45 protein-coding genes, 1 other RNA gene, 1 pseudogene and 1 riboswitch are annotated in these 55,935 nt (G+C 66.8%); of the genes and pseudogenes, 17 read left to right on the top strand and 30 right to left on the bottom strand.

All coding sequences use genetic code 11. The annotated features are described in order from the left end of the window. Window positions 1–149: 149 nt before the first annotated feature. The 3 genes from rnpB to rsmI form a co-directional block, all read right to left on the bottom strand. Window positions 150–501: RNase P RNA component class A (gene rnpB, locus AC3WTC_RS15460), an RNA gene on the bottom strand. Window positions 502–616: 115 nt separating this feature from the next. After that, the gene (locus AC3WTC_RS15455) at window positions 617–1,405 is read right to left on the bottom strand and encodes a PDZ domain-containing protein (protein WP_032974904.1); all 789 of its coding nucleotides are present in this window, start codon (window positions 1,403–1,405) and stop codon (window positions 617–619) included. A 102-nt stretch (window positions 1,406–1,507) separates the two neighbouring features. Further along, window positions 1,508–2,326 carry a 16S rRNA (cytidine(1402)-2'-O)-methyltransferase gene (rsmI, locus tag AC3WTC_RS15450; protein WP_025876607.1) on the bottom strand — a complete coding sequence of 273 codons (819 nt, stop codon included), beginning with the start codon at window positions 2,324–2,326 and terminating at the stop codon, window positions 1,508–1,510. An 81-nt stretch (window positions 2,327–2,407) separates the two neighbouring features. Between rsmI and AC3WTC_RS15445 the strand changes: the two genes are divergently transcribed. The 4 genes from AC3WTC_RS15445 to AC3WTC_RS15430 all read left to right on the top strand — a co-directional run bounded on the left by AC3WTC_RS15445 (window position 2,408) and on the right by AC3WTC_RS15430 (window position 6,624). Beyond that, complete coding sequence (locus AC3WTC_RS15445; RefSeq protein ID WP_032974902.1) at window positions 2,408–4,129, top strand: penicillin-binding protein activator; 1,722 nt, start codon at window positions 2,408–2,410, stop codon at window positions 4,127–4,129. Further along, window positions 4,119–4,487, top strand: a complete 369-nt coding sequence (locus AC3WTC_RS15440) for a YraN family protein (RefSeq protein ID WP_025876611.1) — start codon at window positions 4,119–4,121, stop codon at window positions 4,485–4,487. Before AC3WTC_RS15445 ends, AC3WTC_RS15440 begins: the two co-directional genes overlap by 11 nt. Window positions 4,488–4,597: 110 nt before the next feature. Further along, window positions 4,598–5,242 (top strand): metal-dependent hydrolase, encoded by a 645-nt coding sequence (locus AC3WTC_RS15435; protein WP_492711846.1) that lies wholly within the window; start codon window positions 4,598–4,600, stop codon window positions 5,240–5,242. Further along, a complete protein-coding gene (locus AC3WTC_RS15430) occupies window positions 5,239–6,624 on the top strand; it encodes an FAD-binding oxidoreductase (RefSeq protein ID WP_492711844.1) in 1,386 nt (461 codons plus the stop codon). Before AC3WTC_RS15435 ends, AC3WTC_RS15430 begins: the two co-directional genes overlap by 4 nt. Window positions 6,625–6,721: 97 nt before the next feature. On the opposite strand, the gene AC3WTC_RS15425 is transcribed toward AC3WTC_RS15430, so the two are convergent. Then, window positions 6,722–8,743, bottom strand: a complete 2,022-nt coding sequence (locus tag AC3WTC_RS15425) for an acyltransferase family protein (protein WP_492711842.1) — start codon at window positions 8,741–8,743, stop codon at window positions 6,722–6,724. A 195-nt stretch (window positions 8,744–8,938) separates the two neighbouring features. Then, window positions 8,939–12,175: an autotransporter family protein gene (locus tag AC3WTC_RS15420; protein WP_492711840.1), complete on the bottom strand. Its 3,237-nt coding sequence runs from the start codon at window positions 12,173–12,175 to the stop codon at window positions 8,939–8,941. A 326-nt stretch (window positions 12,176–12,501) separates the two neighbouring features. On the opposite strand from AC3WTC_RS15420, the gene AC3WTC_RS15415 reads away from it, so the two are divergent. After that, window positions 12,502–14,895 carry an autotransporter family protein gene (locus tag AC3WTC_RS15415; protein WP_492711838.1) on the top strand — a complete coding sequence of 798 codons (2,394 nt, stop codon included), beginning with the start codon at window positions 12,502–12,504 and terminating at the stop codon, window positions 14,893–14,895. Window positions 14,896–15,140: 245 nt separating this feature from the next. Continuing rightward, window positions 15,141–15,303 (top strand): annotated as a pseudogene (locus AC3WTC_RS15410) (FAD-binding oxidoreductase); the annotation flags it as partial. Here the strand turns inward: AC3WTC_RS15410 and AC3WTC_RS15405 are convergent. After that, window positions 15,238–15,729, bottom strand: a complete 492-nt coding sequence (locus AC3WTC_RS15405) for a hypothetical protein (RefSeq protein WP_492711848.1) — start codon at window positions 15,727–15,729, stop codon at window positions 15,238–15,240. The pseudogene AC3WTC_RS15410 and the gene AC3WTC_RS15405 overlap by 66 nt on opposite strands. Before the next feature lie 328 nt (window positions 15,730–16,057). Here AC3WTC_RS15405 and AC3WTC_RS15400 point away from each other — a divergent pair, with 328 nt between their 5' ends. Beyond that, the gene (locus tag AC3WTC_RS15400; RefSeq protein WP_492711837.1) at window positions 16,058–18,463 is read left to right on the top strand and encodes an autotransporter family protein; all 2,406 of its coding nucleotides are present in this window, start codon (window positions 16,058–16,060) and stop codon (window positions 18,461–18,463) included. 467 nt (window positions 18,464–18,930) lie between these two features. Next, window positions 18,931–19,341 carry a hypothetical protein gene (locus AC3WTC_RS15395; RefSeq protein WP_080150017.1) on the top strand — a complete coding sequence of 137 codons (411 nt, stop codon included), beginning with the start codon at window positions 18,931–18,933 and terminating at the stop codon, window positions 19,339–19,341. 157 nt (window positions 19,342–19,498) lie between these two features. Here AC3WTC_RS15395 and thiL read toward each other — a convergent pair whose 3' ends face one another. The 5 genes from thiL to AC3WTC_RS15370 all read right to left on the bottom strand — a co-directional run bounded on the left by thiL (window position 19,499) and on the right by AC3WTC_RS15370 (window position 23,407). Beyond that, the gene (gene thiL, locus AC3WTC_RS15390; protein ID WP_051562411.1) at window positions 19,499–20,461 is read right to left on the bottom strand and encodes a thiamine-phosphate kinase; all 963 of its coding nucleotides are present in this window, start codon (window positions 20,459–20,461) and stop codon (window positions 19,499–19,501) included. Window positions 20,462–20,581: 120 nt separating this feature from the next. After that, on the bottom strand, window positions 20,582–21,061 hold the full coding sequence (nusB, locus tag AC3WTC_RS15385) for a transcription antitermination factor NusB (RefSeq protein WP_025876637.1): 480 nt from the start codon (window positions 21,059–21,061) through the stop codon (window positions 20,582–20,584). Beyond that, the gene (ribH, locus tag AC3WTC_RS15380) at window positions 21,058–21,525 is read right to left on the bottom strand and encodes a 6,7-dimethyl-8-ribityllumazine synthase (RefSeq protein ID WP_025876639.1); all 468 of its coding nucleotides are present in this window, start codon (window positions 21,523–21,525) and stop codon (window positions 21,058–21,060) included. Before ribH ends, nusB begins: the two co-directional genes overlap by 4 nt. 158 nt (window positions 21,526–21,683) lie before the next feature. Continuing rightward, on the bottom strand, window positions 21,684–22,784 hold the full coding sequence (gene ribB / locus AC3WTC_RS15375) for a 3,4-dihydroxy-2-butanone-4-phosphate synthase (protein ID WP_032978962.1): 1,101 nt from the start codon (window positions 22,782–22,784) through the stop codon (window positions 21,684–21,686). Continuing rightward, window positions 22,781–23,407: a riboflavin synthase gene (locus AC3WTC_RS15370; protein WP_492711834.1), complete on the bottom strand. Its 627-nt coding sequence runs from the start codon at window positions 23,405–23,407 to the stop codon at window positions 22,781–22,783. The genes ribB and AC3WTC_RS15370 overlap by 4 nt, the downstream gene beginning before the upstream one ends. 77 nt (window positions 23,408–23,484) lie before the next feature. Next, window positions 23,485–23,631: riboswitch (FMN riboswitch) on the bottom strand. 242 nt (window positions 23,632–23,873) lie between these two features. Here AC3WTC_RS15370 and AC3WTC_RS15365 point away from each other — a divergent pair. The 3 genes from AC3WTC_RS15365 to AC3WTC_RS15355 all read left to right on the top strand — a co-directional run bounded on the left by AC3WTC_RS15365 (window position 23,874) and on the right by AC3WTC_RS15355 (window position 26,162). Further along, window positions 23,874–24,497: an outer membrane beta-barrel protein gene (locus AC3WTC_RS15365; RefSeq protein WP_105163442.1), complete on the top strand. Its 624-nt coding sequence runs from the start codon at window positions 23,874–23,876 to the stop codon at window positions 24,495–24,497. A gap of 149 nt (window positions 24,498–24,646) precedes the next feature. After that, on the top strand, window positions 24,647–25,528 hold the full coding sequence (locus AC3WTC_RS15360; protein WP_105163441.1) for a hypothetical protein: 882 nt from the start codon (window positions 24,647–24,649) through the stop codon (window positions 25,526–25,528). Window positions 25,529–25,535: 7 nt separating this feature from the next. Then, entirely contained in the window at window positions 25,536–26,162 is a 627-nt protein-coding gene (locus AC3WTC_RS15355) for a hypothetical protein (RefSeq protein WP_492711833.1), read from the top strand. Window positions 26,163–26,358: 196 nt separating this feature from the next. Here AC3WTC_RS15355 and AC3WTC_RS15350 read toward each other — a convergent pair whose 3' ends face one another. Then, entirely contained in the window at window positions 26,359–27,387 is a 1,029-nt protein-coding gene (locus tag AC3WTC_RS15350) for a hypothetical protein (RefSeq protein ID WP_492711832.1), read from the bottom strand. A 259-nt stretch (window positions 27,388–27,646) separates the two neighbouring features. Between AC3WTC_RS15350 and AC3WTC_RS15345 the strand changes: the two genes are divergently transcribed. Genes AC3WTC_RS15345 through AC3WTC_RS15335 form a run of 3 tightly spaced genes read left to right on the top strand, consistent with a single transcriptional unit; the run spans window position 27,647 to window position 29,490 of the window. Then, the gene (locus AC3WTC_RS15345; protein ID WP_492711830.1) at window positions 27,647–28,516 is read left to right on the top strand and encodes a hypothetical protein; all 870 of its coding nucleotides are present in this window, start codon (window positions 27,647–27,649) and stop codon (window positions 28,514–28,516) included. Between the two features lie 12 nt (window positions 28,517–28,528). Further along, window positions 28,529–29,176 carry a hypothetical protein gene (locus AC3WTC_RS15340; RefSeq protein ID WP_492711828.1) on the top strand — a complete coding sequence of 216 codons (648 nt, stop codon included), beginning with the start codon at window positions 28,529–28,531 and terminating at the stop codon, window positions 29,174–29,176. Continuing rightward, entirely contained in the window at window positions 29,173–29,490 is a 318-nt protein-coding gene (locus tag AC3WTC_RS15335; RefSeq protein WP_492711827.1) for a hypothetical protein, read from the top strand. The genes AC3WTC_RS15340 and AC3WTC_RS15335 overlap by 4 nt, the downstream gene beginning before the upstream one ends. Window positions 29,491–29,584: 94 nt before the next feature. Here the strand turns inward: AC3WTC_RS15335 and ribD are convergent, their stop codons facing one another. The 6 genes from ribD to AC3WTC_RS15305 form a co-directional block, all read right to left on the bottom strand. Continuing rightward, the gene (gene ribD / locus AC3WTC_RS15330) at window positions 29,585–30,670 is read right to left on the bottom strand and encodes a bifunctional diaminohydroxyphosphoribosylaminopyrimidine deaminase/5-amino-6-(5-phosphoribosylamino)uracil reductase RibD (protein WP_080150025.1); all 1,086 of its coding nucleotides are present in this window, start codon (window positions 30,668–30,670) and stop codon (window positions 29,585–29,587) included. A gap of 116 nt (window positions 30,671–30,786) precedes the next feature. Beyond that, on the bottom strand, window positions 30,787–31,308 hold the full coding sequence (gene nrdR / locus AC3WTC_RS15325) for a transcriptional regulator NrdR (RefSeq protein WP_025876654.1): 522 nt from the start codon (window positions 31,306–31,308) through the stop codon (window positions 30,787–30,789). Between the two features lie 94 nt (window positions 31,309–31,402). Then, window positions 31,403–31,846 carry a hypothetical protein gene (locus tag AC3WTC_RS15320; RefSeq protein WP_431601821.1) on the bottom strand — a complete coding sequence of 148 codons (444 nt, stop codon included), beginning with the start codon at window positions 31,844–31,846 and terminating at the stop codon, window positions 31,403–31,405. Between the two features lie 30 nt (window positions 31,847–31,876). Then, window positions 31,877–32,296, bottom strand: a complete 420-nt coding sequence (locus tag AC3WTC_RS15315) for a hypothetical protein (protein ID WP_492711825.1) — start codon at window positions 32,294–32,296, stop codon at window positions 31,877–31,879. Window positions 32,297–32,363: 67 nt separating this feature from the next. Further along, on the bottom strand, window positions 32,364–33,617 hold the full coding sequence (glyA, locus tag AC3WTC_RS15310) for a serine hydroxymethyltransferase (RefSeq protein WP_025876660.1): 1,254 nt from the start codon (window positions 33,615–33,617) through the stop codon (window positions 32,364–32,366). Window positions 33,618–33,801: 184 nt separating this feature from the next. Further along, window positions 33,802–34,278: an RcnB family protein gene (locus tag AC3WTC_RS15305; RefSeq protein WP_025876662.1), complete on the bottom strand. Its 477-nt coding sequence runs from the start codon at window positions 34,276–34,278 to the stop codon at window positions 33,802–33,804. Between the two features lie 252 nt (window positions 34,279–34,530). Here AC3WTC_RS15305 and ettA point away from each other — a divergent pair, with 252 nt between their 5' ends. The 3 genes from ettA (at window position 34,531) to AC3WTC_RS15290 (ending at window position 38,510) form a co-directional block, all read left to right on the top strand. Beyond that, entirely contained in the window at window positions 34,531–36,195 is a 1,665-nt protein-coding gene (gene ettA, locus AC3WTC_RS15300; RefSeq protein ID WP_025876664.1) for an energy-dependent translational throttle protein EttA, read from the top strand. Between the two features lie 245 nt (window positions 36,196–36,440). Then, on the top strand, window positions 36,441–37,130 hold the full coding sequence (locus AC3WTC_RS15295) for an outer membrane protein (protein WP_492711823.1): 690 nt from the start codon (window positions 36,441–36,443) through the stop codon (window positions 37,128–37,130). Window positions 37,131–37,193: 63 nt separating this feature from the next. Next, window positions 37,194–38,510 (top strand): NCS2 family permease, encoded by a 1,317-nt coding sequence (locus AC3WTC_RS15290; protein ID WP_025876668.1) that lies wholly within the window; start codon window positions 37,194–37,196, stop codon window positions 38,508–38,510. 42 nt (window positions 38,511–38,552) lie between these two features. Here AC3WTC_RS15290 and bcsZ read toward each other — a convergent pair whose 3' ends face one another. The 12 genes from bcsZ to AC3WTC_RS15230 form a co-directional block, all read right to left on the bottom strand. Beyond that, window positions 38,553–39,686 carry a cellulose synthase complex periplasmic endoglucanase BcsZ gene (gene bcsZ / locus AC3WTC_RS15285; protein ID WP_492711821.1) on the bottom strand — a complete coding sequence of 378 codons (1,134 nt, stop codon included), beginning with the start codon at window positions 39,684–39,686 and terminating at the stop codon, window positions 38,553–38,555. Continuing rightward, entirely contained in the window at window positions 39,670–43,245 is a 3,576-nt protein-coding gene (gene bcsC, locus AC3WTC_RS15280; RefSeq protein ID WP_492711819.1) for a cellulose synthase complex outer membrane protein BcsC, read from the bottom strand. The genes bcsZ and bcsC overlap by 17 nt, the downstream gene beginning before the upstream one ends. Window positions 43,246–43,248: 3 nt before the next feature. Further along, a complete protein-coding gene (gene bcsB / locus AC3WTC_RS15275; protein WP_025876672.1) occupies window positions 43,249–45,621 on the bottom strand; it encodes a cellulose biosynthesis cyclic di-GMP-binding regulatory protein BcsB in 2,373 nt (790 codons plus the stop codon). After that, on the bottom strand, window positions 45,618–48,242 hold the full coding sequence (gene bcsA / locus AC3WTC_RS15270) for a UDP-forming cellulose synthase catalytic subunit (protein WP_492711817.1): 2,625 nt from the start codon (window positions 48,240–48,242) through the stop codon (window positions 45,618–45,620). The genes bcsB and bcsA overlap by 4 nt, the downstream gene beginning before the upstream one ends. Then, window positions 48,239–48,994, bottom strand: coding sequence for a cellulose biosynthesis protein BcsQ (gene bcsQ / locus AC3WTC_RS15265; RefSeq protein WP_025876676.1), 756 nt, complete (start codon window positions 48,992–48,994; stop codon window positions 48,239–48,241). Before bcsQ ends, bcsA begins: the two co-directional genes overlap by 4 nt. Next, window positions 48,991–49,170 (bottom strand): cellulose biosynthesis protein BcsR, encoded by a 180-nt coding sequence (gene bcsR, locus AC3WTC_RS15260; protein WP_025876678.1) that lies wholly within the window; start codon window positions 49,168–49,170, stop codon window positions 48,991–48,993. Before bcsR ends, bcsQ begins: the two co-directional genes overlap by 4 nt. Continuing rightward, window positions 49,170–50,798 carry a cellulose biosynthesis protein BcsG gene (gene bcsG, locus AC3WTC_RS15255; protein WP_492711814.1) on the bottom strand — a complete coding sequence of 543 codons (1,629 nt, stop codon included), beginning with the start codon at window positions 50,796–50,798 and terminating at the stop codon, window positions 49,170–49,172. Before bcsG ends, bcsR begins: the two co-directional genes overlap by 1 nt. Next, the gene (bcsF, locus tag AC3WTC_RS15250; RefSeq protein WP_025876682.1) at window positions 50,795–50,974 is read right to left on the bottom strand and encodes a cellulose biosynthesis protein BcsF; all 180 of its coding nucleotides are present in this window, start codon (window positions 50,972–50,974) and stop codon (window positions 50,795–50,797) included. The genes bcsG and bcsF overlap by 4 nt, the downstream gene beginning before the upstream one ends. Then, window positions 50,971–52,509, bottom strand: coding sequence for a BcsE family c-di-GMP-binding protein (locus AC3WTC_RS15245; RefSeq protein WP_134831988.1), 1,539 nt, complete (start codon window positions 52,507–52,509; stop codon window positions 50,971–50,973). Before AC3WTC_RS15245 ends, bcsF begins: the two co-directional genes overlap by 4 nt. A gap of 237 nt (window positions 52,510–52,746) precedes the next feature. After that, on the bottom strand, window positions 52,747–53,934 hold the full coding sequence (pncB, locus tag AC3WTC_RS15240; protein WP_033830318.1) for a nicotinate phosphoribosyltransferase: 1,188 nt from the start codon (window positions 53,932–53,934) through the stop codon (window positions 52,747–52,749). A gap of 109 nt (window positions 53,935–54,043) precedes the next feature. Continuing rightward, on the bottom strand, window positions 54,044–54,883 hold the full coding sequence (locus AC3WTC_RS15235; protein ID WP_099782791.1) for a glycosyltransferase family 2 protein: 840 nt from the start codon (window positions 54,881–54,883) through the stop codon (window positions 54,044–54,046). Further along, entirely contained in the window at window positions 54,880–55,734 is an 855-nt protein-coding gene (locus AC3WTC_RS15230; protein WP_025876690.1) for a glycosyltransferase family 2 protein, read from the bottom strand. The genes AC3WTC_RS15235 and AC3WTC_RS15230 overlap by 4 nt, the downstream gene beginning before the upstream one ends. Window positions 55,735–55,935: the final 201 nt, after the last annotated feature.

Below are 55,935 nucleotides of genomic sequence, written 5' to 3'. Positions count from 1 at the left end.
CCCCCCCCCCCCCCCCCCCCCCCCCCCCCCCCCCCCCCCCCCCCCCCCCCCCCCCCCCCCCCCCCCCCCCACTACCAGGTCCACACACCCTGCGTGGAGGGCGATAGGTAGATCCACGCCATGCGCGGATGGACGTGGATGGAATGAAGGGGCGGAGCCGGCCGATAAGCCGGGTTCTGTCGTGGACAGTCATTCCTCTAGGCGTTACGTCGCCGCAACGCTCAAGCAACCTACCCGGATCCAACGCGGGCCGCGCCAATGGATCCCTATTTGGTCTTGCTCCAGGTGGGGTTTGCCGTACCGGTCTGTTGCCAGACTCGCGGTGCGCTCTTACCGCACCATTTCACCCTTACCGGCCTTCCGAAGAAGACGTAGGCGGTATCTTTCTGTTGCACTTTCCGTCGGCTTGCGCCGCCCAGGCGTTACCTGGCACCTTGCCCTATGGAGCCCGGACTTTCCTCGGCACCCCCGAAGGGATGACGCGACTGTCTGGCCGACTCCGCCGCGCGCATTCTAGCGTACGCGGGCCCGCCCTGCCGGTTTGATTGCGGCGTGCGGTTCATCTGCCCCAGCAGTAGAGCCACGCCACGCGTGGCTGCACACCGCACCTGCAGGCTCAACGCGCCAGCAGCGCCGCCCGCGATTGGAGCACCAGCGCGATATCCAGCTCCTGCGACGAGGCGCCGGTTGCCAGATCCAGCACCGTGCGGCGCACCTTCAGCTGGATGCGATCCCCGGGCGCGTACGCGCGAAGGACCTGTTCGATGCCGTAGGTCGTCGCCACGGCGGTGCCCTGCACCGACAGCACCTCGTCATTTGCCTTCAGGCCGGCCCGCTCGGCGTTGCTGCCGTTGAGCACGTGATTGACCAGCGTCCCTCCCGCCATCCCCAACCCCAGCACGGGCCGCAACGCGTCGGCGCGATCATCGACGGCACCGTTGGCCGAGCGCGACATCTCGGTGTGGGCGAGCAGGCGCCCCGCCATACGTTCATCGAAATGCGGGGCCTGCATGGCAAACGCGCCACATTCCAGCACGCCACGCAGCGGCGGCTGCTTGTAGCTGCCGTGCAGCGCCTCGCGCAGCCGCGTCCACTGGCGCGCACTTACATACCGGTGCTGGCTGGCCGCCATCTGCTGGTAGGCCTGCTCGATCGCTTCGCGCGCAGCGGGGTCCACCTGCGGGCAGCCCTCGGCCAGGTCCACGGCCTCCCGTGCGGCGGTGTAGATGACGATCGCGTGGTTGCCTTCCACATACGGGCCCTGCCGCAACTGCACCAGGCCAGGATCGAACAGCTCATAGCCGGTGAAGCCACGCCCCAGATCCGATGGATCGATCTCCTCGCCCGCCCACGCGTGGGCGGAAACGACCAGAGCCAACACCAGTGAAAGTCCTTTTGCCGACATCGTCCTCATCCTTGTCCAGGGCCACTTCATCCACGCATGGCGTGGATCTACTGCATTCCGGGGTGTTTTCATCCACGCATGGCGTGGATCTCCTTCACCCACTCAACTGCCGTACAACGCCTTGCGCGGTGCGCCGGTCAACTCGGCCGCCAGCTTGGCCGCGGTCGACGGTGGCAGGTGCTCGCTCAGCTTGGCGTAGACGTGCCGGCCATGTGCCAGCTGCGCCTCGGCATCGTCACCGGCGCCCTGCACCATCACCACGAACTCGCCCTTGCGCTGGTTGTCATCGGCTTCCACCTGCGCCAGCAACCCGGCCAGGTCGCCATCCAGCACGGTCTCGAACAGCTTGGTCAGCTCGCGCGCGAGCACGGCCGGGCGCTCGCCGCCAAAGATCGCCGCCATGTCGGCCAACGACTCGGTGATGCGGTGCGAGGATTCGTAGAACACCATCGTGCGCACTTCGCCGGCCAGCCCCTGCAGGCGGTCGCGGCGGCCGCTGGCCTTGGCCGGCAGGAATCCCTCGAAACTGAAGCGGTCGCTGGGCAGGCCGGCCACGCTCAGCGCAGCGATGGCCGCGCAGGCGCCGGGAATCGGGCTGACCTTGATGCCGGCAGCACGCGCGGCACGCACCAGCCGGAAGCCCGGATCGCTGACCAGCGGGGTGCCGGCATCGCTGACCAGCGCCAGCGACTCGCCCGCCTGCAGCCGCGCCACCAGGCGCTGGGCCAGGGCCTCTTCGTTGTGTTCGTGCAGGGCCACCAGCGGCTGCTGGATGCCGAAATGGGACAGCAGCTGGCCACTGCGGCGGGTGTCCTCGGCGCAGATGGCCGCCACCGAACGCAATACCTCCTGCGCGCGCGGGCTCAGATCGGCCAGGTTGCCGATCGGCGTGGCGACGACATACAGGGTTGGGACACTCATTTCAGCGGTACTCACGGGGCAAGGGTAGAATCCTAGCGTGTACCTGGCCAAGGCCGCTGCCCTCATCGCATGGACCCGATCATGAACAAGCCCGCCGCACGCATCTCTGCCCTGTCGCTGTCGTTGATGCTGCTGGCCGGTTGTGCCACCACCAGCCTCGTCAGCACGCCCGAATCGCCGGCCCAGAGCCAGGCGCTGGCGCTGATTGAACAAGGCAAGCCGCGCGACGCCGCCCTGCAACTGGAAGCGCTGGCCGCGACCCTGCGTGGCGGCGCCCGCAGCAACGCACTGGCCGATGCGGCCTGGGCCTGGCACCTGGCCGGCGACAGCGCGCGCGCGCGCAGCCTGCTGGGCCAGGTGACCGCCCGCCAGCTGACCGGCGCCAGCCTGCAGCGTTACCAGCTGGCCAGCGCCGAGCTGGCGCTGGCCGACAAGCAGCCGGCGCAGGCACTGGCCCTGCTGAAGGATCATGCCGACAACGTGCACCCGAGCCTGCGCACGCGCTGGTCACTGGCCCGCGCCAGTGCCCTGCAGGCCACCGGCGATGCCTTTGGCGCCGCCACCGAACGCGCCCGTGCGCATGCAGGCCTGACCGGCACCGCGCGCAGCGAGAACCAGGCCGCCATCTCCGGCCTGCTCGGCACCCTCGACGATGCCACCCTGCGCAGCCGCGCCGCCGCCTTGCCGGCCAATGACCCGCTGTACAACTTTGCAGGCCGTGCGCTGATCGCCCGTGGCCTGCCGCTGCCGCGCCCGTTCGATCGCGATGGCGCTGCCCAGTTCGACACCAGCAAGCGCCCGCCGGCGATGAGCGATGGCTACCGCCCGCCGGCCAAGCTGGCCGTGCTGCTGCCGCTCAGTGGTCGCCTGGCCACCGCCGCACAACCGGTGCGCGATGGCCTGCTCAGCGCCTACTACGGTGAAACCCGCCGTCGTCCGGAGGTGAACTTCTTCGACACCGCCGGTACCCCGGCCGGTGCGCTGGCCGCGTATGACAAGGCCGTGGCGTCCGGCGCCGACTTCGTGGTCGGTCCGCTCGGCCGCGACGAGGTGGATGCCGTGTACGGCCGCCAGCAGCTGCCGGTACCGGTGCTCGGCCTGAACCGCGGCAAGGATGCACCGCCCGCTGGCAGCGCCGGTTTCTCGCTGGCACCGGAAGACGACGGCATCGTCGCCGCCGAATACATGCGTGGCCGCGAGCGCAGCAAGGCGCTGGTGATCAACAGCAGCGACGACACCGGCCGTCGCGCCGCAGCCGCCTTCGCCCAGCGCTTTGCCCAGCGCGGCGGCAGCGTCGCCGCCACCATCGCCATCAGCGAAACGGTGGGGGATGTCAGCGCGCAGGTGCGCAACGCCGGCGCGGTCGATGCCGTGTTCCTGGCCGTACGTGCACCGCAGGCCCGCCTGCTGGCCCCGCAGCTGGCGCTGGCCGGTGCCGGTGGTGCCACCCGCGTGGGTACCTCGCAGCTGACCACCGGCAGTGGCAAGGTCGAAGAAGACGTGGCGCTGGACGGCATCATCTACCCGAACGAAGCCTGGAACGTGCGCAGCGTGTCCGGCGTGCCGTCCGCTGCCCAGGTCGCGCAGACCCTGCCCAGCGCGCGCGGCGCCGCCAGCCGCCTGTTCGCCTTCGGCGCCGATGCGTGGAAGATCAGCGCCTACCTGGACAAGCTGGCCACCGAAGGCGGCCTGGACGGCGCCACCGGCACGCTGTACCTGGACAGCAACGGCAACATCCTGCGCCAGCCGGCATGGTCGACCTTCAGCGGTGGCCGGCCGATGCCGATCGCCGGTGGTCGCTGAGCACCTGCAACGTGGCTCGGCGGTGGAAGCCGCCGCCGAGCAGCATCTGCAGCAGGCCGGGTTGCGGCCGCGCGCACGCAACGTGCGTTATCGCGGTGGTGAACTGGACCTGGTGATGGATGACGCCGGCACCGTGGTGTTCGTGGAAGTGCGCTACCGCGCGCGACAGGACTTCGGTGGCGGCGCGGCCTCGGTCGATCCGCGCAAATGCCGGCGCCTGATCCACGCGGCACAGCTGTACCTGCAGGAACACCCCGCCGTGGCCAACGCGCCCTGCCGCTTCGACGTGGTTGAAGCTACGGGCGAACCACCGCAGCTGCACTGGCTGCGCGATGCGTTCCGGTTGGATGATTGCTGATGGCTACCGTCCGCTCTGGTAGAGGCCGACCTTGGTCGGCGCTCCTGTGCCAACCAAGGTTGGCACCTACCAGAGCGCAGCCTGGCCGGCACTACCACGGTGCGTGACTGATGCCGTCGATCATCACCCACGCGGCGGTGCCACTGGCGTTGTGGTGCGCTGCTGATCGCGGCCGCATTCCGCCGCGCCTGCTGTGCGCGGGCGTGATCGCGGCGATGCTGCCCGACGCCGATGTACTCGCGTTTGCCCTGCACATTCCCTACGCCGATGCGTTCGGCCATCGCGGGGCCAGCCACTCGTTGCTGTTCGCCTGCGTGCTGGCGGCGTTGGCGGCGGTGTTGGCGCTCTTTGGTAGCCGCCGACCTGGGTCGGCGCCGCTCAGCTCCGGTAGTCGCCAACCTTGGTTGGCGGTGCTGTGCCAACCAAGGTTGGCACCTACCACGGCAAAGCCAACCTCGGCATCTACCGTACAAGCGGCGGCGTTTGTGTTCGTCTGCGCCGCCAGCCATCCGCTGCTGGATGCGTTGACCTCCGGCGGCCTTGGCGTCGCGCTGGCCTGGCCCTGGAGCGAACACCGCTTCTTCGCACCCTGGCGGCCGATCCGCGTGTCGCCGTTCGCGCCGCAGTTCTTCAGCGCGCGCGGCCTGGCCACCCTGCTGTCGGAACTGCGCTGGGTGTGGCTGCCGCTGGCCGGCGCTGTCATCGCCTGGAAACTGATTCACCCCGCCCCTGCTGCCCCACGAGATCTGTCATGAGTACTGCCCTGCCCTCCGCATTGGTTGCCGAACTGTCCGCCCTGCTGGGCAGCGACGGCTGGCGCATGGATGACGGCGCACTGGAGGCGAACGCACAGGACAACTCGTGGCGCCACCAGCGCCCGGCTGCGGTGGCACTGCCGGCCGACATCGAACAGGTGCAGGCGCTGGTGCGTGCCTGCCGCGCGCATGGCGTGGCCCTGGTCGCGCGCGGTGCGGGCACCGGCACCACCGGCGCCGCCGTGCCAGTGCCCGGCAGCATCGTGCTGTCGTTCACCCGCATGGATCGCATCCTCGAGATCCGCGCCGGTGACCGCTGCGCCGTGGTGCAGCCGGGCGTACTCAACGGAACGCTGCAGCAGGCACTGGCACCGCACGGCCTGTTCTGGGCACCGGACCCGTCCAGCGCCGAGATCTGCAGCATCGGCGGCAACCTCGCCTGCAATGCCGGTGGTCCGCGCGCGGTGAAGTACGGCACCAGCCGCGACAACGTGCTGGGCCTGGTAGCAGTGACAGGTACCGGCGAGGTGATCCGCTGTGGCGGCGCCTACACCAAGGACGCCACCGGCTACGACCTGACCCATCTGCTGGTGGGCAGCGAAGGCACGCTGGCGCTGATCGTCGAGGCCACGCTGAAGCTGACCCCGCTGCCGGTCAGCCAGGCCGGGCTGCGTGTGCTGTACCGCGATGCCGACGCGGCCGCCTCTGCCGTCTCGCGGCTGATGTCGCAGCCGGTCGTTCCCACGCGCTTGGAATTCATGGACGCACGCAGCCTGGAGCTGCTGCGCCTCAACGGTGCCGACGTACCCGACGCAGGCGCGATGCTGCTGGTCGAGGCCGATGGCGACCACGACACCCTGCCCTACCTGCTGCAGGCATTGGCGACCGCCGCCGAAGGTGACGGCATGATCGCACTGGACGTGGCAATGGAAGGCCGCGCGCGCGACCAGCTGTGGGCCGCACGCAAGGCCTTGTCACCGGCGCTGCGCAGCGTCGCCCCGGGCAAGATCAACGAAGACGTGGTGGTACCGGTATCGCGCATCCCCGATCTGGTAGCCGGCGTGCAGGTACTGGCCCGCGACTATTCGCTGACCATCGTCACCTTCGGCCATGCCGGCAACGGCAACCTGCACGTCAACATCCTGTACCACCCGGACGATGCCGAGGAGAACGCACGCGCGCATGCCGCGCTGCCGAAGATCTTCGAACTGACGCTGGCGCTGGGTGGCACGCTGTCGGGCGAACACGGCATCGGCCTGGCCAAGCGTGATTTCATGGCGAAGGCGTTCACCGCGGAAACGCTGGCGGCGATGCGCGCGATCAAGGCCGCGCTGGATCCGGATGGCATCCTCAACCCGGGCAAGGTGCTGCCGCCGGCATAGGCCGCGGAGGGCGGTAGAGCCGAGCCATGCTCGGCTCGCCGCGTTCCGCGCGGGCTTGCGCGAGCGGAACGGAGAGCAGCCAAGCGCGGGCCCGGCGCTACAGTGGATTGTCGCCCGCAATATCGATCAGCGTCTGCCGGAAGCTGGGCAACAGCACGCGGTTGCCATGGCCGCTCAGGTGATCGTTGTCGAAGAACAGCGGTTCACCGTCCTGCACCGCCGAGCAGGTATCCGGCCCGCACAGCAGCGGCAGCGGATCCCACACGGTCAATGACGGGTAACGCGCGGCCAGCTCGGCCAGCAGTGCCATCTGCGGCGCACGCAGCCTCTGCAGATCCGCGCGCGACATGCTCAGGCCACCGGCGCACGCCGGATTTCTACGGTTGAACCAGTCCGAGCAGCGGTAGGCCCCGGCCTTGAACAGCGGCAGCGGTGCATCGATGACCACGTGCACGCCCAACCGCTGCAGGCGGCCCAGCACACGCTCGGCTTCATCATGTGCCGCCTGCGCATGCGCGGGCGTGCGTTCGGCCAGCAACTGCCGATAAATCTGCTGTGCGTCCTGTTGCTGCCAATCGAACCCACGCAGCTCCGGCATGCGCAGCGCCGCCAGCAACACGATGTCACCCGGGCGCGCGTCGCGTTCAATGGCCGACAGGCTGTCCTCGATGAAGTCCTGGCAGTCGGCCGGGCTGGCACGCAGCAGATTGACGAAGCTGCAGCCGCCACGATCCTCCTGGCGGATCTCCATCCCGGTCTGTCGCGCGACCATGCTGGTCATCGTGCGGTAGGCCGCCGCATGCGAGTCGCCCACAACAAACAGGCGTCGCCCTTCAAGCGCCGGTGCGCCCACCGGCTCCAGCGGTCGCCACGCCGGGTAGCGACGCGCCTGCCATGCGTAGCCATCACGGGTGACGCTGAGCGAGATCTGCTCGTGGTACTCCACCGTCGCCCAGGCACCGGCGCCGCACAGCGCCACCACCGGCAGCGCCATCGCCAGCACCTTCGCCGGCGCCAGCCGCAACAGCGGCCGGGCGCTGCGCAGCGGACGTTCAATGTAATGATAGGAAGCGGCCGACACGGCCAGCAGCAGCACCGGATACAGCCACAGCGCAGCGCCCTGCAGCCCGTAGGTCCAGCGCAGCAGCACCAGCAGTGGCCAATGCCACAGGTACAGCGAATACGACAGGCGCCCCAGGTACGACAGCGGTGCCCAGCCCAGGGCGCGGCCGACCCGCGATTGGCCATGCCCGGCTACCGCCGCCAACAGCAACAGGGTGCCGACCACCGTGGCCAGCACACCCGGCACCGGCATCGCCAGTTGCGGCGCGACAAGTACGCCCGCCAGCAGCAGGGCCAGGCCGGACAGTGCGAGCGCATCCCCGCGCTTGCCGGGACCGCGCGTGCTCATCCACTGGTACAACAGCGCACCGGCCGCCAGTTCCCAGAACCGCGACGGCAGCAGGTAGAACGCCGACGCCGGGTCCGTCTGCGCCTGCCAGGCCGCCCACGCCAGCGACAGCACCGTGAGCGCCGGCAACAGCACACGCGACCACGGCCAGCGGTCGCGGCCGCGCAACCAGACGAAGAACAGCAGCGGGAACACCAGGTAGAACTGCTCCTCCACGCCCAGCGTCCAGGTGTGCAGGAACGGATTGAGTTCGGCGCCGGGCGAGAAGTAGTCATCCTGCTGGCCGGCCAGTACCACGTTGCTGAAACCCACCAGCGCCGCCCAGCCGGTCTGGTCGAACTGCTCGTTGCGCCAGGCGCGGGGAATGAACAGCGCCGACAGCACGAAGGTGGCCATCAGCATCACCAGCAGCGCCGGCAACAGGCGCAGCACGCGACGCCGGTAGAAATCGAGCAGCAGCGCGCCCAGTGGCATGCCTGCACGCGCAGCCAGCGATTGGCTGATCACGAAGCCGGAGACCACGAAGAACAGGTCCACCCCGGTGAAACCACCGGGCAGCCACGCCGCGTTCGCATGGAAGACGATGACGGCCAGCACGGCCAGTGCACGCAGGCCATCGATGGCAGCGTTGTGGGAGCGTTCGGGGTGAGGCATGCGGGCGACCGTCAGCGAGCGATCGGGCAGCATGGCCAGCGCTGGCGCAGTCATTCAATGGACAATCGCGACAGACGCGGACATTGTTCATGTCCCGTCCCTGCTCGCCGCAGTTGTAGAGCCGAGCCATGCTCGGCTGCTCTTCGTTCAGATCGCGATGAGCCGAGCGTAGGCTCGGCTCTACAGCAGCAGCCAGGGGTCAGAGCCCATTGCCGTGGCAATGGGATCCGACCCCCGCTGCACGCCCGCTTACCAAGCCATACGCAGGCCCACCTGGCCGCCCACGTTGCGGTAAGCATGGTCGCCGCGCTGCACGCTCACGCCGCCCCATGCACCCCAGCGCTGTCCCAGCTTCAACTCGGCACCGGCCTGCACCTCGTAGCGGTTGCGCGGCACATCCGCGCCCAGCGTGTCACCGTTGAACTGCAACGCGCTGGTGCCGCTGCCACGCAGCCAGTTCACGCCCAGGTAGGGCTGCACCACACTGCCCGCCGCAGTGCCGCCACCGAACACGCGCACGCCCACGCGTCCCTTCAGGCCACCGGCATCGGCACGATCGATCACCGTGCCGTTGTGCTCCACATGACGATCGGCGCGGAACTCCGCGTACGACAATTGCAGCTGCGGCTGAAGGTACAGCTGGCTCGACGCCCCCTGCCAGACGCTGAAGGTGTAACCCGCCTCCAACGACGTGCTGATCGTGCGCGAATCGTACTGCTCCGGCTCCAGGCCGATGCCCTGCACCCGGTTGTCGAAACGGCCGTACTGCAGGTTTGCATCGATGTAGGCACCCTGCGTACCCTCGGCATCCTGCATCCAGGTGCCATAAACCCCCATCGCAGTCCCACGCACGCGGCCGGTAGCGGTGTAGCCGGTCAGATCCGAAACGACGCGGTTGTCGGTGCGGCCACTGCCCAGCATCACCCCGAAGGCGGCGCTGCCCCGACGCAACAGATCACTGCCGATCTGCAGTACCGACGTATTGCCGTCCACCGACAGCTGACCACCCACCGCGGTGAAATCTGCATTGCTGCGGCCTGCGCGCGCCCACGCAGTGCGCTCGCTGCCGATGGCGCCGGTGCGCTCATGCATGCGGTGGGCAAACATGTTGATGGCGGCCGACTGATTGGCAAGATAGGCACCTGCCTCGGGGCGCAGCACAGGCGGCGGCCGGATCGGGTCCACCGGCCCCACGCCCTCGCCACCGTCCCCGCCCTCACCCGGGTCCGGGCCCGGGCCCGGATCCACCGCACAGCCCGGCGCCGCCGGATCGTCCTGGCACACATCGAACCATTCCGAGCGCAGGTACCAGTTGCCGTCAGACGGATCGGCCAGGCCGCCCTGGAACAGGAAGTACTCGTACGAACCTCCCACCGCGCGGCCGGCCAGCGCGTAGCGCGCCAGTGATGCTCCGTCCACTTCGATCAGCTGGATGCCGTCCACCGTAGGTGCGCCCGCACCGCCGATGTTGTTGACCACGATGCTTGCATCACCCGAGGTATCCCCCTGCACATGCAGCTGATCAATTGCGCTGTCATCACCGCCCAGCGCGCCCTGGAACAGGAACGTCGCGCCCTCGCTGTGCAGGTCACCGCCCACGGTAAGCGTGTTGAAGCGGCCGCTGCCGTCGGACAACGCCAGCCCGCTGTTGAGCAGCTGCAGTTCACCCACCGTGGCGTCACCGACCAGCGTCCACTGGCTGCCGCTTTCGATCGCCATCGTCTGCACCAGATCCGACGAACCTTGCCACAGCGAGCCGCCGGCCAAACGCACATGCACATCGGACTGTGGCACCAAGCCGGCGTCCTCGTCCTCGGGCGTGATGACGATGTCGCCGACCATCTGCGAGCCGCCTTGGAGCACCACGTCGAAGCGCCCTGCCACCGCCGCATCCAGCGCCAGGCCGATGCCGTTGCCGCCGGATACCAGTGCGCCGTTGGCCAGGGTCAGGCCCGGGTCACGGCTGCCGCGTACCCACACCCCGCCGTGCTGCTGGCTGATCAGCGCGCTGCCGTCGATCCGCAGGCTACCGCCCTCAACGATGGCCGCGGCCCAGGCGCCCTCGCCTTCGGTGATCACCTGCGTGGCTGTAAGGGTCAGCTCACCCCGTCCATCTGCCAGTACCCCGTGTGCCTTCTGCCCACGTGTGCGCACCACGCTGTCCGTCAGGTGCACACTACCGCCTTTGCGCGCGGTGGCACCGTAGGCACTCTCACCCTCGGTCACTGCTTCAATACGCGTTGCCGTGATGGTCGGCGCCGTAGCGTTGTTGCCAAACGTGTGCAGCGCATGAGCATACATGCCCGTGGTGTGCAGGGTGGTCTCGCTTAGCGTGGCAGCACCCTCGGTCACACCGACGGCCGGATTCTGGTCGCCGCCGGTGGTGATCGCAGAGGCGTGCACGTCCACCCTGCTGTTGCCCTGCACCGAAACACCCCACCCGTTGCGTACATGCAGCGTTGAATTTTCCACCCATGCTTCGCCACCGGCCATGCCAAGATCAATCCCGCTCTTCTCTGCCTCAAGCCGGCTGTTGCGCATTTCCAGCGAAGAGCCCGTGCGCAGGCCGATGCCCCAGGTTCCGTCCATCACCACATCATCCAGCAGCAGCGAGCCACCACCGCCTGTGGCGAAGCTGACGACACTAGCGTTGTCACCTGCCGCGTGGATCCGCCCGCCGCGGAACTCCACATCGCCCCCCACGAGCAATCCTGCGCCCGAACGCTCGTGGGTGAGATTGATATCCACGTTCTGCAGCAACAGCTGGCTGCCCAGGCCGCTGGAAACACCCGATGCGCCCGCTGCGGTTCCATTGATCTGCACATCGCGCAATGTCGCGCGCGCGTTGCCAGCGAAATCAAGCGTCACCGCGCTCCCCGAGGTGTTCTGTTCCAGCCGGACCCGCTCGGCCAGCAGGGTACCGTCGCTGACGACCAGTCCGCTGGCACTGTTGTGCGTCTCGATCACGCTGTCACGCAGCTGCACATCGCCACCGCGTACTGACACCCCATGCCCGAGTCCACCGCGGGTGATGATATGGAGGTTGCTGGCCTCCAGCGCGCCACCTTCAAGGCCGACACCGACGCTGGCCTGGCCTTCGGTCTCGATGCGGGTACCGGTCAACACGGCAGAACCCCCACTGGCAATCGAAACGCCCGCAGCACCGTAGCCGGTGGTGACGATGCTGCCACCCGTCAAGGCAACATGGCTGCCTGCGCCTTCAACGCGTACAGCGGCGGCACGCATTCCTCCAGTGCGCAGATTCACTTCGCCAACGGGCACGATCGTGCCGCCATTGAGTGCGTGGAATACATGCCCAGCCGGGTTGCCTGGCTCCACCGGCTCACTGGTCTGGTAATCGCCTGCTGCCGGCGTCTGATCATCGCCATCGGCAATGACCTGCTGCGCAAGTGCAGGCAGGGACGTGCAGAGAATCATGGCCAGCGCGATCGGCAGTGCGCGGCGCGGCGGAAGCGAGGGGGACATGGGGTATCTCCTGGGAACGGCGGCCCATGCTCCACGTACAGCCTACGTACGGATATCGAATGCGTTGCAGATGGAGTGCGGCGCTGGGCCACCGGGGTATCTGCCGGATGAACCGCGCGCAGGGCTAAGCGAGCTTTGCAACTATTTGCATGGGCGGCACGACGCGCGCAGTGGAGACTTGAGGCCAATAAAGACAGATGGCTTCGCAGAAGACCCTCCGATCACTCCGCCTTCACAGATCGAAGGCGTATACGTCACCCGGCTGAACGGGCGGGGCAAAGGGTCGATGCCGTCTCCACCGATTTCCTTCGCAAAGGACACTATCCATGAGCCACTTCCTTCCTGCAGCCACCTCACTGCGCCTGCGCCCGCTGGCACGCGGCCTGCTGCTGGCCCTGGGAACCTTCCCCGCCGGCATGGCGCTGGCCGGTGATCTGGACAACCAGAGCGCCGAAGTAGTGGCAGGCGACCCGGTCGAAGCCTGGACGCTGGTCAATGGCTCACGCCTGAAGGTGGACGGTGGCCAGACGCTTGAGATCGTGGCCGACGACGACTCCGATCTGAACATCCAGGACGCCGTGATAACCCGTAGTGGAACCAGTCAGAGAGCCATTACCCTGAACGACTCGGCGTATCTCGCTCTGGCCCGAAGCCGGATCTTTGGTGGCATCGGGTTGAATGGTGGCACCTCGCAGGCCGTCCTGTGGCAGAGCTCGATCTCCGTGACCCCTGCCTCGTTGCGCCCTGGCGAGGCCCTTTCGGTCGGCGTCGACCTGGCAAGCTCGGCAACAGGAAACGGTGCTGCCAGCCCCACGGCAACCATCAACGACACCACCATCTACGTGGAAGACGCCCCAGTCGCCAGCCGCGATGTCGCCAACGGCGTTGGCGTGCGGATCCAGTTCGGGCAGATGGATATCGTCAACGGCTCGCGTGTGGATGCATCCAATATCGGCGCGGTGCTCTGGGGCGAAGTCAATCCGGATCAACGCCTCCGTCTGAACATCGATAACTCCACCCTGCAATCTGGTCGCGGCGCTGCCATCCGGGTCAATGCAGCCGCTGACAATACCTACGACATCACCGTGGCCAATGGGGCGCAGCTGACCGGCGGCGATGGCAACCTGCTGCTGGTGGGCCGCGACATCGGCGTGGCTACCTCGCGTACCGACGTCAACTTCAATGTGGATGACGCCCGTTTGGCCGGCAACGTCACCTTGGACCTTGCCAGCGCCCCCACCGCCAAGGTCGACCTCGCCCTGCGCAACAAGGCGCAGATCGACGGCCGTTTCCTCAACGTCACCAGCGCCAGCATCGACAGCGACAGCACCTGGCTGATGACCGGCGACAGCAACGTCGGCCACCTCGCGCTGGGCAACACCGGCACCGTGGCACTGGGCAATGGCAGCACGTTCAACACCCTTACCATCGACAGCTTCGATGGCACGGGCGGCACCCTGCTGTTCAACACCCACCTGGGTGATGACAGCTCGGCCACCGACAAGCTGATCATCAACGGTGATGCCAACGGCCAGGCCAACGTGCGCGTGCTCAATGCCGGCGGCGCCGGCGCGCAGACCGACCGCGGCATCGAGCTGATCGATATCGGCGGTGCGTCCAATGCGCAGTTCGACCTGGTCGGCCGCGCCGTGGGCGGGCAGTACGAGTACTTCCTGGTGAAGGACGCCAACGGCAACTGGTACCTGCGCTCGCAGACCGGTGCCGGCCCTGATCCGTGCGTGGTCGATCCCACCCTGCCCGAGTGCAAGCCGATCGATCCGGTGGACCCGGTGGATCCGCCGCCGCCGGTATTGCGCCCGGAAACCGGCGCCTACCTGGCCAACCAGTTCGCGCTGGACCAGATGCTGCGCCATCAGTACCGCGACCGCCAGGGCGGCGCCGCTGCGGCGGATGGCATCCGCAGCTGGGCCCGGGTGGATGCCACGCAGAGCAAGCTGGGTGCGGTGGATGACCAGCTCGACCTGCGCGTGGACCGCTCGCGCCTGCAACTGGGTGCGGACGTGGGCGTGTTCGATGACGGCCGTGGCCGCATCGGCGTAATGGGTACCGCTGCACGCAGCAGCGTCACCTCGCGCTCGGACCTGACCGGCTACAGCGCACGCGGCAAGGTGGAAGGTGGCGCGCTGGGTGTGTACGGCAACTGGAGCACCGATGCGCTGTATGTGGACGCCAGCGTGCAGCGCGGCCAGTTCCGCAACCGCGTGCAGGGCGAAGGTCTGGCCGAGGAGCGCTACGACTCGGATATCTGGCAGTCGTCGCTGGAGGCGGGCTATCGCTTCGGCATCGGCCAGATCGGCACTACCTCGCTGAGCCTGCAGCCGGAACTGCAACTGGTCTACACCGATGCAAAGACCGAGGTGCATACCGAAACCAACGGCACCGTGGTGCGTGCAGCGGGCAACAGCGGCCTGTCCGGTCGTGCTGGCCTGCGCCTGCAGGGTGAATCGCGCTCTGCAGCGGGTGCCTCGGTCAGCCCGTATCTGGCGGCCAACTGGTACCGCGATGGTGCTGGTAACGGCATCGCCTTCGACGACGAAGTGCTGAGGGCCGGCATCCCGCGCAACCGCTATGAACTGAGCGCGGGTGCGCGCGTGGAATTCCGTTCCGGCTTCAGTGCCTGGGGCGGGTTCGGGGTGATGCGCGGTGACAGTGGCTACCGCGAAGCGACGGCGAACCTCAGCGTCGCCTACAAGTGGTGATGTAGAAAAGGACACGGTGCCGGATGACCTCCGACGCCGTGCTGCTTTCTTTCTTCTGTAAAGCCGATGCACGCTCGGCTGCCTGCTGCGCATCCACCACGTGGACGCCGCCGATGGTCAGCCGTGGCCGGACGGTGCGCCGATGGCGATGAACATGCTTGGCCGCTGCCATGAGCTGGGCCAGAGCACCAGGACGCAAGCAGTGCTTTGGCATTGCGGTGGCACGCATTGATCGCGCCGAGGCTGCACTGACCTTCACCGCCGAGGGTAACGCTATGATCGCACTGGACGTAGCGATGGAAGGCCGCGCGCGACCAGCTGTGGGCCGCACGCAACGCCTTGTCACCCGCGCTGCGCAGCGTCGCCCCGGGCAAGATCAACGAAATGGAGGTTGCTGGCCTCCAGCGCGCCACCTTCAAGGCCGACACCGACACTAGCCTGGCCTTCGGTCTCGATGCGGGTACCGGTCAACATGGCAGAACCTCCACTGGCAATCGAAATGCCCGTAGCACCGTAGCCGGTGGTGACGATGCTGCCACCCGTCAAGGCAACATGGCTGCCTGCGCCTTCAACGCGTACAGCGGCGGCACGCATTCCTCCAGTGCGCAGATTCACTTCGCCAACGGGCACAATCGTGCCGCCATTGAGTGCGTGGAATACATGCCCGGCCGGGTTGCTTGGCTCCACCGGCTCACTGGTCTGGTAATCGCCTGCTGCCGGCGTCTGATCATCGCCATCGGCAATGACCTGCTGCGCAAATGCAGGCAGGGACGAGCAGAGAATCATGGCCAGCGCGATCGGCAGTGCGCGGCGCGGCGGAAGCGAGGGGGACATGGGGGTATCTCCTGGAAACGGCGGCCCATGCTCCACGTACAGCCTACGTACGGATATCGAACGCGTTGCAGATGGAGTGCGGCGTTGGGCCACCGGGGGTGTCTGCCTGATGAACCGCGCGCAGTGCTAAGCGAGCTTTGCAACTATTTGCATGGGCGGCACGACGCGCGCAGTGGAGACTGGAGGCCAATAAAGACAGATGGCTTCGCAGAAGACCCTCCGATCACTCCGCCTTCACAGATCGAAGGCGTACACGTCACCCGGCTGAACGGCCTGGGCAAAGGGTCGATGCCGTCTCCACCAATTTCCTTCGCAAAGGACACTATCCATGAGCCACTTCCTTCCTGCAGCCACCTCACTGCGCCTGCGCCCGCTGGCACGCGGCCTGCTGCTGGCCCTGGCATCGTTCCCGGCGGGCATCGTCCTCGCAGGCGATCTGGACAACCAAAGCGCTGAAGTTGTGGGCGGCGATCCGGTCGAAGCGTGGACGCTGATCAATGGGTCTTCGCTCACGGTGCGTGGTGGCCAGACCAACGAGATCATCGCAGGCGATTCCTCCACCGTCGTACTCGACGGCGCACAGGTGACACGTATTGGTAGCGGAAGGACTTCCCAGGAAGCGGTGGAACTGAATGGCGCAGCGTCGCTCAATGCCCGCAACAGCGCGTTCATCGGCGGCGGGGTCACCCTCAATGGCGCCAGCGTTTCGGCACAGCTGTCAGACAGCACGATCTCGGTGACCACCGCCGGGCTCCGTCCAACTGAACCCAAAGCGATTGGCGTGGACCTGATCAACGTTGTCACCGGTACCGGCTCACACCCGTACGCACGCGTTGATTCGACCCGGATCGACGTGCAGGATGCACCCGATGCCTCCAACGAAATCGCAACCGGCATAGGTGCTCGACTGCAACTCGGCGCCATGGACATCGTCAACGGTTCACGCATCACCGCTGCCAATACGGGCGTGCTGCTGTGGGGGGCCGGTAATGGCACCGGAAGCATCCGTCTGAACATCGATAACTCCACGCTGCAGTCTGGTCGCGGCGCTGCCATCCGGGTCAATGCACTTGTTGACAACACCTACGACATCACCGTGGCCAATGGGGCGCAGCTGACCGGCGGCGATGGCAACCTGCTGCTGGTGGACGACTACAAAGGTCCGGTCAACACGCGCACCGACGTCAACTTCAATGTGGATGACGCCCGATTGGCCGGCAACGTCACCTTGGACCTTGCCAGCGCCCCCACCGCCAAGGTCGACGTCGTCCTGCGCAACAAGGCGCAGATCGACGGCCGTTTCATCAACGTCACCAGCGCCAGCATCGACAGCGACAGCACTTGGCTGATGACCGGCGACAGCAACGTCGGCCACCTCGCGCTGGGCAACACCGGCACCGTGGCACTGGGCAATGGCAGCACGTTCAACACCCTTACCGTCGACAGCTTCGATGGCACGGGCGGCACCCTGCTGTTCAACACGCACCTGGGCGATGACAGCTCGGCCACCGACAAACTGGTCATCAACGGCGATGCCAATGGCCAGGCCAACGTGCGCGTGCTCAATGCCGGCGGCGCCGGCGCGAAGACCGACCGCGGCATCGAGCTGATCGATATCGGCGGTGCGTCCAATGCGCAGTTCGATCTGGTCGGCCGCGCCGTGGGCGGGCAGTACGAGTACTTCCTGGTGAAGGACGCCAACGGCAACTGGTACCTGCGTTCGCAGACCGGCGCCGGCCCGGACCCGTGCGTGGTCGATCCCACCCTGCCCGAGTGCAAGCCGATCGATCCGGTGGACCCGGTGGTTCCGCCGCCGCCGGTACTGCGCCCGGAAACCGGCGCCTACCTGGCCAACCAGTTCGCGCTGGACCAGATGCTGCGCCATGGCTGGCGTGACCGTCAGGGCGGCAGCACTGCCGCCAGCGATGGCGTCCGCAGCTGGGCCCGGGCGGATGCCACGCAGAGCAAGCTGGGTGCGGTGGATGACCAGCTCGACCTGCGCGTGGACCGCTCGCGCCTGCAACTGGGTGCGGACGTGGGCGTGTTCGACAATGGTCGTGGCCGCGTGGGCGTGATGGGTACCGTCGCGCAGTCCAGCGCCACCTCGCGCTCGGACCTGACCGGCTACAGCGCACGCGGCAAGGTGGAAGGCGGCGCGCTGGGCGTGTATGGCAACTGGAGCACCGATGCGCTGTATGTGGATGCCAGCGTGCAGCGCGGCCAGTTCCGCAACCGCGTGCAGGGCGAAGGCCTGGCCGAGGAGCGTTACGACTCGGATCTCTGGCAGTCGTCCGTGGAGGCCGGTTACCGCTTCGGCATCGGTCAGATCGGCACTACCGCGCTGAGCCTGCAGCCGGAACTGCAACTGGTCTACACCGATGCAAAGACCGACGTGCATACCGAAACCAACGGCACCGTGGTGCGTGCAGCGGGCAACAGCGGCCTGTCCGGTCGTGCTGGCCTGCGCCTGCAGGGCGAATCGCGCTCTGCAGCGGGTGCCTCGGTCAGCCCGTATCTGGCGGCCAACTGGTACCGCGATGGTGCCGGCAATGGCATCGCCTTCGACGACGAAGTGCTGAAGGCCGGCATCCCGCGCAACCGCTATGAACTGAGCGCGGGTGCGCGCCTGGAATTCCGTTCCGGCTTCAGTGCCTGGGGCGGGTTCGGGGTGATGCGTGGTGACAGTGGCTACCGCGAAGCGACGGCGAACCTGAGCGTCGCCTACAAGTGGTGATGTAAACACGAACGGCGCCGGAGAGATCCGGCGCCGTTCTGGTTTCTGCTTTCTGCAGCGCCGAGCATGCGCTCGGCGTTACAACAAATGTCGCAACTGGCACGCGCAGGTGTGCTCCGGCTTCGCGCAGCGTGTTCGATATGCGTCTGCAATGTTTTCGAAATTGAAACTTTTCTGATTGGTATAGCAGCACCTGCATGCACATCATGGCGCGCCACCGACAACGGGTGGCACGGGCTTGCAATCCCGTTAGGTTGATGTGTTGTTTACGCTTGCCTGTCGGCGTCGCTCTTTCCTTGTTGGGCGGCGTCGGCAGGCAATCCGTCCGTGCCCTATGGCGGGCGGTGCGTGGGGGTCTCGTACCCGCCGGCGTTTCTACATCAACCTCCGGTATTGCAACCACGCACCGTCCGCCGCCCTCGCGCACTGCGAGGGCGGCCCCTTGCTTCGCACTCAAGGACGCCGCCATGACTTCTTCGCTCTATCCCTATCTGTTCGCCACACTGGGCGACGCCGTCGAACGCCTGCCGGATGATCTGGCCAAAGCACTGGAAACCACATTGGGCAGTACGATGCGCGCCCACGCCGACGAAGGCATCACCCTGCTCAGCTGCCTGCAGCGCATCCGCGACGTGGACGCTGCCGATGGCCAGCCGTGGCCGGACAAAGGACGCAAGCAGTGCTTTGGTTTCGCGATGGCACGCATCGACCGCGCCAATGCCGGGCTGACCTTGCTGCTGGAACTGCTGCACGCCATCGAGCGCGTACGCGTGGACGGCGATGCCGACCAGCAGGTGGGCGATGACGTGCGCGAAGGCTTGCTGCTGGCCTGCCGTGGGCTGGCCGAGTATGTGGATGTGCAGTTGCGGGTGGCGTGAGCAGGGCTGCTGCACGCGCCGGCCCTGCCCTTGGTAGCTGCCAACCTTGGTTGGCATGGCCGCAAGGCCATATGCAGGACGAGACGGCGTGCCAACCAAGGTTGGCACCTACCAGAGCAGCACGGTAGCGCCGGGCCATGCCCGGCGTTCTCATGTGTCAGGCGAAATGCTCGTATCCGCTCGGGCCGTCGTGGCCTTCCGTGTGCACGCCCTGCCCTTCCATGATGCGGCCGATGCGGGTGATCGGCACGTCCAGCGATTCGGCCACGTAGTGCAGCGCGTCGCGCTGGTCGGCGGCGGCGGTGAAGCACAGTTCGTAGTCGTCGCCGCCGTGCAGCGCGCAATCACGGGCGCCGTCACGACCGAGCAGTTCGCGCAGTGCCGACGACATCGGCAATGCATCGGCGTCGACTTCGGCGCGTACGCCGCTGCGTGCAGCGATGTGGCCCAGGTCGGCCAGCAGGCCATCGGAGATGTCCACGGCGGCATGCGCGAATGCACGCAGGCGCAGGCCCAGGGTGACGCGTGGGGTGGGACGCAGCAGGCGCAGGCGCAGGGTTTCGTAGTCCGCCAGCAGGGTGGCGGCGGTGACGTTCAATGCGCCCTGCTGCCACAGGCGCAGCGCACCGGCAGCATCGCCGAGGGTGCCGCTGACCCAGATGTCATCGCCAATCTGTGCGCGATCACGACGCAGCGCCTGGCCGCGTGACACCTGGCCCATCGCGGTAACCGACAGCGACAGCGGGCCACGCGTGGTGTCACCGCCGATCAGGGCGATGTCGTGCTGGTCGGCCAGGGCGAAGAAGCCATCGGCGAAGGCATCGATCCAGTCTTCGCTGGCTTCGGGCAGCGACAGCGCCAGCGTGCACCAGGCCGGGCGCGCGCCCATCGCGGCGAGGTCGGACAGGTTGACGGCCAGCGTCTTCCAGCCGATGTCGAACGCCGGGGTCTCGGCCGGGAAATGCACGCCGCTGTTGAGCGTGTCGGCGGTGACCACCAGTTGCTCGTTCGGGCGCGGCTGCAGCAGCGCGGCGTCATCGCCGATGCCGAGCACGATGTCGTCGCGCTCGACGGTGCGGGCGCGGATGCGGTCGATGAGGGCGAATTCGGCCAGGGACATGGGGCGCTCCCGCGTTTGTACGTGCCGCGCCGTGCGCGGTGGGCGGTAGTGCCGGCCGCAGGCCGGCAACCTCAGAATCCCTGCAGTTGCCGGCCAGCGGCCGGCATTACCACAGGTGGGTCAGTGACCCGATTCGACCTTGCGCCATTCCACGGCGGCACGATCCAGCACGCCGTTGACGTAGGTGTGGCCATGTTCGGAACCGAAGCGCTTGGCCGATTCGATGGCTTCGTTGATCACCACGCGGTACGGCACGTCCAGGCGGTAACGCAGTTCGTAACCGGCCAGGCGCAGCACGGCGCGTTCGATCGCGTCCACTTCGTCGATGCCACGGTCCAGGTACGGGCCGAAGGCTTCGTCGATGTCGCGACGGTTGTCGAGCACGCCATGCACCAGCGCTTCGAAGTACGCCAGGTCGGCGATTTCGCGGGCCTGTTCGTGGGCGAACTGGGCGATCAGCGACTGGCCGTTGCCGCCGGAGATCTGCCAGGCATAGATGGCCTGCACGGCACGACGGCGCGCGCGCGAGCGCAGCACCGGATCGATGCCATCGCGGCGGACGGGTTTACCGGAGGGCTTGCCCTGGGTGTTCTTGTTCATGGCAGCTGCTCCAGAAGGTTGACCATTTCCAATGCGGCGAGCGCGACTTCCTCGCCCTTGTTGCCGTGGCTGCCGCCTGCGCGGGCCTCGGCATCTTCCACGCGTTCCACGGCCAGCACGCCGTTCAGCACCGGCACGCCGAAGTCCAGCTGCACGCGCATCAGGCCTTCGGCACAGCGGTCGGCCACGTGTTCGTAGTGGCGGGTGTCGCCACGGATCACGCAGCCCAGGGTGAGGATGGCGGCGTGTTCGTGGGCGGCGGCCAGGCGCGCGGCGACCAGCGGCAGCTCCCAGGCACCCGGCACGCGGATCACGTCGATGTTGGCTTCGGCAATGCCGTTGCCGGCCAGGCTCTGGCGGGCGCCAGCAACCAGCACATCGGTGATGCGGGCGTTCCAGCGGCTGGCCAGGATGGCGAAGCGCGCCGATTCGGGAGTGCGAAGATCGCCTTCGTAGTGGCTCATATGCGGCTTGGGATTCGATTAAGGGGTAATTCTACCGTGGATGGGCCCCGGCCGTGGCTGGCGGGGGCCCGGGGCGTGCCGACCAACGGTCGGCACCCACCAGCTGCAGTGGGCCGCCCCTTTGTGGGTGCCGACCGTTGGTCGGCACACCGAGCGGGTTACGGGGTGACCGTCTCCACCACTTCCAGGCCGTACCCGGCCAGTCCGATCTGGCGGCGGGGCGTGCCCAGCACGCGCAGCTTGCCCAGGCCCAGGTCGGACAGGATCTGCGCGCCGGCACCGTTGCGGCGCCACTGGCCCACATCCTTGTCCTTGCCCGGCACCACCGGCGCCGGCTGCTGGCGCAGGCGGGCCAACAGCGCTTCGCCGTCGCGCGGGGCCGACAGCACCACCATCACGCCACTGCCTTCGGCGGCGATCGCGCGCAGGGCATCGGTGGCCGCCACGCCGAAGTCATCGCGGCGCCAGTGCAGCAGGTCGGCCAGCGGGTTTTCCACCTGCACGCGCACCAGGGTGGGCGTGTCCGCATCCGGGGTGCCGCGGACCAGGGCGAAATGCAGGTCGTGGGCGATTCGGTCGCGGTAGGTGACCAGCTTGAACGGGCCGAACTCGGTGTCGATATCACGCTCGTCCACGCGCTCGACGGTCTTTTCGGTGGCCAGGCGATAGGCGATCAGGTCGGCGATGGAGCCCATCTTCAGGCCGTGCTCGCGGGCGAACACTTCCAGCTCCGGGCGGCGCGCCATGCTGCCGTCCGGGTTGAGGATCTCCACCAGCACGCCGGCCGGTTCCAGCCCGGCCAGCATGGCCAGGTCGACGCCGGCTTCGGTGTGGCCGGCGCGGGTCAGCACGCCACCGGGCTGGGCAATCAGCGGGAAGATGTGGCCCGGCTGGTGCAGGTCCGACGGCTTGGCATTGGGCTTCACCGCGGTGCGGATGGTGTGCGCGCGGTCGTGTGCCGAGATGCCGGTGGTCACGCCCTCGGCCGCTTCGATGCTGACGGTGAAGTTGGTCTGGAACTGCGCGGTATTGGCCTGCACCATCGGCGCCAGGCCGAGGTCGGCGGCGCGGGTGCGGGTGAGCGGCAGGCACACCAGGCCGCGGCCATGGGTGACCATGAAGTTGATGTCGCTGGCCTTGACCAGCTCGGCGGCCATGATCAGGTCGCCTTCGTTCTCGCGGTCTTCGTCATCGACGATGACGACCATGCGGCCGAGGCGGATGTCTTCCAGGATGTCGGGAATGGGGGCGAAGTTCATGGGGTATCTCCCTGTGGGTGCTGACCGTTGGTCGGCACTCCGATCAACCGCTCGACATAACGAGCGACCAGATCGATTTCCAGATTGACCGCGCTGCCCACGCCGGTGGCGGAGAACGCGGTATTGGCCACGGTGTGCGGGATCAGCGCCACTTCAAAGCCTTCCTCGTCCACTTCGTTGACGGTGAGGCTGACACCGTCCACGCAGATCGAGCCCTTCTTGGCGATGTAACGGCGCAGGGCGGCCGGCGCGGCGAAACGCCAGCGCTGGGCACGCGCATCTTCATGGATGGACAGGACCTGGCCGAGGCCGTCGACGTGGCCGCTGACCAGATGGCCGCCGAGGCGGTCGGTCGGGCGCATGGCACGTTCGAGGTTGATGACCGCACCTTCGGCCAGTTGGCCGAGCGTGGTCAGGCCCAGGGTCTCGGTGGACGCATCGGCCTGGAAGCTGCCGGCGTCGAACGCGATGACGGTGAGGCAGACGCCGTTGATGGCGATGCTCTCGCCCATCTGCACGTTGTCGAATGGCAGGTTGCCGACGTTGAAGGTGAAGCGGACATCGCCGCCGATGGATTCGCGTGCGGCCAGACGGCCGACGCCTTCGATGATTCCAGTAAACAAGTAACGTTCTCCGCGAAAAGTGAGCGAAAAACGCCGCAAGGCAAACAGGCGGGCGCAGGGCCGCAAAGGCCCTGTGGCACCGTCTTCTTTCATCCGGACTATGACCGTCGGCTCCGGCATTGGACCGGATCTGCTGACCCCCGACGGTAAGGCCGGGGCGCTCGCGGGCTCGTGCTTGCGCACCTACCGCCGGTGGGGAATTGCACCCCGCCCTGAAGACGTTTGTGTACCGGCGAACCGGCGCGCCAAGTGTAACAGCCCGGGCTGAACGGGGCCGGATGCCCCGGGGGGCGGATCCCTTTCCGCAGGAAAGGGCTCTGACCCCACCCGGGCGCGTCCGAGCCTGTGACGGCCGTCGCTCGCATTTCGTAAAACTTTCATTAAAATCGGCGGTCGGACGACATGAGGTCGCCACGGACTGCCGCACAGGTGGGCCGCCAATGGACTGAAATTCACAGGAATTCCCATGCGCAAGATCCTGATCGTGGCCGCCCTGCTGGCCGCTGCCCCGTTCTCGGCCTCCGCCGACGCCCTGAGCTACACCTACGTCGAAGGCGGCTGGACCCAGGTCAAGACCGACGACGACGTGTTCAACGACCCGAAGGTTGATGGTGGCTACGTGCGCGGTTCAATCGCGCTGGCCGAGCAGGTGCACGTGTTCGGCGGCTGGAACTACGCCAGCAAGTCGTACGACTACGACTACGGCTCGATGAAGCTCAAGCTGAACCAGCCGGAGCTGGGCATCGGTTACCACATGCCCTTCAGCGACCGCGTCGACTACACCGCCGACATCGCCTGGGTCCGCCAGCAGGCTGAAATCACCGTCAAGGACGTGGACTACGGCCGCTTCAGCGTGAAGGACCACACCAACCTGGTGCGCGCCACCATGGGCCTGCGTGGCAAGCCTTCGCGCATGACCGAAGCCTGGATCAAGGCCGGTTACATGGACGGCGGCAACGAATTCAAGGGCACCTGGGTCGGCACCGTCGGCGGCCAGATCAACTTCACCCGGACCTGGGGCCTGGTGGGCGAGATCTCCGGCTACCGCGACGTCACCCAGTACTCGGCCGGCGTCCGCGCCAGCTTCTGATTGCCCGATCCTCGTCGTGCGATCGAACGGGCTCCGCAAGGGGCCCGTTTTTTGTTGGCCGTCGCGCGCAATACGCTTGGCTGTGGCACGCCATCGAATGCAATGACAATTGCGCTAGGCTTGCCGCCCTCTGGAACAGGAACACCGTCATGAAGACCCCGATCCGCGGCCTGCTGGCCACCGCACTGCTGTGCGCCCCGTTGTTCGCCGCGGCCGCCCCGGCGCAGCTGAGCCCCGAACAGACCTTCGATCTGTACGCACGCGCATTGCTGGAAGACGATGCCGCCGCCACGCGTACGCTCAACGATGCATTGAAGCCGGCCTTCGACGGCCAGGATTCGGTAACGCCGGTGCCGGGCATGATGGCCCAGGCCCTGGCCGAGCCGTGGCAGACGGTGCTGGCCGTGGCTGGAGTGAAGGGCGATCCGGCAGCGGCGGAAGCGATGTATGCCAAGGCGCTGAAGGCCTCGCAGTGCCGTGCCACGCGCAGCACGGTGGAAGACAACGAATTCGTGGACGACCAGAAGATCGCCAAGGTCGATTTCAGCTGCCAGCTGGCCGACCTGGGCAGCGTGCAGCCGTTGTTCCTGGCCAGCCTGACGGGTGAGGACAAGGCTCCGCGCGCGCGCTTCACCGAGGCCTATACCCAGGCCCTGCAGAGTGGCCCGCGCAAGGCCGTGACCGGCACCCTCACCCTGTACACCGCCAAGGACAAGGGCTATTGGTACAGCAGCAACTTCGATGATCTGGTGGGCCCGGTGCTGGATGCGCTGGCGCCGTTCGATGGCTGGATGCAGGACGTTGAAGCAGCCAAGGCACCGAAGGTGACCGGCGTGCCGGCCTGCGATCTGCTGCTGCAGCAGCACCGCAGCTGCGTGGCGAAGATCGCACCGGACCAGATCAGCGGCGTGGATGCGATGACCGAAGAGTTGAAGGCCAAGACGCAGGTGATGTCGGCCGAGGAAATGACGCAGGAGTGCAAGGCACTGCGTCCGATGGCCGAGATGATGTGGACCGACGAATGCGCCTGAGAGGGTCGTGTTGAAGACATGGGGGCTGGCAGCGCTGCTGCTGGCCTTCATTAGTGCGCGAGCAGGTTCTGCGGCATTGCCGGACGCGCAGATATTCGACCTGTTTGCGCAGGTGATCGTGCACGGCGATGCGCCTGCGCAGCGTGCGTTGGCGCAGTACATGCAAGGCGACAAGGGTGTGGCCATCGCTGCGGCCCTGGCCGGTGTGAGCCACCTGGACGACGCACCGGAAATGGCCGATTGGCCGCAGGCGGCGGCCGCGCTGCGGGCGCGACAGGCCTCGGTGCGATGCACGACCGACAGCGTGCAGTACCCGTACGGGCCTGACGGTGACAGTGCCCTGGTGGACTACCGTTGCGCCCTGCCGGATCTGGCGGCGCTGCTGCCCGTGTACCGGCAACACCCGGTGCCGTTCAATGGCCCGCACCCGCCACAGATGGCGCCGGCACTGGCGGCGGCGTACACGCAGCTGCTCGCCGATGCGCCGGATAGGGAGCGGAATGTCACGCTGGCCTTCGAACGCGATAGCGGCGGTCGCTGGCGGGCAGACCCCTCGCCGCTGATGGGGACACTGGCCGATGCCTTCCTGCCGTTCTTCGAATGGAATGAACACCCGCCCGGTGAGGATCGTTGAACTGACGAAGGGGACGGAGAGGGTTACGTCGTTTGTGGCAAAAAAGAACTTAATTCCCTCCGCCCCTTTTTCATGGCCGCAGCAGCAGGCGCAGGTCGTCGCCCACTTGGCCGCGCCCGATCACCGCGATGATGTGGAACGACTCGTGCCCACACACTTGCAATGCCGGACGGCGCCCAGCGATTCCGCGCCATCGTCATTCTTCGTCATCATCATCTGGATCCTCGCCGAACTCCGGTCGATACTGCAGGTACTCACAGCCATGCAGCGTTTTGCCGGGCCTCCAATCGCGCGCGATGCGTGCGCGGTTCTCCAGCCAGCCATCGGCGGCAGTGTCGGTATCGTGGAAGCCGACGAAGGCGACGTCGTCCCAGCCCTCATACGGAGGGAGATCCCATTCGCCTGCCAGGTCCCCGGCAATGTTTCCATCAAGTTCTGCATAGAGGGTCTGACCGACCTTCATGAAACGCGAGACAGGCCTGCCGGCGATCATGACCGGCGCCGGCGGCGTCCACCAGCGATGGCCGTCCTCGTCCTCCCCATCCTTCCAGCCTTTGAAGCGCGCGTCAGAGGTGTGTGCAGACATGCCCACCGCCCAACCGGCAGTGTAGTTGCGCAGCGCATCGGCCTTGCAGGTCAGCACATCGTCCAGCTCGGTGGCGATGTCCATGCCCGGGGCGAACACCACATCTGGCTCCTTGCCACGCCTGCGCAACTGCTCAGCGCGGGTATCGAAGCCCTCTTCGCACCCAACCAGGATGGCGTCCGGATGCGTGGATATCCGCGATGCCACCAACAAGCGCGTATGCAATCCGCCATCACCGCTATTACGCAGCGACAGAGTCCGCTGGCGAATATGCGGCGCCATACTGACGCTTAGCGGGTGCAGCTCCAACTGCCGCGATATTTCGTCCAACGGCATGCCATCGATGATGGCCATCGTAGCGCCAGAGAGGACGGCGATGCGGCGGGTCGAATGGCCGAAAGCAGTAACTGGGGCCGGCAGTTCCACTTCGTGCAATGAAGGGTTGGCCTGCTTGACTACCTCCCAGTCGCGAAAGGCCGCCTGCGGAGGTTCTCCACCCAGTGCGACCCGCCACAGGTTGCGATGCACAGGCTTCTTGACCGCAGCCGGCGCACGGCACTCGATGACGGCTACCAGATCATGCAGGGCCTGCTCAACGGTCAGTTCATCAAGGGGTTCTTCACGGTCGTCATTGGCCAAGGATGTCGCTGGAACCAGAAGGGCCAGAGGAAGAAGCACAGACAACGCGAGGACTCGATATGAACGCGACAATGCACTGGCCTGCAAAGAAGGGCCCACCACTGTGCCCGCCGACTCCGCGTAGAAGAATAGGAAAGTTTTCAAATCTTCTCGGCGGCGTGCTTCGGAAGCACGGGTCCAGTTTTTCAGACTAATTGCATGGACGCAGGAACTGCTCCCCGAGATCCTCGGGCATCGTTCCGATCGACCAAGTGCTGACATGTTGAAGCCGATTCTTGCCCTGCTGCTGGGCACTCCCCTCGCGGCTGCTACCGCGGCGCCCGCCGCACTTTCGCTGGAAGATTCCTTCGATGCGCATGCGCGCGTCATTACCCAGAATGATGAGAAGGCCAAAGCCGCTCTGCGCAACAGTCTTCGCACGGCAGATGCAAGCGACATCGCCGACATCGTCGACGAGCTGTACGCTTTCGAAAATCTGGCGGCTGGTTTCGAGGAGCCTGCAGCCAGCATCATCAGCGCACGTCGCAAGACCATCCACTGCCTTGCCGACAGAATCGAAAAGAGCAACTCGTCCGAACGCGGCATCGTGGACTACCACTGCACGCTTCCCGATGTTTCCGCTGCGTTTGGGGCCTACCGTGACGCCAAGGCACGACATCGCTCAGGAGAGCAGAGCTTGGAGGGGGCCAAGGCATTCCTGCAAACGTATGCAGCCATTCTGCGCGATGCGCCTGACACCAGGTACGAGGCGCGAGCGGAATTCTCGCGCGTTGGCGACAACGGACCATGGGCCAGTATCGACATGGGCCTTCTTGGGCTGGAGCTCTTGAAACAGCTGATGCCCTTCCAGGCATGGGACGAGCGGATCGAGGCGGAAGCGGTCACCGCGTACTCTGGCATTCCCGTATGCGACCTGATGTTGGATGCTCAACTGAAGTTCGCCGAACGCTATGATCCGGATAGCCCGCTGCAACGGGGCACGACCTTGCAGGACATCGTGGCGGAAAAAGTACGATCACTGGGCCCCAACCTGGCCGAGGCGTATTGCAGGGGAACCCACGATCGGAACCGCGCGGTGTGGGAAGGCCCAATCAGCCAGGAAGACACTGATCAGGTACGGGCAGAATAGAAGGAATTCCAAATGCTCACTCGCCTCCGCCGTATCACGCGCCCCGCTCTGCTTCTTCTGCACGCCCTGCTGCTTGCGGCTTGCTCACAGGCGCCACAGCCGTCAATGGCCGTCCCGGGATCGGTCGTCAGCCTCGCACCGCCACCCGGATTCAGGCCCGCACCCAACTTCTCCGGCTTCGTCAGTGAGGACGGACGGGCGAGCATCCTGGTGGCTGAATTGCCCGCGGAGGCCAGTAGCGCGGTCAGCGGACTATTCGTGGATGAGCCCACCGCGCGTAGTCGCTTCGCCAGCCAAGGCGTCCAAGTCGATCGCCTGGAATCGCTCAGCCTCGAAGGGCGCACGGTTCCGGTGGTCATCGGCAGCCAGGCCGCACACGGTTACACCTTCGGAAAGTGGGTGGCGCTTTTCAGCGGGTCTCCGACAGTCATGGTCACGGTTCAAGCCCCGCGCGACCATGCACTAACACACAAGCAGGCCATGCAGGCGCTGGCAACGGTAACACTGCGTCCGCAGGCCACGCTTGAGGAGAAGATCGCCGCGATGCCTTTCAGCATCAAGCCTGCGCCTCCTTTCCGTCTGCTTGATACCCTGTCCGGATCAGCCGTGGCACTTACGGCCGGCGAACTGGACACTGATCCCAGGGTCGCCAACCCTTGATTGTCGTCGCCTCCCAGCTTTCTCTCCCGTTTGCCTCGAACGATCCACAGAAGGTGTCCGATCAGTTGATTTCAGGGAGTGTCCGGATTCAGGACGGAACGATTACCTCAAGAGAGAATGTGCCGTTCGGTGGTATCACCGGGCACCGTGTTGATGGGATCACACCCGACGGACGCCACTACCGCCACTACCTTGCCCTATGGCCGGGTGAACGGTTCGTCCGTTTGGTCGCCATTCTGCCGGCGGGCAGTTCCAAGGAAACGGAAGACGCGGTTGAGGCCATGGCCGCCTCGGTTCGATTCCGCGAGCCATGACAGCACAGCGGTCGGCCGAAGAGATGGCGCAGGTAGACCGACGAATGTGCGTGACGTGGTAGCGCCGGGCACGGCCGGGCGCTACCGCATTGCGCTACGGCCGCAGCAGCAATCGCAGATCCTCACCCACTTGGCGCTGGTCGATCACGCGCAGGCGACGCTGTTGGTCCATCACCTCGATGCCGAGGTCGGCCAGCAACGGGCGGCCGCTGTCGCCCAGCAGTGTTGGAGCCTGATACATCAGCAGTTCGTCCACCCAGCCACCACGCACCAGCGCGCCGGCCAGCGTTGCACCGGCTTCGGTGTGCACCTCGTTGATGCCGCGCTCGGCCAGCAGTGCCAACACCGCGCCCAGATCAAGGCGACCGTGGCGGACGGCTACGCTGGCAAAGGCGGCGTCGGCGGCGTCGGGCGGGCTGATCATTGCATCGTGCAGGTACAGCGTGGGCGCCCCACCCTCGCGCACACGGCTGCATTCCAGCGAGCGCAGGCGGGAATCGAGGACGACGCGCAGGGGCGGCATGACTTCAGTGTCAGCCAGGCGCACGGTCAGCATCGGGTCGTCGGCGATGACGGTGTCGGCGCCGGTGAGGATCGCGCCAGCGCGCGCGCGCCAGTGCTGCACATCTTCGCGAGCGGCGGGACCGGTGATCCACTTCGAGCTGCCGTCGGCCATCGCGGTACGGCCATCGAGGCTGGCGGCCAGCTTCACCCGCAACCAAGGACGACCGCGCTCCACGCGCGACAGGAAGCCCTTGTTGAGTTCGCGCGCCTGTGCCGCCATCAAGCCCTCGGCGACCTCGATGCCAGCGTCACGCAGCAGGTCGAAGCCACCGCCATCGACTTTCGGGAACGGGTCGCGCATTGCTGCGACCACGCGCGACACGCCGGCTTCGATCAGCGCCAGTGCGCACGGCGGCGTGCGGCCGTAATGCGCGCAGGGTTCCAGGGTGACGTAGGCGGTGGCACCACGCGCTTCGGTGCCGGCTTCGCGCAGGGCGAACACTTCGGCGTGCGGGCCGCCAGCGCGCTGGTGCCAGCCCTGCCCGACCACGCGCTCGCCATGGGCGATCACACAGCCGACCATCGGATTGGGACGGGTGGTATAGGCACCGCGCTCGGCAAGCCGCAATGCGGCGGCCATGTGCAGGTGGTCAAGAACGGTGAACGATATGCTCATGTCGCCATGGTACCGCCGTCAGCACGGTGCCAGCCAAGGCCCAGTAGATCCACGCCATGCGTGGATGGGCAGAGTACGGCGCCAACCAAGGTTGGCAGCTACCGATGCAAAGGCCGTCAGCCCTTCTTTTTCTTGGTCAGGGCAATCACATCGCCCAGCAGCTGCAACTGCTCGGTGCTGGAAGGCAGATCGCGTTCGAGCTTCTCGATTTCTTCGCGGAAATCGGCCACGTCCTCGAAGCTGCGATAGACCGAAGCGAAACGCACATAACCGACATGGTCAAGCTTGCGCAGTTCGTTCATCACGAACTCGCCCACTTTGATCGACGGCACTTCGCGTTCGCCGCTGATGCGCAGCTGATGCACCACTGCGCGCACCGCCGCCTCGATCTTCTCTTCCGGCACCGCACGCTTCTGCAGCGCGCGGTCAAAGCCGGCGCGGACCTTGCGGGCATCGAAGGCTTCACGGGTGCCATCGCTCTTGACGATGGCCGGCAGCTTCAGTTCAACGGTTTCCAGCGTACTGAAGCGTTCGTTGCACGCCTCGCACTCACGCCGACGACGAATCGTCGCGCCGTCTTCGGAGACGCGCGAGTCGATGACCCGTGTATCGGCATGCTGGCAGAAGGGGCAATGCATTGAACGCCTGGCTCAGGGGAATACCTGCTGCCACGGTCGTGGCAGCGTCGCAACGGTACCTGAGAAGGGGTTTTGCAGCAAATGCAGGCGGCAATCAGCCTTGTCCGGCAAGGCCCGGAGCGCGACGCAACCACACCAGATGCGCAGTCGGCACCAGCAGCGGCACGCCCAGCACCAGATAGCCCAGTACCTGCCAGGGGCTGCCGGCAAACAAGCTGAAAAGCACCACGCCGATCACCGCCAGCGCCGCCATCGCGCCCAGCGCCAAGCCGATCCAGAGAATACGGGCGGTGTGCCGCAGGCCATCGCGCCCTAGCCGCAGGTAGCGGATGCTGAGCCACAACCAGGTGAGCAAGCCGATCACACCCGCCAGCGCCCACAGCAACAGCACCGCACCTTCGTCGCCGCGCATCAGGCCGTGGCGGGTCAGGAAGGTGTAGATGCCGAAGCCGGCGACGCCGCCACCGGCCACCAGTGCAGGCAACCCCAGCAGCAGGCATTGGGCGATATACAGACGTTTGTGCAGGCGCTCATCCATGCGTTCGAATCTCCTTGCTGGCTGCTTGCTTCACGTGCGTGGCCGCAGCCACAACAGCATGGCGGCCGGAACCAGCAGCGACGGCCCCAGCAGCAGCAGTCCGAAGCCTTCGGCGTGAACCTTGACGCTCCACCACGCCGCCAGCCCCAGCGGCGGGAAGGCGGCCAGACCTCCGGCCAGCAACATCCACCACCAGACCGGCCGCACCCGCAGGCCGGCACGTCCTTGCATCAGGTAACCCGCACTGAGCCACAGCCAGGCCAGGCAGCCGGCCATGCCGGCCAGGCCCCACAGCGGCATCAGCGTCACCGATGCCAGGGTGCCGTGACCAAACTGGCCCAAGCCCATCAACAGTAGCAGCATCGCTGCGGCCCCGCCGCCTACCAGGCTGGGCAGGCCGAAGAGCACAGCCAAGGCTGCATAGAGATACCTGAGGCGGCGCTCATCCATGCGCGGGTACTCCGGTGCCGGGGTCAGAACCCTTCCCGCAGGGAAGGGCTCCGACCCCAATGCCCGATCAACCGTAGACCGGGTACTTGCGGCACTGCGCGCTGACCGCATCACGCACGCGGGCGATCACGGCCTCATCGGCCGGGGCGTCGAGCACGTCGGCGATCCAGTTGGCCAGGTCCACGCAGTCCTGTTCCAGGTAACCGCGGGTGGTCACCGCCGGGGTGCCCAGGCGCAGGCCAGAGGTCACGAACGGCGAACGCGGGTCGTTCGGCACCGAGTTCTTGTTGACGGTGATATGGGCCTTGCCCAGTGCGGCTTCCGCGTCCTTGCCGGACACGTCCTTGCCGATCATGTCGACCAGCATCAGGTGGTTCTGGGTGCCACCGGAGACGATCTTGTAGCCGCGTGCGATGAGCGTGTTGGCCATCGCCTGCGCGTTCTTCACCACCTGCTGCTGGTAGGTCTTGAAGCCCGGCTCCAGCGCTTCCTTGAAGGCCACGGCCTTGCCGGCGATGACGTGCATCAGCGGACCGCCCTGGATGCCCGGGAACACGATCGACTGCAGCTTCTTGACCAGGTCTTCGTCGGCGCCCTTGGCGACGATGATGCCGCCGCGCGGGCCGCGCAGGGTCTTGTGGGTGGTCGAGGTGACCACGTGCGCATGTTCCAGCGGGCTCGGGTAGACGCCAGCAGCAACCAGGCCGGCGACGTGCGCCATGTCGACGAACAGGTAGGCACCGACCTTGTCGGCGATGGCGCGGAAGCGCGCCCAGTCGATCACCTGCGAGTAGGCCGAGAAGCCGGCCACGACCATCTTCGGCTTGTGCTCCAGGGCCAGGCGCTCGACTTCGTCGTAATCGATCAGGCCCTGGTCGTTGACGCCGTACTGCACGGCGTTGAACAGCTTGCCCGAGGCGTTGACCTTGGCACCGTGGGTGAGGTGGCCGCCGTGGGCCAGGCTCATGCCGAGGATGGTGTCGCCCGGCTGCAGCAGCGCGAAGTACACGGCCTGGTTGGCCTGCGAACCGCTGTGCGGCTGCACGTTGGCGTAGTCCGCATCGAACAGCTGCTTGAGGCGGTCGATCGCCAGCTGTTCGGCGATGTCCACGTATTCGCAGCCACCGTAGTAGCGCTTGCCCGGGTAGCCTTCGGCGTACTTGTTGGTCAGCTGGCTGCCCTGGGCTTCCATCACCGCCGGGCTGGTGTAGTTCTCGCTGGCGATCAGCTCGACGTGGTCTTCCTGGCGCTGGGTTTCGGCGGCGATGGCCTTGGCCAGTTCGGGATCGTAGGTTTCGATGCGGACGTCACGCGGGAACATCGGTTACTCCAGCAGGCGGGGAAAGGGGTGCGGCTCAGCCCTTGATTGTAGCCCCGCCCCGGCCTGCTGGGGCCGAAACGACCGGGGCCGGATTCGACGAACGAATCCGGCCCCGTATGGTGTCGAATGGCGTTGTGGGGTCGGAGCCCTTTCCGTTGGAAAGGGATCCGACCCCGGCGCTGCATCAACGGTTGTTGATGATGTAGTCGGCGATGATGCCGGTTGCCACGGCCACCAGCAGCATGTTGCCGCGGTCATCGCGGATCCAGTGGTGGCCGGACGGCGGGCGGCGCAGGTGGTAGCGCGGGTAGTCGTTCACCACGTAGATCGGGCCGCGGTAGTAATCACGATAGCGGTGGCCGCGCTGCCAGCCATAGCCATAGCCGGGCCGGTAGCCCGGGCTGTAGACCACGCGCGGCGGCGGCGGTGCCGGGCGGTAGTAGCCATGGTCGTAGCGGCGGTCGTGGCGGTAGTCACGGCGCGCTTCGCGGCGGTCGCGTTCCCAGTCGCGACGGTCGTGGCGCCACTCGCGGCGATCTTCTCGCCATTCACGGCGGTCGTGGTCGCGACCACGGTGGTCGTTGTCGGCGAAGGCCGGGGCGATGGCGCCCAGCGCCAGTACAGAGGCCACGGCGCCGGCCATGAGTCGATGGATGTGCATGGGAGACCTCTGCTGGGTGGGTGGTGAGCCCATATTGCGCATTCGATCTGAACGGTTTCCGGCTGGAAACGCTTCCCGCTGCGGGACTGTGACGGCCCATTCAGTCCTCGGCCAGCCCCGGGCGCTGCGGACGGCGCGGGGCGTAAGCGGTTCCGGCTATAATTGGGGGTATTCCATTCAGTCTGTGCCCGCTGCCGCAACGGGAAGTTCCCCGTGACGGACCGGGCGCAGGGTCGCGCCTACGGAGACCTCATGTCCTCGCAATACATCTACACCATGAACCGCGTGTCCAAGGTGGTCCCGCCCAAGCGGCAGATCATCAAGGACATCTCGCTGTCCTTCTTCCCGGGCGCGAAGATCGGCCTGCTGGGCCTGAACGGCGCCGGCAAGTCCACCGTGCTGAAGATCATGGCCGGCGTGGACACCGATTTCGAGGGCGAAGCCCGTCCGCAGGCCGGCATCAAGGTTGGCTACCTGGCGCAGGAACCGGAGCTGGACCCGACCAAGACCGTGCGTGAAGCGGTTGAAGAAGGCGTGGGCGAAGTGCTGCAGGCACAGGCTGCGCTGGATGCGGTCTACGCCGCCTATGCCGAAGAAGGCGCCGATTTCGACGCGCTGGCCAAGGAACAGGAGCGCCTGGAGGCGATCCTCGCCGCCGGCGATGCGCACACGCTGGAAAACCAGCTGGACGTGGCTGCCGATGCGCTGCGCCTGCCGCCGTGGGATGCCATCGTCGGCAAGCTGTCCGGTGGTGAAAAGCGCCGCGTGGCGCTGTGCCGCCTGCTGCTGCAGAAGCCGGACATGCTGCTGCTCGACGAACCGACCAACCACCTCGACGCCGAGTCGGTGGAATGGCTGGAACAGTTCCTGGCGCGCTACACCGGCACCGTCGTGGCGGTCACCCATGATCGCTACTTCCTGGACAACGCCGCCGAGTGGATCCTGGAACTGGACCGTGGCCGCGGCATTCCGTGGAAGGGCAACTACACCGACTGGCTGACCCAGAAGGACGAGCGCCTGAAGCAGGAAGACAACCAGGAAAAGGCTCGCCAGAAGGCGATCCAGAAGGAACTGGAGTGGTCGCGCCAGAACGCCAAGGGCGGCCGCACCAAGGGCAAGGCCCGTCTGGCCCGCCTGGAAGAGCTGCAGTCGGTCGATTACCAGAAGCGCAACGAGACCAATGAAATCTTCATCCCGCCGGGCGAGCGCCTGGGCCAGGCGGTGATGGAATTCAAGAACGTCTCCAAGAAGTTCGGCGACCGCCTGCTGTTCGACAACCTGAACTTCCTGGTGCCCTCGGGCGCCATCGTCGGCATCATCGGCCCCAACGGTGCCGGTAAGTCGACCCTGTTCAAGATGATCACCGGCCAGGAAAAGCCGGACACCGGCGAGATCGTCGTCGGCCCGACCGTGCAGCTGTCCTACGTGGACCAGAGCCGCGACGCGCTGGAAGGCAACCACAGCGTGTTCCAGGAAATCGCGGGCGGCCTGGACATCCTCAACATCAACGGCATCGAGATCCAGTCGCGCGCCTATATCGGCCGCTTCAACTTCAAGGGCCAGGACCAGCAGAAGATGGTCGGCTCGCTTTCCGGTGGTGAGCGTGGCCGCCTGCACATGGCCAAGACCCTGTTGCAGGGTGGCAACGTGCTGCTGCTCGACGAACCGTCCAACGATCTGGACATCGAAACCCTGCGCGCGCTGGAAGATGCGCTGCTGGAGTTCCCGGGCAACACGTTCGTCATTTCGCATGACCGCTGGTTCCTGGATCGCATCGCGACCCACATCCTGGCGTTCGAAGGCGATTCGCACGTGGAGTTCTTCCAGGGCAACTACCGCGAGTACGAAGAAGACAAGCGCCGCCGCATGGGCGACGACGCTGCGCCGAAGCGCCTGCGCTTCAAGGCGCTGAAGTAAGCAAGAACGAAAGGCCGCGCTCGCGCGGCCTTTCGCCTTTCATGGGCTGCAATCGATTTTTATTGACGCTTTTGGCCTCTTCGCGACGCGCTTCAACGCCACCCGGCTGAAGGCTGCCCGTGTAAAGCAGTGTTGATTCCTTGTCGCACACGGCATCCTCCGTACTTTGCAACTCGTTGTATGTTCCCGGCCCAACGCTTCGGTTTTCCTACGCACCCGATTCATCCCCCTCGTAGGAAAACACCATGAAAGCACTGATCTCCACCACGGCAGCGCTGCTGCTGTCGGGCACTGCCGCGGCTGCGCCGGCGAACTGGGAAGGCATCTACCTGGGTGCCCATGCCAGCCATGGCGAAGGCCACAGCCAGGACCGCAGCAACGCCAATGCCTCTGAAAAAAGCATCCGTGGCTTCGCTGGCGGGCTGCAGGCCGGCCGCAACTGGCAGTTCGACAACAATGTGGTTGCCGGGATCGAAGGCACCCTTTCCTTCGGCAACATCACCCAGGAGTGGAAGGACCGCGACAACCACCAGTACAGCCCTTACTACGGCAAGGATGCGGTGACCCGTTCGGGCGCAGTCAACCTGACGCTGGGTTACGCGGCAGGCCAGTGGCTGCCGTACGTCAGCGCCGGCGTGAGCGTGGCCCGCCAGGAGTTTTCGCTGGGCTGCGACAAGTCGCTGGTGGAGGCCACCAATGGCTGCCGCGTGGCCGAATTCGAAACCCGCGCGTCCCATGTATCCACCGGCGCGAACGTCGGCGCAGGCATGCTGTACCGCTTCAGCGACCAGCTTTCGGCGGGTGCGGAGTACCGTTACACCCATCTGGGCTCCAGCCCGGTTTACCTGGAAGATCCCAACTACCCGGCTGCGGCGCGACGCAGCTTCCATACCAACTACAGCAGCGTTACGCTGAAGTTGAACTACCACTTCTAACCGCCTGGCGACGCACCCGCCGGTCCTTCGGGCGGCAGGGCGTGCAGGTACGAGAGATCTGCGATGTCCCTGTTCGAACGCCTGTTCCAGCTGCAGCAGCACGGCACCACCGTGCGCACCGAACTGCTGGCCGGTGTCACCACTTTCCTGACGATGTCCTACATCGTCTTCGTCAATCCCGAGATCCTGGGCACCACCGGCATGGACGCCGGTGCGGTGTTCGTGGCCACCTGTCTGGCCGCGGCGCTGGGCTCGGTGGTGATGGCGCTGGCGGCCAACTTCCCGGTGGGCATGGCCCCGGGCATGGGCTTGAATGCGTTCTTCGCCTTCACCGTGGTCGGCGCTGCCGGCCTGCCCTGGCAGCAGGCGCTGGCGGCGGTGTTCATTTCCGGCCTGGTGTTCCTGGTGCTGTCGCTGACCGGCGTGCGCGCGTGGCTGGTGTCGGGCATTCCGGCGTCGTTGCGGTCGGCGATCGTGGCCGGCATCGGCCTGTTCCTGGCCATCATCGCGCTGCAGAAATCCGGCGTGATCATCGGCAACGAGGACACGCTGGTCGCGCTGGGCCCGCTCAATACCGCGCCGCCGCTGCTGGCACTGGGCGGCTTCCTGCTGATCGCGATCCTGGAAGCGCGACGAGTGCGCGGTGCGATCCTGATCGGCATCCTGGCGGTGACCGCGGCCGGCTGGGCGTTGGGCGATCTGCAGTACCACGGGCTGGTGTCGTTGCCGCCGAGCCTGGCGCCGACCTTCCTGCAGCTGGACCTGCCTGGCCTGCTGCACCACAACGGCGGCGCGCCGATCGCCGTGCTGCTGCAGGTGGTGCTGGTGTTCGTGCTGGTGGAAGTGTTCGATGCCACCGGCACGCTGTATGGCGTGGTCGGCCGTGCCGGTCTGCTGAAACTGCCGGGCGCGCAGAAGCGGTTCGGGCGCGCGCTGCTGGCCGACAGCACGGCGATTGTGGCCGGCTCGCTGCTGGGCACCAGCAGCACCACCGCCTTCGCCGAAAGCGCCTCGGGCGTGCAGGTGGGTGGCCGTACCGGTTTGACCGCACTGGTGGTCGCTGCGTTGTTCCTGGCCGCGCTGTTGTTCTCGCCGCTGGCGGCGATGGTGCCCGGCTATGCCACCGCGCCGGCGCTGCTGTTCGTGGCCGGACTGATGTTGCGCGAACTGGTGGAAGTGGACTGGAGCGACCTGACCGAATCCGTACCCGCCGCGCTGTGTGCGCTGGCGATGCCGTTCACCTATTCCATCGCCAACGGCCTGGCCTTCGGCTTCATTGCCTATGCCGCGCTGAAGGCCGGCACCGGCCGCTGGCGCGAGGTGCATCCGGCGGTGTGGCTGGTGGCGGTGCTGTTCGTGCTGCGTTACGCGCTGGAGTGATCACCTGTTGATGGGCCCGCCGGGCATCGCCCGGCAGTTACATCACCAGCGCGGCTGAAGGCGTCCGTCGGCAGCGAAACGCCAGCGGCCTTCCGCCCAGCCGCGACCGAACAGGGTGAGCATCTGCGAATAGTACGCGGGCTCGCCAGCACGCTGCTGTTCGGCGCTGGGCAGGCTTTCAAGCAGCACCGCGGCGCGGGATGTTTCCCCCTGTGCCAGCAGGTAGGGCAGCAGTGCGGCACGGAAACCGTAGTTGCCCTCGCCCTGCCCTTTGCCGGTACGCGTGTCGATTTTCTCCCACATCGGCGCACCGCTGCGCAGGCGCTGCAGAGGGCCGGACAGAGCGGTGAGCTGGCGACGGAACAAGGGATCGCGCGGCGCAGTCATGCCGGCCCAGGTGTAACAGCGGATGGCGTCGTAGCCACCCACAGCCCCTTTCACCGGATCGACGATGAAGCTGCCGTCCTTCCACGCGGCCCAGTCCGGCGCGAACCCATGCGGACTGGTCTGCTGCAGCAGGGCCACGGTGCTGTCGGCCAGCGCCTGCCAGGGGCCGCTGCGATCAACCGCTGCGAATCGCCGCAGCAACGGCAGCGGCAGGTAGCTCGGATTGACCCGGGTGGCGCCGTCTTCGATGAATCCCTGCGGCCCCGGCAGCAGCATCGGCCCCAGCGTGGGTATCTGCACGATTTCGCGCGCGCGCACCTGTGCCAGCATGCCTTCGGCGATGGCCTGCAGCGCGGGGCGGCGCCACAGGCGTGCAGCTTCCAGCAGTGCGTAGGCGAGCCACAGGTCCGAATCGGATGCAGGATTGTCGTCCAGCAGGCGCCAGCCTTCCTTGCCCTGCCCCCACAACCAGCCTGGCAGGCGCGCGGCCATGTCACCGCCTGCGAGATTGTCCTGCGTCCAGGCCAGGATGCGGTCGAACAGTGCAGGATCGTTGTCGACCAGCGCGAAGAACAGTGCATAGGACTGGCCCTCCGATGTGCTGCGCTGATCCTCCTGGCTGCGGTCGATCATGCGCCCATCGCGGCTCAGGCTGCTGTCCTGCAGCACCTGCCAGGCCGGCCAACGCGATGCTGTGGTGGCCGCGCGAACGCCGGCGCTGCCCAGCAGCGGCAGCAGGACTGTCGCCTGCAGCAGACGGCGGCGTTGCAGGTCAGCGGAATTCGCCATACGGCACCAGCGGAGAGACGGGCAACGGCAGGTTGCCCTGCCACGGTTTGAAGGAATAGCGCAGGTACAACTGGAACGTGTTCGGCGAAAAATCGCGGCTGCGCTGCAGGGTACCGGCCGCACCCAGCACGACGTGATCACCCAGGCGCCGCTCAACTGCCGCGTACAGGCGATAGCCCGTACCGGTACTGCTGCCATCGGTGGTGCACAGGCCATCCGGGTCCAGTTGCAGCGGACCGTACTGCGGTTCCAGCTGTGCGATCACGCGCTGGATGAGGGCCTCGTCGGGGAAGCGGCTGATCGAGCGGGTGCGTGCGTTGGAGACGCTGACCGAACCATCAACGCGCACCGACCAGTCGTCGTTGCGCCAGGCGAAGCCCACCGGAAGGCTCAACGACGCATAGCGCTGCGGGCTGTAGTAGCCGCCCTGACCCAGCGAATAGCCGCCCAGGTCCTTCTGGTAGCGCCAATACATCGCGGTGGTTCCCACATCCAGGCGCATGTCCGGGCGTTGGATCAGCTTGTGGTACCAGCCAACCATCGCCCGCGCGCGGGTGTTGTCCACCACGTTGTGGCCGGTCAGCTGGTGCCAGCTCCAGTTCGACCACACGCCGTTGCGTCCACCTTCGTCATAGCCGAGGCTGACGGTCACGCCATTGGCGGTGACACCGCCCCAGGCAATGCCACTGCGTGGATCGATCGCACCAGCCTGCGACAGCAGCGAATTGGTCATCGGCCGCCGCGATACGGTCGCTCCCCAACCCAGCCGGCCGAGGTCACCATTGAGAGTGACGCCGCCCAGCCAGTTGCCCACCACGTAGTTGGACGGCGAATGGCCGATATCAAAATTCCAGCGATCATCCAGGGTGCGCCAGCCCACGGCAAAGCCGGCACCCGAACTGCGCCGCTGGTGTACGTAGCGGGTGCAGCCCGGCGCCTGCATCCGCGTGCCGTCGGCCTGCAGCAGGCCCAGGTCGCAGCTGCCGAAATCGTCGCTGTAGGCGCCGTCGGCGTCGGTCTGGAAACGGCCTGCATCGAAATGCACCTGTTCAATGCGCGCCCAGCCCAGGCCACCGGCGAACGGTGCATCAAGATGGGCGATGCGGGTATCGCGTGCAAGTTTCGAGATGCCAGGCGTGCCGTCGCTGCGACGGCCGGAATCCTGCATCACGGTCAGCGTCGGATTTTCCTGCTGGTACAGGGTTTCCACGTCGCTGCGCAGGCTGCGCCGCAACCAGTCGTCGCTGGCGGTTTCGCGGCTGGCCAGGGTCAACGCGCGGTTGTCACGTGGCTGCGCCTGCGACGGTGCGATCAAGCCATTGTCGGCCATCGCCCGTGCGTACATGTCCAGCGCCTGCTGCGGATCTTCGCGCCGTACAAGCCGCGCCGCATCGCGCCAGGACTGCGCGTCCGGTCCGCTCTTGCGGGCAAGCAGCGCGCGCAGGATCTGCAGCGCCTTGGCGTCTTCATGCAGGTCGGTCCAGATGGTCGCCAACTGGCGTTGCTGGCCGATCGCATCATCGGCCACCACGGGGGGCGCGTCGTGCATCTGCCGACGGGCACTGGCCAGGTCGCCGGTGCCGATCCAGGCCTGCAGCTGGCCCAACTGCGCATCGAGATTGTCCGGTTGCACCGCCAGCACCTGCTGGTAGTAGTGCAGCGCCTGTGCATGATCATCACGCAGGCGCGCCCACTCGGCCAGGATCAGCTGGTTGTCCGCGCTGGGCGGCTGTTGCTGCAGCAGGGCAACGGCTTCTGCTTCCCGGCCTTGCGCGCGCAGCTCCCACAGATGATCGATCAGCTGCTGGCGCTGCAGGCGTTCTGACAAGGCGCGCATGTCATCGTCCCACTGCGCGCGCGGCACGCCTTCAAGCACGGCCAGCGCCTGTGGCAGGCGATCGGAACCGGACAGGTACAGCGCCTGCGCGTAACGCGCTTCGATGCCGGCATTGCGCGCGGCCATATCGGCAACCACCGCATCTGCTTCATCCAGCTTGCCGACCGTCCGCAGTTCATTGCCCAGCGCATACGCCAGCCAGGCATCGCCGGGCAGTTCGCGGCGCAGCTCACGCCCCAACGTGATGGCCGCATCGGCATCACCAGCGGCCAGCGCCTGCTCACGACGCTCACGCAGCCGGCTGATCTGCAGCTGGCGCAGGTCTTCGGCGTACAGGGTGCGCTGCGCTGCAGGCAAGGCGTTGATGAAGGATTCCAGACGCTGCGGGTCGGTACGGCCATACAGCTGCACCAGCTTGCGGATCACATTGGCATCGCGCGGGGCGATCCGTCGCGCGGCCTGCAGCTGCCGCTCGGCGGCCTCATCGTCGCCACGCGCCACCGCGACATCGACCAGGCCGAGGATGGCGTTTATCTCGCGCGGCTGCTGCCGGCGCGCCTGCGAATACAGTGCCTGAGCATCATCGAGCCTGGCAGCGGCCAGCGCGGTGTCGGCCTGGTCCAGCAGCAGCCAATAGCGGGTGCTGGTGATCAGGTCGCGCCATCTGTCGCTGGTATCACCCGCGGGTGTGGCCTGCACGGCACGCTGGAAATAGGCGATGGCCTGCTCGCGGCGCCCCTGCCGCATCAGGGCCATGCCCAGCCCACCGAGGAACTCCGCTTCGCGCGGATAGCCGCGCAGCGATTGCAGGAATGCGCGCTCGGCCTCTGCATTGCGACCGGCGTCGAGCAGTTGCTGGCCACGCAGGCCTGCGCGCCAGGAGGGATCGCTTACCCGCTTGTGCTGTTCGGCATAGCGTTCGCGCACCAGCGCAATGTCGCTGAAGGTGGGGTTGCGGGTGATGAATTCCTGCAGGCGGCGCACGTTGCGCTCGTCGGCAGGCTGGTCCTGCAGGTAGCCCCATTCGGCATCGGCCGCCAGCGCGCGCGCTTCCGGATTGCGCCCCATGCGCTGCAGCGCCGCCAGCGCATCGGCATCACGCCCGGCTGCGAACAACAGCTGCGACAGTGTCTGCAACAGGGTGGTGTTGCCGGGGTAACTGCGGTCCAGCGCGGTCAGTTCGCGGATTGCGGCATCGCGCCCGCTGGCCTGCGTGCCGCGCAGGCGCCAGTACTCCAGGCCCAGCTGCAGCCCCGGTGGATCGTCGTTGAACAGACGGCGGTAGATCAGCAACGCTTCATCGCTGCGACCACCGGCGGCGAACAGCCGTGCCTGCTGCAGTTCCTGCTGCAGGTCGCCGCGATAGGCGCGCCACAGGCGCTCACCGGCGGCCAGTTCGCGGCTGCCGGCGCCGAGCTGGCGCAGCCGTTGCAGGGTCGCATCGGCATCTTCCATCTTCTGCTGCGACAGCTGCACTTCCAGGATCGCCACCAGGGTGCTGCGGTCGTCCGGTGCGAGCATGCGCAGCCGGGCCAGGGCATCTTCGATCAGCCCCTGACGGCCGCTGGCCTCGCCGATGCGCACCTGCTGCAGCAGCCATTGCCGCTGCTCGGCGACAGTGCCGCCGGGCGTGGCTGGCAGCGCCTGCGCCGCGCACGGGCCCGCCAGCCCGATCAGGACCAGGCCGGAGGCGGCGACCAGCGACGGCGGCGTACGCACCATCAATCAGTGCCCCGGATCCAGCCGCTTGGCTGCCACCCAGCGCAGCACACGCCAGAACAGGAATGCCACCATCAGCACCACCACCGTGGCCAGCACCGCCAGCAGTGCCGGGTGGTCGGCCAGGTGGTACCAGAGCAGCAGCCACCACGGCAGCGCGCCAACGTAGTAATGGTCGCCGACGAACTGGCTATGGATGCCCGAACTGCGCAGGATCGCCACCGAACCGGCGATCGCCTGGCGCTTGCCGGTATCGCTGAGGGCTTCGTCGAGCAGGCCGTAGTCGGCGGCATTGCTGGCCGCCAGCGAGACGATGCTGCGCTGCGCGTGATGCGGCGACTGCAGGCCGATGATCGCCGCGAAGGGCGCTTCGGCGGTGACCGCCACCTGGGTAACTGCCGGATCACCGGCACGGCTGCCGCGACGGGCCTGTTCCATCGCCAGCTGCGGCGACGGTGACTGGCCATTGAGCAGGCGCGTACGCTGGTCATCGATCAGCAGCGACAACTGATCGCTGCCGCGCAGCTCTGCCGGCATTGCACCCAGCATCAGCAGGTCGGCATCCAGTGCGCTGGCCTGCTTCCAGTCGTCTGACAGGCGCAGGCCATAGGCCGGGTACCCCGTCTGTACGCCCAGGCCGCCCACCAGGTTCAACAGCAGGCTGACCTGCGACTCGCTCGCCGTTGCCGGCACCAGCACCACCGTCTCGGACAGATCGGCCATGCGGCTGAAGGGGAAACCGCTGAGCGCGAATGCGGACAGGTCCGGCAGGCCCATGTAGTGGTGGAAACCGGAGAAGTCGATGGTCGAATCTTCTTCGATCGCCGCCTGCAGGTTCGGCGGCAGCACGGTCTGGCAGTGGTCGCGCTGGGCACTGCCCATCACGCTGGCAAAGTTGAAATCAAAGCGCAGCTGGTTGCGGTCGCCCAGCTTGAGCGAGGGAATCAGCAGGCGGCCGTCGTCGGCACCGGCGTCGCCGGCCAGCACCGGCAGGCGGATTTCCTCCAGACCCTGCTTGCCGTTGCGGCGCACCAGCGGGAAGCTGGAAATGAACTGGTCGTTGATTGCTACGCCCAATCGCGATTCATCGCTGCCGAACGGCGGCGTGTAGCGGTAACGCAGGTTCAGCGGAATGCCCTGGTTGCGCCAGATGAAAAGATCCGGCGGCAGGTTGAGGTTGACCGTGATCGGCTGCGGCGACACGCCGTTTGCATGCAGCTGCTGCGGGTAGTCGAGCAGTTCGGCCAAGCGCACGGCCCGGTCGGTGCGCACCCAGTTAGGTGCATCGTACGGCTTGCGCGGGGCCAACGGCTTGACCTCGTCGATGCTGACCTGGCGGCCACGGAACAACGCGTTGCCCGCCGCCATCGCCGCCACCGCCTTCTGCAGATCGTCATCGTTGCGGCCCAACACCAGCAGCAGCTTGCGCTGCGGATCCTCCGGCAGCGCCATCAGCTCGACCACCGGGCCCTTCACCGGTGCATGGTTGGCGATCACCGGCGGGAACTTGCCATTGACTGCCAGCACCACGGCATGCCCCTGCGCCGGCAGTTGGCCGAAGCTGACCGGGAAACGCGCCTGCCGCCACCAGCCGGCCAGGCTGCCGAAGTAAGAGGCCATCACGGCACCGGCGCGTTGCTGGGCCAACGTCGGTGCGGCACCGAACACCACCGGCAGCTCCAGGCGCGCGGTGTCGCGTGGATCGAAGAACGGCAGCGGGAAGTTGGCCAGGTCATCCTGCATCGCCAGCAGCTGTCCGCCCAGGCGCAGCGTGCTGTTGCTGGACAGGTTCACCCACAGCGAACTGTGGGTGGGTTCTTCGCAGATGTCGGTGTAATGGCCGACAAATTCCAGCCGCACCTGGTTGAAGTCTGCGATCAGGCGCGCATCCAGCGGCAGCTTGGCCTGCACCGGGCGGCCAAGCTGGTCGTTGCTGATCGGCACCACGCCCATCAACGCATCGTTGAGATAGACCCGCAGGTGCGACAGGGTCGGCAGCAGCGACGGCGACGGTGTGAAGCTCAGGTCCAGTTCGGCCTCGCGCGCGAGCCGGTCGCGGCGCACCTGGAATTCGAAGGTGGTCGCGTTGCGCACGCCCGACAACAGCGTGTCCTGGCGACGACCCAACTGGGCGAAGGTACTTTCGCGTTGCCAAGGCCAGGCACTGCCTGCCCAGGTCTGCGGCAGTGCAGCTTCACTGCGCTGCGCAGGAACCGCTGCAGCCGCCACCGGGGTCGGTACGGCGACCTGGGCAGCCGGTGCGTCCGGGGTGGAACCGGTGGTCGGCATGCGTGCCGGGGCCGGCGCACTGTTGCCCGAGGCCACAGGCAAGGCCAGCAGAGGCAGCAGCAGCCAGCGCAGAGAGGACGGAATGCTCATGGACGAAGCCCTGGATCAGCGGCTGGGTCAGCCGGGTGGGATGGAAGCGGACGTTGCGGGGCGAAACTGGCCAGCCAGCGCAGCAGGCGACGGTTCCAGTGCGCGGGACGGTCAAGGTCGAACGGAGTGAAGTCGCCCATCCGCCGGTAACCGCGCCAACCCAGCACCAGCACGCTCCACAGGCTGCGTGGCAGGCTCTTGGGCTGGTAGCCGGCGTGCCAGTCGAGCCACGCATCGGCGCGGGCGAAGGTGCACTGGGCAAATTCCACGCGCTGGCGTTCATTCTCGAACGTCAACAGCAGGCCGAGGCGATGGCCAACGCTGCGCTGCACCCGTGCGGGGAACGCAAACTCGCGGCGGCCCCGGCCCAGCAGCACCTGCACCGGTTGCCCCTCAAGCAGCTGCGGGTCGTCGCCCAGCTCGATGCCGACACCGTCGTTGGAGTAATCCTGCATGACGCCACGCAGGCGGCGTCCATCGGGAACCTGCAGGGCCATCGGCAAGCGTGTCGTCACGCGATGGGTGCGGCGCACCTGCTGCACCTCGGCGGCCACGGCCAGCGCGCCACCGATGATCAGCAGGTTGTACAGCACCCACAGCGAGCTGACGACCACGGTACCGCGTTCATCAGCCGGGCCGTGCATGAAGCGCCAGACCGCAAAGCACAGGCCCAGCACGTTCAACAGTGCCAGCACCAGGTATGGCCGTGCCACACGCCAGTCGAAACGGTCACCGGCCTGGGTGCCGCCCTTGTCGGTGACGTTGAACTTGCCGCGCCCCGGGCTGAACAACGCAATGGTGGTCGGCCGTGCGATGTACCAGGCCAGCACGGTCTCGTAGACCTCGCCCCAGAAAGGCCGCCGATACTTGCCCTGGATGCGTGCGTTGGTAAGGCTGGCGTGGGCCATGTGCGGCACCACGAACAACAGGATGGCCAGTGCTGGCGCATAGATGATGTAGACGTGCAGCAGCAGGAACGCCAGCGGCGCGGTGAGGAACACCAGACGTGGAATGCCGGCGAGGAAGTGCAGCATCGCGTTGGCGTAGCAGAAGCGCTGGAACAGGCTCAGGCCCTTGCCGATCAGGGGATTGTCGATGCGGAAGATCTGCACCATGCCGCGCGCCCAGCGGATGCGCTGGTTGACATGCGCTCCCAGGCTGTCGGTGGCCAGGCCAGCCGCCTGCGGGATACGCAGATACGCCGAGTTCCAACCGTTGCGATGCAGGCGCAGCGCAGTATGCGCATCCTCGGTGACGGTCTCGGTGGCAAAGCCGCCAATGGCATCGATCGCCTCGCGGCGCAGCACCGCGCAGGAGCCACAGAAGAAGGCCGCGTTCCACAGGTCGTTGCCATCCTGCACAAGACCGTAGAACAACTCGCCCTCGTTGGGGTCGCTGCGGAATACCTGCAGGTTGCGCTCGAACGGATCGGCCGAGAAGAAGTGGTGCGGCGTCTGTACCAGCGCCAGCTTCGGGTCGCGCAGGAACCAGCCGCAGGAGACCTGCAGGAACGACCGCACCGGCAGATGATCGCTGTCGAAGATGGCCACCAGTTCGCCATCGATCAGGGTCAGGGCGTGATTGAGGTTGCCCGCCTTGGCGTGTCGGTTGTCGGTGCGGGTGATGTAGTTCACTCCGGTACGTTCGGCGAAAGCGCGGAACTCTTCGCGCCTGCCGTCGTCGAGAATGTGGATGCGCAGCTTGTCGGCCGGCCAGTCCAGGCCCATCGCCGCGTACACGGTGTGCCGCACCAGGGCCAGGTCTTCGTTGTAGGTGGGAATGAGCACATCCACCGTCGGCCACTGCTGGACATCGGCGGGCAGCGGCGCCGGGCGACGGCGCAGCGGCCAGGCCACCTGCACATACCCCAGCATCAGCACCAGCCACGAGTAGGTTTCCGCAGCCAACAGCACCAGCCCGCAGATCAGGTCGAAGGTGCTGTTCCAGTTCAACGTGGCCGTATAGCGCCACCACAGGTAGCGGCAGGACACGGTGATCGACAGCACCACCAGCACCAGGGTGGCGTAGCGCCCCTGCATGCGCCGCACCAGCAGGGCGATGACCCACAGCAGCAGCACGAACACGAACTGCGCGAAGTAGGTGAACGGCTGGGTGATGCACAGCACGGCCAGGCCCAGCGTGACCAGGCCGATCAGGAACGCCAGCAGATTGCGCGTACGCGGCGACAGCCCCTGCAGGCGCTGGCTTGCCCAGGCCATGAAGCGGCTGTTCCAGACCTCGTTGGGTGCATCGCGCATTGCGCGCACGTAGCGCAGGTGACCACGCCCGGCGGCACCGCGCAGCTCGGCGATGCGTTGCCGGCGCGCGCGCGCCAAGCGTTGCCGGCGCTGCGAAGGGCGCGGCACCAAGCGCACGATCGACAACCAGAGCGCCTGGATCAGCAAGCGGATCGGATCGCCGGGGCGCCAGCGACGGTCACCCTGCAACTGCGGGAAGGCACCGCGCAGGCGCGGCGCCAATGCCTGCCATGCCGGAGCTTCCAGGCGCAGGAACGCCCAGCCGATGGCCTGCAGCAGCCACAGCACCAGGCAAGTCGCCCACGGCGCATGTACCCGATCACGCAGGCGGCTCCAATGCAGGTAGTACACCCGCGCGCTCATCCGTGCGCGCCCTCCGCCTGCCGCCGGGCAGACTCGGCCAGGCACCACAACGCGAGGCCATCGATATCAGCCGCGGCCAGCGAATCGGCCGCGTAGCGGCCCAACGGCTGCTTGCTGGCCAACGCCGCCGGTACCCGCGCATCCTCATGCAGCGGTTGCGGCAACAGGCGCGCAGCATGCGAGTGCAGCCACAACTGCATCAGGTCGCGCTGTACCGGCACAGCAGGATCGTAGCGATTGGCCAGCACACGGCGCGCGTCGGCACCTTGCCGTTGCAGCGCCACATGGTTGGCCGGATCGACACAGGCCAGGCGGAGCGGCAAGGTGCAAGCGGCATGCTGGTTGATCGCGGCCACGTGTGCAGGCAGCCGCTGTGGCAGGTCGAACATCACCCAGTCGAACTGCGGCGCCAACAGCGGCATGCGATCGGCCCAGGTGGCCGGCGCCGCCTGCAGCCACTGCTCTACCTGCAGTGCCTCGGCGTCATCGACGCGGCCATAGGGAAGCACGGCCAAGCCAGGCGCGCAGGCGAAGGCCGCCGCGCGCCAGTCGCCTCCGTCAAGCTGGGCACGCGCCCAGCCGCCCGCTTCCTTTGCTGGCAGGCCCAGGTGCAGGCCAAGCATCTGGTCCGGGCTGCATTCGACCAGCAGCACGCGCTGGCCCTGCGCATGCAGGGCCTGGCCCAGCGCTGCCAGCACGGTGGTTACCCCGGTGCCGCCATGCACGCCCTGCAGGGACAACAGCGTGTTCATCGCTGCTGCTCCAGTTCCGCCAGCAGCGGCCAGCGCGCCAGCGCCTGCTCGCGCTCGCGCTGCGCCGAAAAGTCCACGTAGGGCATCTCCGGCATGTTCAGGCTGCGCCGCAGCAGGTCGATGTCGTCTTCCTCGACCGACAGGGTGGTGGGCACCGCAAGAATGTCGGCAGCCATCAGCGTTTGTCCTCGGGGTAAGGGCTCCAGGTCTGGCTGCCCTGCAGCTGCAGCCACGGCCTGCCGTCGTAGTCGATGACCTTGGCGCCTTCGTTCTCGGAAACCGATGGCGTTCGCGGCAACCCCTTCAGCAGGCTGTCCCAGTCACGGTCGGCCGGCGGCGACTGCGCGTTGAGCGCGTAGACCCGTGCCACCAGCTCGGAGATGGCCAGGTAGCTGCTCGGTTCGGGAATGTGGCGCGGGCCGCCGGCAGCAGGTGCCCCCATACCGACCAGCTTCACGCCTACCGGCACGTGGGTGATCGACGGGCTGGGAATTTCACGCATGCCCGGGATCTGCATGCGATCGCCGTGCAGTGCGGCACCGTGTTCGGGTACCACCACGATCATGGCGCGGCGCCCACTCTTCTCCACCGCGTCGACGAAGCCGGCCATGTCACCGAGCACCATCTGCGCACGCGCCTTGTAGTCGGCAGCGTTGGCACGACCATCGGCGCCGACGATGCGGTTGCCGTCGTGCAGCGAGATCGTGTTGTAGAACAGCGCGACCTGCTGGGTGGATTCGGCCTGGCGTTGCTTGAACCAGCTGTTCAGCACGTCGCCATCGCGACGCAACGGTGACTTGTCGAACGCCACCAGCGCGCGCGGCAGTGGATTGATGTCCATCGGTTTGGCCTGCAGGCCGCCGTACTTGGAGAGCTCGCCGATGAAATCGTCGAAATGGCCATCATGATTCATGGCCAGCTCGCTCTGGAAACCGAGGCGCTGCAGGTTGGAGAACAGCTGGCACTCGGCCGGTACCGGGTCGAACAGCGCGGTGTGCGAAGTCTGCCCGCAGCTGGCGCGCAGCAGGCGGATGGCCGCCGGCCCGCTGTAGGCGGTTGCCGAATTGAAATCGTCGAAGACCACGTCCATGCGGTCGAGCAGGTTGTTCTGGCGCAGCCCCACTTCGTCCAGGTCGCTCCAGGCCAGCGAGCAGATGTTGAGGATGATGACGTCGAAGGGCGCGCCGCTGGCCGGCGCCGGGAAGGCCGTCTTCAAACTTGACTGCTGCTGGTAGAAGCTTGCCAGCCAGGCGTTGAGGTTGTCGTTGCTGGCCGGTGCCAGCGGCGCACGACCGGAGCCCGTAGTGCCGGTGGCGGCCACGGCCTGGCCCTGTCGCGCGACCAGGTCTGCCGGCAGCGGCAGCGCAACCACCGCCATGCCGAGCATGCCCACCACGCTGAGGGTGGTGATGCGCAGCCACGGTTTCAGCAGGTAATAGGCCACCAGCAGCAGGGCCAGCACCGCCACCATCTGCCAGTTGATGAAGCGCTGGGCCAGTTCCAGCCAATAGTCGGCAGAAAAGTCGAGCACGCCCGGCTGCGCCAGCAATCGCTGGAACGGCGGCCACCAGGTGTCCTGGTAATACAGCGCCACGCCAACGGGGACAGCCACCACCGTCCGCGCGATACGCGCCCAGCGCCAGCGCAGCGGCACCAGCAGCGCGCCGAGGAACAGCAGGTTGGGCAGGATCTTCAGGTCCAGCGCACCCATCCAGGCCAGCACCACCTTGGACAGGAAGTACAGGTTCCAGCCGCGCAGGTCGGCCCAGGCGAACGGCGATGCGGGCAATGCCTGCGGACTCATGCCGGCCTCCGCGGTGCGCGCTGGCGCACGCCCGCCCGGCGCAGGTGACGTGGCGGCAACCACCCACCGACGCGTCGGCGCAGGCCTCGCCACAGCACGCCCAGCATCGCGCCGAACGGAATCATCAATACCGCGCAGGCGACGATCAACGTCCACAGCTGCTGGTCGGTGGTCATGTGTCGTCTCCCAGCCGCAACGGTGTTGGCGTTGCAAATGGCACTGCTACAACCGTCGCAACTGCGACCGGCGCGGGTTCCGCAGGCTGCGGCAGCAGCTCCGTCTCCGGATCGCTGCCGCTGGCGTTCATCGCCGCGATATCGTATTCGGCAAGCCGCTGGTAACCGTCGAACAGCTCGCGCCAGGGCAGCCGGAACAGGTTGCCCAGCGCCTGTTCGATGGCATCGCGGCGACAGCCGAACAGGAACAGGCGCACCTGCCCGCGGTACACGCAGGCCAGGTCGCCCTGGCGGCGGATGCGCAGCTGCTGCAGCGTCTGCTCGGCACGCAGGCCAGCCACCGGCTGCAATGCCAGCACTGCACTCTCCACGGCGCTGCCGTCCTGGTCGATGCGTTCACTGGCGATCTGGCGGAAGCGCGACGCACTGACCTGGCCACTGATCGACGGCGGCCGGTGCGCACGGATCAACGGTTCCGGATCGTCAGCCAACTGGCCCTGCCAACGCTGCCGCTGCACGGTATCGAGCAGGGTCAACAGGCGCGGCAAAGGGGTGTGGGCAGGCACCACGAGGCTGCCGCCGCACTGCAGCAACAGCCGCTCATCGGCGTAGCGCAGGCAGGGTTGCAGTTCGCGTACCACCAGCTTCACAGCATCGCCGCGCTCACGCCGCAGGCGATGCAGCAATCGCGCCAGGGCATCGACCTGTGCGTTTTCGCTGATGGCCACCACCACCGTGGCTTCGCGTGCCTGCAGCGCGGCAGGCATCAGGCCAGCCCAGCCTTCATACAGGCGCCAGGCCGACGACAACGGCGGGGCACCTTCCAGTACATCGGCCTGGGCCAGGAACAGGTCGCGGTCGCTGCCGCCCTCGCCCGCCACTGACGGCGCTTCAACCTCGGGGTCGACCAAGCGCTGCAGACGCTGCTCGACTTGTTCAACGGTGAAGGCACGTTGTGCGACGACGCCGTGGCTGTTGGTCCAGTAATGCAGCAACAGCTGCAGTGCACCACGGTGTGGATGCAACTGGGCGACACCGGCGCAGCTCCGGTTCAAGGGCAACAGACGCGGAGCGAGCGTGGCCACCTCGCCATGGCAGAGCAGCAACAAGACCTGCGCGGCGTTCTGCGCCCACTGCTGCAGGCGCTGGCACCAGCGCGACAAACGCGCGTCGTCCCAACCGTCCAGTGCAGCCACGGGGAACTGCACGATGCACATGCGCGTTGTGGCGCCTGAAGCGCGAGGCAAGTCCTCGGCAAGGCCGCGCAGGGCCAACTGCATGCCCTGGTGCGAGCACTGGAACATGTGCACCCGTGCAGGGCCCTGTTCGGGCGTCAGCAGAGACAACATCGGCTCGACGCCGCGCCCCAGCGTTGCCAGCACTACGTCATCAAGATCGCCCGCGCCGATCAACGCACTGGCGCCGAGCAGATCGGCCGGCGCGCTGCCAGCAGCAACGACCCAGTACACGCTGCCACCGCGCATTTCGACGAATTCGGCCGGCATGCCGGCAATGGCAAGATGGGGCGCCGTCACGCGTTGTTCCTTTCAGCGGCCATCGGTGGGTCCATTGGCAGACTTGCAGGGTGGATACTGCAGCGAAGGGAACTCATTTGATGACGCACGTCACATTCGTGTGGTTGTGGGCGCATCATACCGTCGATCCTGATGCTTGCGGCATCAAGGCACGGTCAATTACTGCCACCCGCGATGTACGGCAAGCACCACATGCAGGCAGCCACGGGCCGCGGTGCGGCCCCGGACCGACCGCGATCAGGCCTGGGCCGGATCCGGCAGTTCGAACACCTGGCGCAGGTAGGACAGGTAGCCCGGGTCGTCGCACATGCTCTTGCCCGGCGAGTCACTGAGCTTGGCCACCGGCTGGCCGTTGCAGCGGACCATCTTGATGACGATGTTCAGCGGGGTCGGCCCCAGATCGTTGGTCAGGTGGGTGCCCACGCCGAACGCCACCTGGCAGCGGCCACGGAAGTAGTCGTACAGGCGCATTACCTTGGTGATGTCGAGCCCATCGCTGAACACCAGTACTTTGCTGCGCGGGTCGACGCGGCGCAGCTGGAAGTGGGCCAGCATGCGGTCGCCCCAGTCGAACGGGTCGCCGGAATCATGGCGCACGCCGTCGAACAGCTTGCAGAAATACATGTCGAAGTCGCGCAGGAACGCATCCAGCCCGACCACGTCGGACAGGGCGATGCCAAGGTCGCCGCGGTACTCGCGCGCCCACGACTCCAGCGCCGCCACCTGCGAATCGCGCAGGCGCGGGCCCAGTGCCTGGAACGCCTGCAGGTACTCGTGGGCCATGGTGCCGTGCGGCGTCATGCCGTACAGGCGCGCGAAGTGCACGTTGCTGGTGCCGACCAGCTGCGGGCCCAGCGCATCGCGCAGCAGCGGCAGCAGGCGGGCATGCCAGTCGCGCGAGTAGCGGCGGCGGCTGCCATAGTCGGCGATGCGGCACTGCTCGAAGCCAGGGGTATCGCGCAGCAGCGCGGCCTTGGCCTGCAGGCGGCGTTCGCCTTCGGCGAAATCCGCCGTGGTGGTGTTGCGGAACCAGACTTCGTTGATGATCGCCAGCAGCGGCACTTCGAACAGGATCGTGTGCAGCCACGGACCGGTGATGTCCAGTTCGATCTCGCCGGGCACCGTCTTCGACGCGCGCAGCTGGATGTATTTGCGGTCCAGGTGGAACAGGCCGAGGAAGTCGGCGAAATCGGGTTTCACAAAGCGCAGGCCACGCATGTAATCCAGCTCTTCATTGCTGAAGCGCAGGCTGCACAGGTGGTCGATCTCCTCATCGATCTGGTCGATGTAGCGGGCCAGCTCGATACCGGGGGTGCGGCATTTGAAACGGTACTGAACCTGCGCGCCGGGGTGCTGGTGCAGCACCGCCTGCATCATGGTGAACTTGTACAGGTCGGTGTCGAGCAGGGACTGGATGATAGGCATGGGGGAATTATGCGCCCGTTCGGGTGAATCGGGGTCCGTGGTGGAGGTGGCGCCCTCACGCGCTCTGCAGTCGATCCACGCCATGCGTGGATGATCCTGTGGCAGCGCGTTACAGGGACCTGCGCAGCAACCTCGGCACCTGCACCAGTGCATGGGCCCAGATCGCCCCCCACACCGCCACCCGCACCGGCAACGACCGCTGCGGCGCTTCGAACTTGCTGAAATAGCGCCATAGCCCGCGATGCTTGTGCCATTCAACGAAGAACGGGCGCGAGCGGCTGGACACCCCGCGCACGTGGGTCACCTTCAGGTCGTTGGCGATGGCAACCACGCCACCGGCCTCACGCACGCGGCGGCACAAGTCCAGGTCTTCGGCGTGCAGCCGGTAGCCGGCATCCCAGCCGCCGATGCGATCAAACAGGGCGCGCGGCATCAGCAGCAGCGCACCGGACAACGCCGGCACCTGCTGCAACGGCTGCGCCGGGTCGCGGGCAATGGCCAACCGCGCGCCACGACCGGGCGAGCGCAGCATGGCAAGGAAGTCCGGATCACGGCGCCGTACCGCTTCATCGGCCTGGCCCTGCTCGTCCACCTGCTCCACGCCCAGCAGACTGTCGCCCACCGCACCGGCGCGGTCACGCAATGCGGCGAGCGTATCGACTTCGACCATCAGGTCGGGGTTGATGAAGGCCAGCCACGGGCTGCGTGAATCGGCAACGCCCTGGTTGTTGGCCGCGGCAAAACCGGGGTTGTCCGGGTTGGCGATGAAACGTACACGCGGATCGTGGCTGGCGTGGCGCTGCACGACTTCCAGGGTGTCATCCAGCGATCCATTGTCGACCACCCGGATCTCGGCCACGTCCTGCGCCTGGCGCAGCCGCGACAGGCACGCATCGATGGTACTGCCGCTCTGGTAGGTGACGACGATGGCGGCAATGGCGGAATTCAAACAGGCGGCTCCAACGGTGATGGCGGGACGAACAGGTCGCCCTGCCCGCGCGGCATTATCGCCTGCTGCAGGCCGTGCTGCAGGTCCTGGCGCAGCGTGTGCAGCGGGTCGTGCATCAGGAAGTCAGCCAGCCGCGGTACCCAGCCCGGCCAGCGCGCGGCCAGTGCTTCCAGATCGCCGTCGCGGCTGGGTGCTTCACTGGCACGGCTGACGAAGGCGTTTTCGCACAACACGTTGCGCCAACCGAGACCAGCCATGCGCAGGCTCAGATCGACCAGCGCCGCGTTCCAGCCCAGGTAGCTTTCTGCATCCAGGCCGCCGGCGCGCCGCCGAGCATTGGCGCGCACCAGCACGGCGTGGGTGACCGCCGAAGGGAGTTCAGGATGCAGGCTCGGCAGTGCGGCGCAGACATGTGCCAACAGCGCCGGGTCGCCCGGTTCGGGGTTGAGCTCGCCCAAGCGCGGCCACGCCGCGGTTTCGCCCACGTTGCACCACGGCGTGGCCGTGGCAATGGCCGCGTCGCGTGCAAACGTGGCCTGCAGCTGCTGCAGCCATCCCGGCGCAGGTACGCTGTCCGGGGCCAGCACCGCCACGTCCAGGCCATCGCAGGCACGCAGCATTTCGTCCAGGTGGGCAACCTCGCCCAGCGGCCGCGCGCGGCGGGTGTATTCGGCCTGCAACGGCGTATGTGCCAGCCAGTGTTCGACCACCGCCTGTGCACGTGGCCCGGCCTGTGCGTCATCGGCCAGCCAGATCGATGTTCCCGCTGCGGTACCGGCATCAAGCGCGGCCAGGCAGCGGTCAAGTACCGCGTCGTCCACGCCCAGCGGCAACAACACGATCGCCCCCATCCCGCCTCCGTGGTTGTCGGTGGCCACAGCGTAGCATCGGGTGGGTGTCGGCCGGGTTGCACCCGGCACCCGCAGAGGCCGCAGCAACAGCAACGGCAACGGCAAAAGCTGACTTCCTGGGAATGGCGGGGGGGGGGGGGGGGGGGGGGGGGGGGGGGGGGGGGGGGGGGGGGGGGGGGGGGGGGGGGGGGGGGGGGGGGG

It is taken from the genome of Stenotrophomonas sp. FW305-C-20-S1 (assembly GCF_058783335.1).
The sequence above is the reverse complement of the archived record's forward strand: the minus strand, read 5'-3'. Positions and strand labels throughout refer to the sequence as shown.

Bases quoted from the DNA above. Each gene is read 5' to 3' on its own strand.
- bcsA (WP_492711817.1), bottom strand. From the start codon at position 48,242: ATGAGCGCGCGGGTGTACTACCTGCATTGGAGCCGCCTGCGTGATCGG.
- AC3WTC_RS15415 (WP_492711838.1), top strand. From the start codon at position 12,502: ATGAGCCACTTCCTTCCTGCAGCCACCTCACTGCGCCTGCGCCCGCTG.
- AC3WTC_RS15295 (WP_492711823.1), top strand. From the start codon at position 36,441: ATGAAAGCACTGATCTCCACCACGGCAGCGCTGCTGCTGTCGGGCACT.
- AC3WTC_RS15305 (WP_025876662.1), bottom strand. From the start codon at position 34,278: ATGCACATCCATCGACTCATGGCCGGCGCCGTGGCCTCTGTACTGGCG.
- AC3WTC_RS15320 (WP_431601821.1), bottom strand. From the start codon at position 31,846: ATGGATGAGCGCCTGCACAAACGTCTGTATATCGCCCAATGCCTGCTG.
- pncB (WP_033830318.1), bottom strand. From the start codon at position 53,934: ATGCCTATCATCCAGTCCCTGCTCGACACCGACCTGTACAAGTTCACC.
- rsmI (WP_025876607.1), bottom strand. From the start codon at position 2,326: ATGAGTGTCCCAACCCTGTATGTCGTCGCCACGCCGATCGGCAACCTG.
- AC3WTC_RS15395 (WP_080150017.1), top strand. From the start codon at position 18,931: ATGACTTCTTCGCTCTATCCCTATCTGTTCGCCACACTGGGCGACGCC.
- AC3WTC_RS15230 (WP_025876690.1), bottom strand. From the start codon at position 55,734: ATGGGGGCGATCGTGTTGTTGCCGCTGGGCGTGGACGACGCGGTACTT.
- ettA (WP_025876664.1), top strand. From the start codon at position 34,531: ATGTCCTCGCAATACATCTACACCATGAACCGCGTGTCCAAGGTGGTC.
- AC3WTC_RS15345 (WP_492711830.1), top strand. From the start codon at position 27,647: ATGTTGAAGCCGATTCTTGCCCTGCTGCTGGGCACTCCCCTCGCGGCT.
- ribD (WP_080150025.1), bottom strand. From the start codon at position 30,670: ATGAGCATATCGTTCACCGTTCTTGACCACCTGCACATGGCCGCCGCA.
- bcsZ (WP_492711821.1), bottom strand. From the start codon at position 39,686: ATGGCGAATTCCGCTGACCTGCAACGCCGCCGTCTGCTGCAGGCGACA.
- bcsF (WP_025876682.1), bottom strand. From the start codon at position 50,974: ATGACCACCGACCAGCAGCTGTGGACGTTGATCGTCGCCTGCGCGGTA.
- AC3WTC_RS15365 (WP_105163442.1), top strand. From the start codon at position 23,874: ATGCGCAAGATCCTGATCGTGGCCGCCCTGCTGGCCGCTGCCCCGTTC.
- nusB (WP_025876637.1), bottom strand. From the start codon at position 21,061: ATGAACAAGAACACCCAGGGCAAGCCCTCCGGTAAACCCGTCCGCCGC.
- bcsB (WP_025876672.1), bottom strand. From the start codon at position 45,621: ATGAGCATTCCGTCCTCTCTGCGCTGGCTGCTGCTGCCTCTGCTGGCC.
- AC3WTC_RS15360 (WP_105163441.1), top strand. From the start codon at position 24,647: ATGAAGACCCCGATCCGCGGCCTGCTGGCCACCGCACTGCTGTGCGCC.
- AC3WTC_RS15455 (WP_032974904.1), bottom strand. From the start codon at position 1,405: ATGTCGGCAAAAGGACTTTCACTGGTGTTGGCTCTGGTCGTTTCCGCC.
- AC3WTC_RS15435 (WP_492711846.1), top strand. From the start codon at position 4,598: ATGCCGTCGATCATCACCCACGCGGCGGTGCCACTGGCGTTGTGGTGC.
- AC3WTC_RS15425 (WP_492711842.1), bottom strand. From the start codon at position 8,743: ATGACTGCGCCAGCGCTGGCCATGCTGCCCGATCGCTCGCTGACGGTC.
- AC3WTC_RS15315 (WP_492711825.1), bottom strand. From the start codon at position 32,296: ATGGATGAGCGCCGCCTCAGGTATCTCTATGCAGCCTTGGCTGTGCTC.
- AC3WTC_RS15290 (WP_025876668.1), top strand. From the start codon at position 37,194: ATGTCCCTGTTCGAACGCCTGTTCCAGCTGCAGCAGCACGGCACCACC.
- AC3WTC_RS15420 (WP_492711840.1), bottom strand. From the start codon at position 12,175: ATGTCCCCCTCGCTTCCGCCGCGCCGCGCACTGCCGATCGCGCTGGCC.
- bcsC (WP_492711819.1), bottom strand. From the start codon at position 43,245: ATGGTGCGTACGCCGCCGTCGCTGGTCGCCGCCTCCGGCCTGGTCCTG.
- AC3WTC_RS15430 (WP_492711844.1), top strand. From the start codon at position 5,239: ATGAGTACTGCCCTGCCCTCCGCATTGGTTGCCGAACTGTCCGCCCTG.
- AC3WTC_RS15445 (WP_032974902.1), top strand. From the start codon at position 2,408: ATGAACAAGCCCGCCGCACGCATCTCTGCCCTGTCGCTGTCGTTGATG.
- bcsG (WP_492711814.1), bottom strand. From the start codon at position 50,798: ATGAGTCCGCAGGCATTGCCCGCATCGCCGTTCGCCTGGGCCGACCTG.
- bcsQ (WP_025876676.1), bottom strand. From the start codon at position 48,994: ATGAACACGCTGTTGTCCCTGCAGGGCGTGCATGGCGGCACCGGGGTA.
- AC3WTC_RS15405 (WP_492711848.1), bottom strand. From the start codon at position 15,729: ATGTCCCCCTCGCTTCCGCCGCGCCGCGCACTGCCGATCGCGCTGGCC.
- bcsR (WP_025876678.1), bottom strand. From the start codon at position 49,170: ATGGCTGCCGACATTCTTGCGGTGCCCACCACCCTGTCGGTCGAGGAA.
- thiL (WP_051562411.1), bottom strand. From the start codon at position 20,461: ATGTCCCTGGCCGAATTCGCCCTCATCGACCGCATCCGCGCCCGCACC.
- nrdR (WP_025876654.1), bottom strand. From the start codon at position 31,308: ATGCATTGCCCCTTCTGCCAGCATGCCGATACACGGGTCATCGACTCG.
- AC3WTC_RS15340 (WP_492711828.1), top strand. From the start codon at position 28,529: ATGCTCACTCGCCTCCGCCGTATCACGCGCCCCGCTCTGCTTCTTCTG.
- AC3WTC_RS15400 (WP_492711837.1), top strand. From the start codon at position 16,058: ATGAGCCACTTCCTTCCTGCAGCCACCTCACTGCGCCTGCGCCCGCTG.
- ribB (WP_032978962.1), bottom strand. From the start codon at position 22,784: ATGAACTTCGCCCCCATTCCCGACATCCTGGAAGACATCCGCCTCGGC.
- glyA (WP_025876660.1), bottom strand. From the start codon at position 33,617: ATGTTCCCGCGTGACGTCCGCATCGAAACCTACGATCCCGAACTGGCC.
- ribH (WP_025876639.1), bottom strand. From the start codon at position 21,525: ATGAGCCACTACGAAGGCGATCTTCGCACTCCCGAATCGGCGCGCTTC.